We start from the raw sequence: 57,671 nt of genomic DNA, 5'->3' as shown, positions 1-57,671 counted from the left end.
AATACGAATAACACTGCCACCAGCTTCAGCACGTTGTCTTCCCTTGCGCATCATTTGTCTTAAGGTTAATCCACCTTCGTCAACCATTGTCAGACCTAACTCATTCATGTCTTTAAAATGGCGATAAAAAGAGGTTGGTGCAATCCCTGCTTCCCTTGCAACTTCGCGTAAACTTAAACTTGAAAAGCTACGCTCAGCACTGAGTTGATTAAAAGCGGCATCTACCAATGCACGACGGGTTTTTTCTTTCTGTAATGCTCTTACACCCATGTATAGAATCCATTTAGTAAATGTTAATGCACAGATAATACCGTTTTTATCAGAGAAACACAGCCCTTCAAAGCTTGACCACAGAATAAGGGTAAGTTAAATTGGCGTACAACTGTACGCCCAATAAGTTTTTTGGAACATCTTAATGAAAAAACCACCGATTATTTGGTTAAATACATCTCTTTTCGCACTCACCTTACTGGGTGCAATCACGCTAGTTCCTTGGCGTGGTATGACTCATGGCTTTGAAGCGATTGAATGGGTTGCCTTTGTTGTCCTCGCTTTTGCTAGCGGTCTATCCATTACTGCGGGTTATCATAGATTATGGTCGCATAAAGCTTATAAAGCACATCCAGTGATGCGTTTTCTATTTGCTTTAGGCGGTGCTCTAGCACTGCAAAATAGTGCATTACATTGGTCTTCTGATCACCGTATTCACCATAAGCATGTGGACAATAACGATAAAGATCCTTATTCCGCTAAAAAAGGCTTTTGGTATAGCCACATCGGTTGGATGCTAAGAGAATACCAAGCCAGTCGTTACCACGATTACAATAACGTGCGTGACTTGCAAAAAGATGCCATCGTTATGTGGCAGCATAAACATTACTTGTCATTAGTTGTATTGATGAATATTGGCTTACCTGCTTTTTTAGGTTGGCTAAACGGCGACATTATTTCGATGGTACTCATGGCAGGCTTACTTCGCCTTGTTGTCGTACATCACTGCACATTCTTTATTAACTCACTTGCCCACATCTGGGGAAGCCAGCCATATACAAATAAGAATACCGCGCGTGATAATGGCGTTATCGCATTATTAACTTATGGTGAGGGTTATCATAATTTCCACCATATTTTCGAAAATGATTACCGTAATGGGATTAAATGGTGGCATTACGACCCAACCAAATGGTTAATCAAATCGATGCATTGGGCTGGGTTAGCCACGGATTTACGTGTGGTACCACAAGAACGTATTGAAAGTGCAAAATTGCAGATGCAGTTACTCAGGGCACAAGACAAAGTGGCTCATTTACCAAACTGTGATGAGATCATTGCGAATTTTCAAGCTGAATACGATCTAATGAAGCAACACTTAATGGAATATTACCAAGCTAAAAAGAGTTTGATTGAGGCCAAAAGTAAACAGCTGAGCTATCAACAGCTCAACTTGCAAGTTGAAGAGTTAAAAGCACGCTTGTTAGCTCAAAAGAAAAATTGGAATAACATTACTGCTGCTTATTAACACTAAGCGATTGTCATTAATGTGAAACGGCTACCTTGCAAGGTAGCCGTTTGTGTTTATGATGGATAATCGATGTTCATAACAGGTTATTCATTTCATGGCAGAAACCGATATTAAACTCACCGAATACAGTCATGGCGCAGGTTGTGGTTGTAAGATTTCCCCTCAAGTACTTAGCACCATTCTAGCCAGTGATATTCCAGCTTTTACCGATCCCAATTTACTTGTAGGCAATCTGAGCCGTGATGATGCCGCCGTATATCAGCTAAACCAAGAAACTGGGATTATCAGTACCACTGATTTTTTCATGCCGATTGTTGATGACCCTTTTACCTTTGGTCGTATTGCAGCCACTAATGCCATCAGTGATATTTATGCCATGGGCGGCACACCTATTATGGCTATTGCTATACTGGGCTGGCCAGTGAATACCTTACCAGCTGAAGTTGCACAGAAAGTCATTGAAGGTGGAAGAAAAGCCTGCGCTGATGCTGGCATTATGCTTGCCGGCGGCCACAGTATTGATGCTCCTGAACCTATTTTTGGATTAGCTGTCACTGGGCAAATTCCACTGTCTAAACTTAAACGTAATGACCAAGCACAGGCTGGAGATAAACTGTATCTGACTAAGCCTATTGGCATCGGTATTCTCACCACTGCACAGAAGCAGAAAAAACTGACTGAAGCCGATAGTCAGATTGCCATCAATGCCATGTGTCAGCTCAATAAAGTTGGCCAGAGTATCGCTAATATTGACGGCGTTAATGCATTAACCGACGTCACAGGTTTTGGCTTAGCAGGTCATTTAATTGAAGTATGCCAAGGAGCAAACCTCTCAGCGACATTGTCTTTTGAACAGATTCCACTTTTAGACAAAGCTGAACACTACCTTGATCTAGGTTGCGTGCCTGGTGGCACTCAGCGCAATTTTGATAGTTACAAACAACACTTAGGCTCATTATCAGATAAACAAAAAGCCATTTTATGCGATCCACAAACCAGCGGCGGCTTACTTATATCGGTATCAACCTCTGCAGAGCAAGCGCTCATTAGCTGTCTTTTAGAGCAAGACATAGCGCCTATTTGCATTGGTGAGCTATCGCTTACTGCTCCAACTTCACCTTTGGTGAACATACTCTAATGGCAGTAAATATGATTGCCGACAGCGAATATCAACGCATCTTCATAAAAGATGTGCCATTACTTGATGTGCGTGCGCCTGTTGAGTTTATTAAAGGTGCATTTGGCCGTTCGACTAATATCGGGCTAATGACTGATGATGAACGTAAACAAGTAGGCACTTGGTATAAACTACATGGCCAAGATGCTGCGATAGCACTTGGACATAGTCTCGTTAATGGCAACACTAAACAGCAGCGCATAGAAGCATGGCAGCAATATATAGCTACTCACCCTAACGCTTACCTGTATTGTTTTCGGGGTGGACTTCGCTCGAAACTAAGTCAACAATGGATAAAAGAAGCCGGTATTGATATTCCGTATATTGAAGGCGGATATAAGGCCATGCGCCAATATTTGATTAAGACAATCGAACAGGCATCGACTGAACAACCTTTACTGATATTAAGTGGTATTACCGGCAGTGGTAAAACAGATTTATTGTTGCAACGTCATGAAGCAATAGACTTAGAAGGTCTAGCTAACCACCGTGGTTCAAGCTTTGGTAAAAATATTGACCCGCAGCCCACTCAAATTAACTTTGAGAACAATTTGGCGATAAAACTACTCAAGCAACAACACATAGCGAGTACTTTTACCTTGTTAGAAGATGAGAGCTACCTCATTGGGCGCTCAGCTATACCACAGGTATTTTATCAAGCTATGCAGCGTAGCCCTATCATAGTGTTGGAAGAGTCTTTTCAAAATCGCCTTAACCGATTACATAAAGCCTATGTCGCGGACAAATCAGCAGCATACATTAACCGTTTTGGCGCTGAAGCAGGTCAACATGCCTTTAGCGAATACTTACTGAATAGCATAAATAGTATTAAAAAGCGCTTAGGCGGACAACAGCATGCTGAGTTAACGACCTTGATTGAACAAGCCATCAACAGTCAATTTAATCGTAATGACTTATCAGCTCACTTTGATTGGATAACCAGCCTTCTGCGTCATTACTATGACCCAATGTATCAATATCAATTATCGAAGAAACAGCAAAGAGTAATTTTTAGTGGTGACCATCAAGCCATTCATGATTGGTTATCTTCTAAAGGTCATTCGAATATTTCCTTATCACGCTAATATTCTAGCTAACATACAAAGAAAAACGCCCTTATTCATAAGGGCGCTTTATTTTATCCAAGGTCATTACTTTATAAGATCATTACTTTCTAACGGCATTGGATTAACCGCAGCTCTAAGGGTCTAGGCCTTAGTTATATCATCCGACTTCAAGCTTGCATTAAACAGTTCACTCACGTTTTGGTGTAAACCATGTCGGCCTAACATAACGCCGTCAACAGCTTCGCCTATATTCACTTCCACTTTCGACCAGAAACGCTTCGGACGTGTTGTTAATGCGTGACCCCCTTTATGACTGAAGTAAGAGCCCCATAAGCCACTTAACGACATTGGGATTACTGTCACAGGGTCTTTTTCCAGTATTCGCTCAACCCCTGGTCTAAACTCAGCGATGTCTCCATCTACTGATAAACGTCCCTCAGGGAAGATGCACACTAACTCTTCGTTGTTCAAGGCATGATGAATTTGCTCAAATGCATTTTCATAGGTTGCTTTACATTGTTTAGGCGAACAAATTGGGATCACGCCAGCATGACGAAATAAGTACTTAAGTAATGGTATTTCGCTAATGGATTTATCCATTACAAAACGAATCGGTCGTGTAGAGGATCCCATAATAATTAACGCATCAACATAACTGACATGATTACACACAATAACCCCAGCCCCTTGCGCAGGAATATGTATCCGGCCATTCACCTTAACGCGATACATGAAGTGGCTCAGTAAATAGCTAATAAAGCGCTGAGCAAATTCAGGGACCTGTGAATACACGTATAGTGCAACGACAGTATTCATCGCGGCCAGCAGCAAGAATAAATCTGGAATGCTCCATTCTAGTACGCCAAGTAAGATAATCGACAAGATGGCTGCAACAACCATAAACAACGCATTAATTATGTTGTTTGCAGCAATAGCTTGTGCACATTCATCTTTTGCAGCGCGTGATTGAATAAAAGCGTATAGAGGGACAATGAACAAGCCACCGCTAAGGCCAACCATAAACAAATCAGCCATTACCCTATAGTGCTGCGAGTCACTAATGAAACTACTAAAACTATAAACAAAACTTAAATCTGCTGGAGCAGGCGGAATAGCAAAAATTAAATCCACACCAAATACGGTTAAACCCAATACACCGAAAGGTAAAACACCTAACTCAACATGACCGTAAGACACACGTTCACAAATCCACGAACCTACCGCGATACCAATAGAGAACAAGGCCAGTAGTAAAGACACGACTGTCGCATCTGCATGTAAGTGCAATTTGGCAAAATTAGGAAACTGGGTCAGGTAAGTCGCACCCAGAAACCAAAACCAACTGATGGCCAGAATAGCCATCCAAATACCTGGCGTTTTCCTGACTTTTGCAATGCTTTGCCATGTACCAGATAAAGGGGTAAATCTAATTTTATCGATTTTACCTTGTGGCGGTAGTGCTGGAATTGCGCGACTGCAAAGGTAGCCAATAACTGATAATGTCACAACAATCGTCGCTGCCCCGATTAAGCTATGGTCACTGGCAACAATTAAACCTGCTGATAATGTCCCGACTAAAATCGATATAAACGTGCCCATTTCTACCCAGGCATTTCCAGTTACTAACTCACTTTCTTTTAACGTCTGTGGCAACAAAGAATACTTAACAGGGCCAAAATAGGCTGACTGACTACCCATCATAAAGAGCAGTAATAACATCACTAAATAACTTTGAGTCAAAATGGCCGCAGCAGCGCAAGACATGATGATCAACTCAAGCAACTTGAGTCTGCGGATTAACATCGCTTTATCCATATTATCTGCCACCATCCCCGCATGAGCGGAAAACAAGAAAAATGGCAAAATGAAAACACCTGCAGCCAAATTAACAAACATATTGACGCTGATAGGTAGTTCACTCACTTGGCTATATGTCACCAGTAATAACAATACATTCTTATAGATATTGTCATTCAGTGCCCCTAAGCACTGCGTGACAAAATATGGAAGAAAGCGTTTAGTTAACAACATGAAAGATCCTTTTCTTGAGTCATACCTAATAAATATCCATGAACATGACTACTGAGCATCGCGGGTAATGCGGTTTGATCAGTAAATAATTTTCCATCTATTCCAAGGCATGTTAATCCATGGATCCCGCCCCATAACACACGACTCATCATTATAATCTCTACGTGATCTGCTTTTGGAAACAAGGCGGTTAGCTGCTCTGAAACTAAACTGAATAGCGTATCAATGGCTTGCTGATGATTTGATGACAGTGATACGCCTTCTGGCGCAGACAGTTCAAAGACCAGTTTAAAACAAACTCGGTGCTCGTTAGCAAACTGGTAATAGCGATGCGCCATGAGCTCAATTGAAGCTTGAGCTTGCTCGGTGGCGTGTATTGGCGAGTGATTATGATTTATTTCATCTGATGTCGATGAGGTTAAGTGCTCGAACAAATCAATCAATACCTGTTCAGATACCGATAATAATAACTGCTGATAGCTGCCAAAAATATTAATCAACGTACTTGGCGCATAACCAATATCGGTGGCGACTTTACGTAGGCTCAAACTTTCAAGCGAGGCAATGTGTAGATACTGCATCACTGATTTAATGGCCATATCATGGATTTCACCATGAGTATGTTCTTTCCTTCTTGCCATCAGGTAACTCCATTTACGCGGTTAGTGTTGCTAACCTAACAACAAACAAAATAAAAACAATGTTCATAATAAGTTTATTTTTAATCTTCTAATAAGTGTTATCGAAAAAATGACACAAAAAAGCCCTCAACAGAGGGCTTAGATGATGAAACGAGGCAACTGACTTTACACGATAATTAGGTGGTTAAAATATCATCCCACGCTAAACTCGGGCTACCTACAACAATAAAGTTAGGGTTTTCTAATGTTTCACGTTCATTGTAGGTCATTGGCTGAAGGTTAATATCCATTAATGCGCCGCCAGCTTCTTCCAAAATAATCTGTGCTGCACCAGTGTCCCATTCACCTGTAGGCCCAAGGCGGACATAACAATCAGCTCGCCCTTCAGCTACTAAGCAACTTTTTAATGCCGCTCCACCTAACACTACGAGTTCGCAACTGTTTGGATGACTTAATAACTTAAGCACTGACTGCGGATCTTGACGACGGCTAACTGCCAGTTTTAATCCTGATTCTTCAATACTATTAATTTGTCGACTGGTAATACGCACTTCATTTTTGCTATCACGCTTATAGGCACCTAAGCCTGCAATCGCGTAGTAACAGACTTTCGTCATTGGCACATAAACGACTCCCATTACAGGACGGTTATGTTCCACCAGTGCGATAATAACGGAAAAGTCACCACTACCAGCGATAAACTCACCGGTACCATCTAAAGGATCAACCAGCCAGTAACGCTGCCATTCAGCACGTTCAGAAAAAGCAATATCAGCAGCTTCTTCACTAAGAATAGGAATATCAGGTGTCAACGCTGCTAAACCAGCACAAATGATCTCATTTGCTGCTAAGTCTGCAGAAGTCACTGGGGTATTATCTGATTTTATTTCTCGATCAAAATCACCTTTGACATAAATGTCGCGAATTTTTTGACCTGCCTCGGTGGCAATAGTGATGACTTGTTCAATTACTTCTTCTGGCTTCATAACGACTCCAATCGCCAAATAATACGCTGAATACTGTCAAGTTAGACCAAATTAAGGCATTTTTGTAGTTAACTTAGGCTAATATTTTGTTTTTATTTTACTTTATAACGACTACTTTGCTAAAAACTGCTGTGCAAGAAATAGCGCACTGACACTTCTCGACTCAGAAAAATCTGCATCATCGAGTAAGTTTTTCCACTTCTCTAACGGAAAAGGAATCACTTCTATTGGTTCTGGTTCATCACCTTCAAGAGTACTTTCATATAAATCTTCAGCGATGAAAATCTGCATCTTACTCGCAAAGTAACCTGGGGCTAAACTCAGTTCTTTTAATAAAGTCAGCTTGTTACTGGCAAAACCGATTTCTTCTTGCAGTTCACGGTTCGCAGCTTCAATACCGGTTTCGCCTGGGTCGATTAAGCCTTTAGGAAAGCCGAGTTCATAATTATCAGTGCCTGCTGCATATTCTTTAGCTAACAACAACTTGCCTTCATGCACGGGAACAATCATCACCGCACCACGACTGCCGCCACTCATTCTTTCATATTGACGCTCAACACCATTGGAAAACTTAAGGTGGAGTTGTTCAATTTGAAACAAGCGACTTTTCGCTACAATCTCACGATGTAAGATTTCAGGCTTTTTATGTCGAGTTGTCATTAAGGCCTCATATATGACGAATTTACTTAGACAAGTTACAATCTTACTATCCTAGCTATATTCTACAACTGGAATTTTCATGTTTCCTTGGCATAAGATAGACACGGTTTTACTTGATATGGATGGCACTTTGCTCGATTTGCACTTCGATAACCATTTTTGGTTAACTTTAGTGCCACAGCAACTTAGCCAGCAAAGACAGATTTCTGTGGCGGAAGCACAGAAATTGGTTGAACAGTCATACCATAAAGTGGAAGGCACACTTGACTGGTATTGCATTGATTATTGGCAGCAACAACTTGGGCTTGATATTTTAACCCTGCACTATTCGCTGGTAGAACGTATTCAAATGCGCCAAGACAGCATGCCATTCTTACAAGCACTGCACAAAGCTGGCAAGCAGCGAATTTTAATGACCAATGCTCATCCTAAAAGCCTGGAATTGAAATTAGCACATACTGACTTAGCCCATGGATTAGATGCGACTTTTTCAAGCCACGAAACGGGTTACCCAAAAGAACACCCATTATTTTGGCAGCATGCAATTAAGCAGTTTAAGTTGAATCCAAGCCGCTGCTTATTTGTTGACGATAACGAACATATTCTTGAGGCTTCAAAAAAGGCGGGGATTGGTTTTCAATTAGGTATTTCAAACCCCGACAGCAAAAAACCTCACAAAGACTTTTTTGACTTCCCAGCAATTCATGATTATCAAATGTTGCATCAGGATTTATTAGGTTAACGCCGAGAATGACGATTGATGAGTGTGTCGCTCTATAAGCGATAAGATCAAAAAAGGCATGTTATTCAACATGCCTTTTTAATTGCTATTTTACAGCAGTGGATTACAACCCTGGAATCACACCATTATAATTAATTGGGTAATAACCTTGGCTATCCTGTTTACCCAAAAATGATAACGCTTGGGTTAGATCTTCAGGCTGTTCAGGTGTTGGTTTAATTTTAGCGCTGACCGAAAAACGGTTACTTTCACCCAATGTTGCAATACCTTCGATACCCATCTTGTTCATGCTATCGTCAGTATTTAATTGCACCATACCGTCAACACAGCTTAAACCCAACGCAATATCACCTAGCGGATATTTACCAAACTGGTTATTCACATCAATTCGATTTAAAAATAACTTACCTGATAACTGTTCACACCATGGTTCACCTTGCTCAAGACGTTCCACAATCAAGCTGACATCACCGGCGACTTTAGTTCTAAACGGTAGGCGAGCATTACCCAATAAAAATTGGTTAGGCGCTTCAAAGCGTAAATTATCAGCCGAAATCCCTGACAGAGACCAACTGATATCGCCTTGACCACTGACTGGTGTCGCACGACTACCAATTTGTAGATCAACATTGACGCTACCAATAAACAAAGCCCATGGGTTTAAATCCCAGTTCACTTGTTCGATTAGGCGTCGGTCAATAGACACAAGTTCAGCACTGCCCTGCCACAAGGTGCCAGATACTCCGCTCACTTTGATATTATTTGGCAGTGGCGCAATGCCTACAACCCAATTAGCTGGAATATACACCACCATGAAAATGAGGTAGATGAATACGCCAATTATAATTTTCTTAATCAAACTCACTACAATACCTGCTTACTTAGACAGCTGAATACGACGTACTTTGACAAAACCTGCAAGATCAGACTCAGATAAATCAACACTTTCAAGGGTTAAGCCTTTCTTCTCGACTAACTCATGTAAGTAATTCAACAAGCTGTCAAACGGAACATCATCCATCCACAATTGAATTTTATCGCCTTGTGGCTGCATCCGAGTAATCTCTAACTTATATTGACCCGCTAGCTGATTCACCACAGAACTTAAACTACCACTTGCAGTCGGTCTGGACCCCGATTGCTTCAGACCTGCGATTTTATTTGCAGTTTGTTTTACATAATTTAATGTTTGTAATTCTGATTGGTGGCGCATTTCAGCATTTTCAGCCGCTGAGGATATTGGGCTCCAAATCCCCCAATATAAAATACCAATAACAACAAACACACCACAGCAGGCAACTAACTGTTGCTCACGAAGCACTAAGCCTTTCCACCAGTTTTGCAAATTTTCCATCTTATTTGCCTCTCAATGTCAGGGTTGTATTCACTTCATCTTCACCGCTATTAATTGCGCCCATGTCTAAGTCGTAGCGCACTTCAACTAGCTCTTTAAACTTATCCACTTGATCATAGGTCTTAGCAGTGACCTGCATCCGCAGTTCATTGCGGTTGGCATCAAAACGCAATGAGTTTGGCTTTAAATCTGGTACTTGTTCAAATGAACCGCGTAAACCATCTAGCATTTCGAAGAAAGCAGCTCCACCGCCTTGCCCTTGCATGCTGCGAAGTTGTGAGTCCATTTGCGAGCGAATATTAACAATACGATTAACGTTCGGAATAACCCGTTTGAATATAGCTTCACTTTCTTGTCTGACTTCAGCGCTTCTGTTTTCCAATTGATGGATAGTCAGGCCTTTATTCACTAGAGAAAGCACAATTGCAATGAATGCAATAATCGCGACATTTTTCCAAAGCATTAAATGTTTGCTGTATTCGCGTTTAGGTACATACACCCCACTCAGTAAGTTAACTGGTGATTTTAAAATACCTTTCGCTAACACCATCATAGGTAAATCTAGTGGTTTAGACTCAACTTCAGCATCCATGAAAACTAAATCTTCACTGTAGGCTGCAATACTGATTGGCGCTTCATCTTGTTGCATTTCTGGCATCAGTTTTGGCAATGCAAAATCCAGCCATGTTTTCGGTAAGCTGACACCACTACCTTCGCCTGTGCGCAGTAATAATTCATCACCCATATCAAGTGCCGCCCAACGGCATTGCTCCAATGGCAATGCGAGACAGTCCGGCACAATACGTTTAACCTTAATGCCAGCATCCATTAACCATGACATCCAATCTTGCATTTGCTCATGGGCAACAGCAATCACATTAAGCTGTTCGCCGTCTCTTGGGCCGACAACAAAATGCATATCTTCAACATCAGAAGCAATTGTTTCTTCCAGCATAAAAGGTAATGCCTTTAATGCTTGGCGCTGATTTTTTTCTGGTAATTCAATTTGCGTCAATGTCATGCTAGAAGCTGGTACTAAAACATCAACCGGACGATTACCTGCACGCTCAGTTAAACTGGTTAAGCTGGCAGCATCACTTAACTCACCTGAGGCAATGATCTCTTGCTCTTGTTCTGACCATACTAGCCAAGAACAAGGGCTTTCTAATGTTTTTCCTAATCGGATAAAAAGCCGTTCAGACACTGTTATTCTCCACAAGCTGCAATACCAACAAGGTTAATTGCAGCGGGTTGTTACGCTTATTCATTATTGCTGCCCGCCATATTGACGTGTCAGCACTTCAAATTTATTTCCGCTTCGCTGAAGTACGCTATCCATTCTAAAGGTGGCGTTATCCACTTTCGCCCCAGCCTTTAGTAAAAAGAAATTACTATCGACAACAATACTCGATTTCATATTGCTTTCCGTTGCTAAGCTCGCAAGGGTATTATTTTCCCAAAACTCAGCAGCAGTTTCGAAACCATCAGCTGGCCTTTGATTAATTAGGCTTTCAGCATCACTTTGGCTAATTTTATTTTCTAGCATACCCACCAACAATGCCGCCTGCTCAACTTCAATAGTATTGACGTTCAGTAACTGTTGGTTATTACCTGGAACCGCACAGATATAAGGTAATAACGTCATATACACTTGTTGGTTGTATCCCATTACAGCTCTAAGTTCGCTGCGATGATTCATTAATGTATTCGCGGCGCGGTATGGCACATTTCGTGATTCATACTCAGCATCTTCTGCGCCATATGGCATTGAAACGGTATCGTCGTCGATATAATCAACTAATGTATGAGTCAGCCTTTCTGCGCCAAAGTCATCCATACCTAAGGCCACTAATAAGGATTTATACTGAGTCGCCGCTAAACTTAATTTAGGCTGTCCGTTTTCAACTTCTGTAGATGTCACCGACAATGCATTGATATTAAAACATGAACGCATATCCATGATTTCACCACCGATTTCACCGTAATCGGCAGGAAAAATCACATCGGCAAGTGCCCAGTATTGTTGGCGATGCACAGTACCATCGCTGTCTTCCATGTCTTGCTTTAAAATCTTTTTAGCTAACTCTTCAGCCGAAATAGCATACCAATAGGCTTGATCATATTGGGCCAAATTCAGGGTTCGTCGCATTGACAGTTGATTGCGACTCGTAATGTTTGTCGCAATAATCACTACCAATGCCACTATCAATAACACCACTAATAAAGCAACGCCACGTTGGTTACGAATGCCAGGTAATTGCTGCTTCATCATGTGCCATTACCTGTGCTACCCGTGCCACCTGAGCCATTACTGCCTGAACCACTGTTACCTGAACCATTACCAGTATTGGTACCATTATTGTTGTTGCCGTTGTTATTACCGTTACCATCGCTGCCGTCGTTACCAGAACCACTACTGTTACCGCCTTTAGGTAACAAGAAGCGTCTTTCGATAATACCTAAGCCTTCAATTTCAAGCGTCATCGTAATGCCCTGAGGTAAAGATGATGCATCAACTTTTCTTTCCCACTCAGTACCGGTAAAAAATGAGTACTCAATCGAAATCACATCTTCAATGATCAAGCTTTTAAGCGGCTCTGCACCGACTTCAGGCTCAGGATATGGATAATACCAACGCTCTAAACGACCATCTTGAACAATATACGCAACAGACTGCAAGCTGCCACGAGGTAACATGCCATCAGGATTCAGCCAGCCTAAGCGGAAAAACACTAAGGCTTCAGTTTCTGAGTCCAGCATGTTGTCGCCGGTTTGAAATACTGATGTGGTGCGTTCACCATCTAGACCGCGCTGTGTTCTAGCGACTATTTGGCCTAAATCTCGTTCAATAATCCCAAAACCTTGCTGTAAGGCTTTAAGTCGAACTGAAAATTCTTTGGTTGCTTCATCATTTTTCATTACTGTTGATAGCACGGCGTTTGCAGCCAAACCTATCATGGCAAAAATAGCAATTGAGATGAGCATTTCAAGCAAGGTAAAACCTACTTGACTGTGTTGTGGCTTAGCCTTCGTTGTGAACATAACTACTCACTTGGGCAACGGTGCGGTTAAACCTATCTTCATCACTGACTAAAACGCGAATCATTCTAAAATTATCGTCGGTGGTTTTAATCACTTCTTGACGCCAATACCAATCTTTTCCTGCCAGTTCAACTTGACCATTTTTAGTCCCGAGTTCAGGAAATTGTTGCAGCAGTCGAGCTTCAACCATCTGATTACTCGCCACCCATTGCGCCAAGGTACGTTCTTCCAATATGGGGAGATTAGCCATTTGGTCGCCAATACTTTTGGTAACAGCTACAGCGGCAATAGAAAACACCGCTAATGCCACGATGACTTCAAGTAAGGTCATGCCTTTACTGATCTTCATCGAAACTTCCTATTGCCAAGCGGCCCATAGCATCACCAACAACCAAGACTTCCACTTCTTTACCGTTTTCATCATCGGTTAAAAAGCTCAGCTCAAATGTCGACATTTCCCCACTTGGGAAAAGTAATATTTGTGGTTCAGGGTTTTTCTTTTTGTCTTCTTTCGATTCATCTATCAGTGGCTCATCGAACCAAGATTCATCTTCTTCATCATCTTGCACAAGCGGCAAACCATCGAGCAATAGACTCATGCTGACGTCTTGTTCCATCTGCTGCGGTGCAAGCTGTCTATCACCTGTTAACGGCTCCCACTGACCTTCTTTGTAGTAGACGAACTGATATTCATCTTCTTCAACGACGATACCTAGAAATTGGCCACTAAGGATCGTTTCTTCAATAACTAATTCGGTCGTGGCAATAAACTTTCTGGCCGTTTTTGTTAACGCCTGTTCAGGTCCTGCAGTACTGGTCGTCATGGTCACTGCTGCTGCGGTTAACCCCATCAGCAGCGCCACAAGTAACACTTCTAACAGTGTGAACCCAGCTTGGCGTTTAACGTTCATTATGCGTTATCAGCTTAAACTTCCATTACTGGAAGTTTTGTAGGTTCCAGTTACCGATGTCATCTTCAGTACCAACTTGTCCGTCAGGACCTGCACTGAAAATATCGATACGACCATTTTCGCCTGGGCTCAATAAGAAGTAATCATTGCGCCATGGATCCTGAGGCAAACGTTTTAGGTAACCATCTGGACGGTAGTTGCGTGGTTCAGGTGAAGATGTTGGCTTTTGCGCTAAAGCATCTAAACCTTGATCCGTCGTTGGATAAACACTGTTATCAAGACGATACATATCTAGGGCATTCTCTAATGCAACAATGTCAGATACTGCTTTTTGTAAATCAGCTTTATCTTTGTTACCCATAAGATTAGGTACAACCATTGAGGCTAAAATACCTAAGATCACGATAACGACCATGACTTCTAAAAGGGTAAAACCACGTTGTTTACGATTGACTTGCATTGACGACTTCCTCCAGTGCACACCACATTGGCGTGACAAAAATAATATCTAAAAACTTGCTGCGCTAGCCGCTAATCAAGTTATTCAATTCTAAAATAGGTTGTAAAATGGCCATCACAATGAATAACACTACCGAGGCCATACTCACAACCAACATAGGTTCAAATACACCTAAAGCAATGTTCACATTCGCTTCAAACTCACTGTCTTGGTTATCAGCAGCGCGCTCCAGCATTTGCTCTAACTGGCCACTTTTTTCACCCGACGCAATCATATAGAGCATCATTGGTGGAAAAAGTTTAGTATTTGTCAGCGCAGCACCTAAACTTGTACCTTCGCGTACTCTTGCTGTCGCATCATCAACAGCCGCGCGCACTTTCACATTGACTAATACTTCACTCGCAATTCGCATACCTTCAAGTAACGGCACTGAACTTGCCGACAAAATACTTAGAGTTCGTGCAAAACGCGCAGTGTTAATCCCTTTACTGACTTTACCGAGCACTGGCGCTTTTAACAGCCAAGTATCGAACACCATTCTAAAATTAGGTTTTTTCAGCATTTGTTTGAACAACACAAATATGGCAAACATCAGTCCCAAGACGACTAAACCATATGACTGCACAAAGTCTGATGCAATAATCAAAAATTGCGTAGTGCCCGGTAACTCTTGGCCCATGTGCTCAAACTGGCCAACAACTTTTGGAACTACAGCCGCTAATAAAACAGCAATAACGCCGATAGCAACAACGGTCAGTACAATCGGGTAAATCATCGCCTGAGTAAGCTTAGACTTAAGCTGTTGACGACGTTCGGTGTAATCAGCAAGACGATTCAATACCACTTCTAAATGACCAGACTTTTCGCCTGACGCCACCATTGCACGGTATAGATCATCAAAAACATGGGGATATTCTGCGAGTGAATCAGCTAAGCTATAACCTTCAACAACCCGTGAACGTACAGCCATCACTAAGCTAGCAAGTCTGTCTTTTTCACACTGCTGCCCAACCGCTTTAAGCGATTCTTCAATCGGCAAACCCGCAGCAACTAGGGTCGCAATTTGACGGGTAATCAGGGCAAGTTCTGCCACCGAGATACCACGTTGGAATAATTTCAGACCACCCGTTTTCGCTTTCGCTTCTTTTTCGGCAACAGGTTGTAACTCAAGTGGCATTAAGCGTTGTTCACGCAGCTGACTACGCGCGTGACGCGCTGTATCTGCTTCAATCACACCTTTTTGCTGTTTGCCATTGCTATCAAGGGCTTTATATTCAAACGCTGCCATTGATTATTCCTCGCGAGTTACGCGCAATACTTCTTCTAAGGTTGTGACACCATCAAGTACTTTACTCATGCCATCGTGACGAATACTTGGGATGGTTTGACGAACATATTTCTCAATTGCCAGCTCACCACGACCGCCGTGAATTAACTCACGTACATTGTCATCAACCACGAGTAACTCATGAATACCAGTACGGCCACGATAGCCATTATTACCACACTCTTTACAGCCATTAGCGCGGTAAATAACGCGAGTATCATTGGCGGTCACGCCTAATAATTCACGCTCTCGCTCATCAGGTTCATGGGGGATTTTACATTCGTTACATAGAGTTCGAATCAATCGCTGAGCTAATACGCCCAACAAACTTGATGAAACAAGGAACGGTTCAACACCCATATCTTGCAAACGCGTAATCGCGCCAGATGCGGTGTTGGTATGCAGTGTTGATATCACTAAGTGACCGGTTAATGATGCTTGAACAGCAATTTGCGCGGTTTCTAAATCACGGATTTCACCAATCATCACCACATCAGGATCTTGACGTAAGATTGCACGTAAACCACGAGCAAAGCTCATATCGGCTTTCATGTTCACTTGCGTTTGACCGATACCTTCAAGCTCGTACTCGATAGGATCTTCAACGGTCAAAATGTTGGTATCTTTTGAATTGATCTCAGTTAAGCCTGCATACAAGGTGGTACTTTTACCAGAACCTGTCGGGCCAGTTACCAAGATTATGCCATGGGGTTTACGAATAATGGCATCGAACTGTTCACGAATCGATAATGTCATACCCAGTAATTTTAAATCGAGATTACCGGTATTTTTATCCAGTAGACGTAGCACAACACGCTCGCCATGACTTGATGGCATGGTTGATACACGCACATCGACCGCTCGACCTGCAATACGCAGTGAAATACGGCCATCTTGCGGCACACGTTTTTCAGCAATATCTAAACGCGCCATCACTTTAATACGCGAAACCAGCAGCGAAGACAGTTTACGATTTGGTTTTAACACCTCTTTTAATACGCCATCAATACGGAAGCGGACAATCAATTGCTTCTCATATGTCTCGATGTGAATATCTGAGGCTTCTTCTTTAATCGCTTCCGATAACAAGGCATTAATTAACTTAATAATTGGTGCATCATCATCGCCTTCTAATAAATCTTCAGTTTGCGGCAGTTCTTCGGCTAGAGTGAATAAGTCCATCTCGTTGCCAATGTCTTCCATCAACTGCTGTGCTTCAGATGAATTTGCTTGGAAAGTTTGAGTTAACTTAGCTTCAAACTCATCAATCGGTAATTTACTTAGCACGAGTTCTTCACCAGCATAACGACGCACTTCGAGCATCGCATCTAATGGTGTTTCACTGGTGTAATACAATTTTAGTGCATCAGTTTCTTTGGCTAATGCCAAATTAAACCTGTGTGAAAAAGCAAAAGGTAAGCGCTCACGACTGGTTGAAACAAACACCTCATCATTGAGTTCATCTGCTTCTAAACCTAAGTCTGTTGACACTTTCGCCAATTGTTCAGTCATTTCTGCTTCACTCATTGGCGTTATCTTCTGATGCTTCTACTTCTGCGTCTTCTTCAACCGATTCAGCTGCTTGGCTGGCTGCTTCTGTTGCAGCGCGATCTTTTTCCATGCTCTCGCTGATATGCTTCAATGCTGGATCCGAATCACGCATCTTAGTTTCTAAGTTCTTACCTTCTTTATAACGATTTAAGACTTCGTTAACTTCATCAGGTAAGTAAGCCTCTTGATCCCATTCATCAAGTATTGGCACATCAGTATTTGGCATTAAGTTAACACCACGTTCTTGTTGTTCGATTTGCAATGCGCGGAAGTAGTTATATTTACGTCCCGCAATACCTTCCATAGTAATACCATCACGAATAATCGTAGGCTTGATAAATACCATCAGGTTTTTCTTTTTCACGCCACTCGAAGATGACTTGAATAAATGACCAATAATCGGTAAATCACCTAAGAATGGTACTTTTTGAACTGACTCTTGGGTTTCTTCATTGATCAAACCACCTAAGACAACGATTTGTCCCGAATCGGCCATCACAGTAGTGGTTAAGCGACGAGTAGCAAACGTCACATCGACACCCGTTTTACCGTTAATCCCTGAGACTTCCTGCTCAATGGTTAACTTAACAGCATTACCTTCGTTGACTTGTGGTACCACTTTAAGTTTTACACCGACTTCTTTACGTTCAACCGTTTGGAAAGGGTTAGAGTTACCATTACTTGAGTTTTGGCTACCCGTTAGAATTGGCACTTCATCACCAACAATAAATGAAGCTTCTTGGTTATCTAGTGTTGTGATAGAAGGTGTAGCAAGTACGTTTGATTTAGTATCACTTGATACTGCTTGTACTAATGCGCCAAAATCACCAGCGGTAACGCCCCACGCCATGCCATTCACTTTACCTAACGCTTGCGCCAGTAAGGTAATGTCACCACGGGTATCAGGGTTTTCGGTACAGGTACCATTTTCAGTACAGACTGTGGTTCCTTCTTCGCCTTGAGCTTGCCAAATACCCGCACCAATTTCACCGATGGTAGGGCCTAAGTTATTAAACTGGGTGCCACCACCTGCGGCAGTTGCCCACTGCACACCAAAACCAACATCATCACCTTCTGAGACTTCAACAATAATCGCTTCGACTAGGACTTGTGCACGACGAATATCTAATTGGTTAACGACACTTTCAATGGTGCGCATTTGATCTGGTTCAGCGCTGATAACTAATGCATTAGTATCAACGTGAGCCATGATATTAATTTCTTTACGGCGCTTATTGCTGCCACTCTGGCCAGTATCCTGGTCGCTTTGTAGTTGCTCAGCAAAACCTGTTAATACTTCAACTAAATCTTCAGCCTTAGCGTAACGTAAGTAACGGACTTTGGTATTACCTGTTGTAGCTTGCTCAGCATCAAGACGGCGGACCAATTCGACTACACGTTGACGGCTTTTTTCATCACCACTGACAACCACGGCATTGGTTCGTTCATCAGCAACCACTTTAGGTGCTTGGCCTGGCATTTGTGCTTGGTTAGCTGTTGAGCGGTACAAAGTATCAATAATACGAACGATTTCGCCTGCTGATGCAAACTCAAGCGATACTACCTGTACTTCCGTATCACCCTGTTTATCTACACGGCGGACAATTTCGACTAGTTTATTTACGACTGCTGCACGACCTGAAATCATCAATACATTTGATGGGTCATAATTTACAACGTTACCGCCACCCGCATTATCATTTAGCTGACGTAATAACGGCGCAAGTTGTTTAGCTTCGGTATTATAAAGGGCCACAATACGTGTAACCATTTCATCACCTAAACCAGGCTTATCATCATCGGCCACACGGATAGCTGCGGTTTTCGCATCTTTATCCTTGATGACTTTAATAACACGGTTTTCCATTTCGACAACGGCATAACCATAAACTTGCAGTACGTTGAGGAAGAATTGGTAATACTGTTCATCGTCCAATAAGTCGTAACTACGGACGTTAATTTTGCCGCGGACAGTTGGATCGACAATAATCGTTTTATTGAGGTTCTTACCTACAATATTAATGAATTCTTGAATATCTGTGCCTTTAAAATTGGCAGCATATTGCTCCGACCAAGCCGCTTGAGAAGCAAGCATTGCTATACCAGCAACCATCCCTGCTAATAACTTGCGTCGAATTCCATAACTCTTCATTATTTTCAATCCTCTACTGCCTAACTATTCTGGCAAACTAAAAATTATTTCTACTAACTGTCCATCACGTTCAACCATGACGCCGACTTCTGTTAATTCTGGTAATTGCGCCATAACTTCTAATGATTGTCCCATGTCGGTCAAATCATAGCCGTTGATGGATTTGGCTAAATCATTTGCTTTAAATCCCGCAGCCGCAAATAAAGATTTATTTTTACCTGGGTTGAGGCGATAGCCGCTGACACCGTCGGCGCCGCGAACTGGAGAAATGGCTAGATAGTCAGTCAGCTTTCCTGGATCAGCTAATAGTTCATCACGTGAATCACTGATTTGCTGAGCAACCTCGGCATTTTGACGACGATCGTCACGCTGTACTTGACGGTCTTTTTTGGCTTGCTGTAATGACTGGTTAGCTTGGCTTTGGGTGGTATAATTTAAACCATCCAACATTAATGTCTCATAACGGCCAGCATTAGTAATGATGATACGGTCGGCATACACTTCTTTCAGCGAAGCAGAAGTGCCTTTAATTTTGTCACCTAAGCCGTAAGTTTCCTGATTACCTTTTGATTCAATGACAGCAAGACCGTTGGTATCAGAAGTAGAAGCCACCACCCCCGTCAATAAAATAGAAAGGTTAGTTTTAGGTGCATCAGTAATTTGTTCAACTGGAGCAGGTTTATTAGGGCGGCCATCTGCATTGGCGTCTTTTTCGCCAAATAATGCCAATCGCTGGACACTACTTAGCTCAACCCGTTTAGCGCTTGCTACCGAAGTTGGCGAAGGTTGCCATGCAACTGCCTGAGAATTTACTGGCATTAGCTTCCAGGTAATCTGCGCTGTCAGTAATAGCACAATCACTAATCCTAACCAGAATACAGCTGTGCTTAATGGCTTTTGGGGGATTCCCGCAGCCTTAGTTATAATTTTATCTAATACATCCATATTCGGCTTTGACCCTCTAGCAGGTCGCTGTTCTAATTCTGTTAATTTAGGAAATACTGCATCATGCTAACCCAGCCAGCTTATTGCAACAAGCCCATAGCATATGGATTGGCGAAATTGCACCGAATATGCTACATTTGCGCGCCTAAAAAGGCTGTGAGAAACGCCACGATATTGGGCTCTCGCCTGCATTTTACACGTTAAAAATGTCAACGGTGTGAACTCGTACCACTTTTGGGGGTGTTAGATGAGCCAAGCTCCATCTAAAACAGTGACTGTTCGACTCGACAAATGGTTATGGGCGGCGCGTTTTTATAAAACACGCTCATTAGCAAAAGAGATGATCAATGGCGGAAAAGTGCACTATAACGGTCAACGCGCTAAATCCAGCAAACAAGCTGAAGTGGGTGCCAAGATACGTTTACGTCAAGGCCATGATGATAGGGAAATAATTATTGCTCAGTTGTCGGAACACCGACAAGGGGCTGCTGTAGCGCAAACGCTATACGAAGAAACAGCTGAGAGCATTAGCAAAAGAGCGTTTAATGCCGAAGCCAGACGTTTGAATATATTGAACAATCCCGCTCCAGAAAATAAGCCGGATAAAAAACAACGTCGCCAACTTATTCGCTTTAAAGATCTATAACGATAGTTAAAGTACAACAAACGAGATAAAACATGAGCAAAGATATATTACATCGCTACTTATTTGATAATGCCGATGTCCGTGGTGAAATGGTTCAACTTGAAAAAAGTTATCAAGAAATCCTATCAGCACATGAATACCCAAAGGCACTTCAACTGATAATGGGACAGCTTATGGCTGCGACCTCATTATTGACTGCCACCATCAAGTTCACTGGCGACATCAGTGTGCAACTGCAAGGTGACGGGCCTGTTTCTGTTGCTGTGATTAATGGCACTAACTTGCAAGCTCTTCGTGGTGTTGCTCGCTGGAATGGTGAGTTTTCTGATGATGCCTCTTTAAGTGATTTGTTCGGTAAAGGTGTGATGGTCATTACTCTGACGCCTGATGAAGGCGAGCGTTACCAAGGTATTGTGTCATTAGATCACGATAATCTTGCCGCTTGTTTAGAAGAGTACTTTAACCAATCAGAGCAATTGCCAACACGCATTTCATTATTCGCTGATGGTAAGCAAGCTGCGGGTATGTTGCTACAAGTGTTACCCACTCAAACTGAAGAAAACGAAGACTTCAACCACTTATTGGCGCTCACTGAGACCATTAAGCAAGAAGAGCTATTTACGTTAGAAGCTGAAGACATTTTACATCGCCTTTATCATCAAGAAGATGTGCGTCTGTTTGATCCTGTAGACGTTAGCTTTAAATGTACTTGCTCAAGAGAGCGAAGCGCTAAAGCACTCGCTACGATTGAGCAAACTGAAGTGGAAGAAATTCTAGCTGAAGAAGGTAAAATCGAAATGGGCTGTGAATATTGCCCGCAAATGTATACCTTCGACAGCATCGATATTGCTGCAATTTATGCGGGTAACTTAGATGCTGGAAACAGTAGCAACTGATCCAACCTACCTAATAACTTTCAAAAAAAAGCGCCTTAGGCGCTTTTTTAATGTAAAAATCTATATCAAAACTAAAAAACCAGCTCAAATTACAAAAAAGTTACCAAACTGTTGGTTACCTGTTTTGTTTATTACGTTACAATGGCTTTGCTAAATTAGTTTTAGCATAAGCAAGCGAGAACGTAAGTCATCCCAACTATAAATCGGCAATATAGACCGATAAACGACCTATTTACAACGGAGAAGCACCCGATGACAGATGGAACAAACAGCGTACACTTCAACCTTACTAGCGCTGAGTTAATTGAACTTGCTTTACAACGTAATGAAGGGCAGTTAACCGCCAATGGCGCATTAGTAGCAAAAACAGGCGAACGTACTGGTCGTTCCCCTAATGATCGTTTTATTGTTCAAGAAGCCAATACTCAAGATGATATTGATTGGGGCTCAGTCAACAAAGGTATTGCAGCAGATACTTTTGATGCACTTTGGGGCCGCGTTGAAGCTTATCTATCTGAGAAAGACATATTCGTATCTGAGCTAGAAGTAGGTGCTGACGATGCGCACTACCTTCCCGTTCGAGTCACCACAGAATATGCATGGCATCAAGTTTTTGCGCACAACTTATTTATCACTCCAGAGCAGTTTAACCGAGGCGATAAAGACGTTTGGCAAATAATGAATGCGCCTGAATTTGTTTGTGACCCTGCCCGCGATGGCACTCATTCTGATGCGGTTGTGATGATCAATTTTGCCGACAAAAAAGTCCTTCTAGCTGGACTTAAGTATGCCGGTGAAATGAAAAAGTCGATGTTCTCGGTACAAAACTTCTTATTGCCAGCTAAGGGCGTGCTTCCTATGCATTGCTCTGCCAATGTCGGTCATGATGGTGATACCACATTATTCTTTGGTTTATCAGGTACAGGTAAAACTACCTTATCTGCTGATCCAAAACGTTTTCTTATTGGCGATGATGAGCATGGTTGGGCTCCCGGCGGTGTATTCAATATCGAAGGCGGCTGTTATGCAAAATGTATCGACTTAAGCCAGAAGAACGAACCGGTGATTTGGGATGCGATTCGCTTTGGTACGGTACTTGAAAATGTCATGTTAGATGAACAACGAGTGCCTGATTATACGAATACAACATTAACAGAAAATAGCCGCGCAGCTTACCCGTTAGAGCATATTGCTCAGCGTAAAGAAGAAAACCGTGGTGCTGAACCCAACTCAGTGGTGTTTTTAACTTGTGATGTCTCTGGTGTATTACCACCAGTGTCAGTGTTAACTAAAGAGCAAGCGGCTTATCACTTCTTGTCGGGTTACACAGCAAAAGTGGGCTCTACTGAAATGGGCTCAACTTCAGCAATTCAATCAACGTTCTCAACCTGCTTTGGTGCGCCTTTCTTCCCACGCCCTGCTGGTGTGTACGCAGAACTATTAATGAAGCGTATTGAGTCATTTGGTAGTCGTGTTTACCTAGTAAATACTGGTTGGACTGGCGGCCCTCACGGCGTTGGTAAACGTTTTGATATTCCAACCACTCGTGCAATTGTTGATGCGATTGTCAGTGGCGAGCTAAAAGATGTTGAAACTCAGCATATTGATAAACTGAACCTCGCTGTACCTGTAGCGGTTTCAGGCGTTGATACTCAATTGCTCAACCCAGTAAATACTTGGGCTGACAAAAATGAGTACGCAAAATACGCCCAGCAATTAGCCGAAGAGTTCACAGCGAACTTTGCTAAATATCAGGTATCGGATGCAATCAAAGCCGCTGGGCCTAATAGCTAGCACACTGATGCTGTAATACGCGTCAATATATGATTGCGCCAACACAAAGCCTCAAGTGACATTGAGGCTTTTTTATTTTATCCCTTTGTTCAAAATTGTTACATTTTAAACAGTAATATTATCAGTTACCTCTCGCTAAGCTCTTGTCTCTCTTCCTATTTGATTTAATATAAAACGACATTCTATTTGCTCACACATAGGGATATCTATGCGCCGCGCCATACTTGCCAGTTTAATGATCAATTCGCTATTTTCTTTTTCTAGTATGGCCGAAACCTCAGAACAAGCCTTAACAGAATTACCCAGTTTAGCTTCCCACCCATTTATCAATGATGAGATTTTACCGCCTATTCAACCGTGGCAAGGCCAAAGTGAAGCGCTCATTTTAGATGCCTCATCACCTTGGTCAACGCCATTTGAGCAAAATGGTTTAGCACATAGTCCTGATTACGAAGCCACCCATCAATGGCTAAATAAACTTGTTGATAGTAGTGATTTGTTATCACAAGTCTCGATTGGTAAAAGCCCTCAAGGTCGTGATATTTGGATGGTCGTGGCATCAGAATCAGGAGCGGCAACACCGGAAGCACTCTCAGAAAGCAATAAGCCCACCATTTTAGTCCAAGCTGGTATTCACTCTGGTGAAATTGACGGAAAAGATGCGGGGATGATGCTGTTACGGGATATGACTCAAGGCGATAAGCAAGCTTTGCTTGATAGAGTGAACCTGTTATTTGTTCCAATTTTAAGCGTCGACGCCCATGAGCGAAGTGATGAGTACAACCGTGTAAACCAGCGTGGCCCTGTCGATATGGGTTGGCGCACCAATGCTAGAAACCTAAATTTAAACCGTGATTACGCCAAACTAGATACGCTAGAATTACAGCATATGATCCGTGCCATCAATGTGTGGCAACCTGACTTATATATTGATGTTCATGTCACTGACGGTATTGATTATCAGTACGATGTCACCTTTGGCTATAACGTAAAACAAGGCTACAGCCCTGCAAGCTATGAATGGTTAGAAAAATATTACCGCCCAGAAGTTGAATCTGCACTGACAGATAATGGCCATGTCCCTGGGCCTTTAGTGTTCGCGTTAGACAATACTGACTTGTCAAAAGGCTTATCTTATTGGAATCCAAGTCCTAGATTTTCAAATGGTTATGGCGATGCACGCCACTTACCCACCATTTTAATTGAAAACCACAGCTTAAAACCTTTTAAACAAAGAGTATTAGGCACATACGTCATGTTAGAGCAAACCCTTAAAACGGTGGCGAAGCATGGCACAAAATTAAAAGCGGCAATTTATGAAGATAAGTACCAACGCCGACAACAGGTCCCATTAACCTGGAATACAGTTGAGCAGCCAGGTTGGGATTTCAAAGGTATAGGTTATTCGCTTGAAACCAGTGAAATTAGTGGCACTGAGGTAGTGCGCTGGAATGGGCAACCTAAGCTTTACCCTAACTTACCAGTCATGGGTAATACCGAAGCGAATGTTATGACTCAACGCCCTAAATACTATTATGTACCTGCCCAGTGGCACCAAGTGATTGAGCGCCTATCGATTCATGGCGTCAGAATGACGCCACTGACTGAAGCTAAAACGCTCAAACTAAGCCAGTATCAATTTGCAGAGCCGACATTTAATCAAAAAGATTATGAAGGCAGACAACGCGTCAAAGCCACCAGCAACAAAGTGAATATTGAAACAACATTACCTATTGGCACGATTCAAATTGCAACCAATCAACCATTAGGTGATTTAGCGATTTTATTACTTGAACCACAATCTGCCGATTCGTTTTTCCAATGGGGCTTTTTCAATAGCATCTTCACTCGGACTGAGTACATCGAAGATTATGCTGTAGAGCCACTCGCAGCAAAAATGTTAGCAGAAGATGAAGCCTTAGCGGCAGAGTTTAAAACAGCATTAGAAGATGAAAGCTTTGCTAATGATTCAAAAGCAAGACTGCGCTGGTTTTATGAAAGAAGCCCTTATTACGATAATCAATATATGAAATACCCTGTGCTACGTTCACGATAATTAACTAAACAAGACCAAATGACTAAAAAGCCACCTGAAGATAATCTTTCAGGTGGCTTCTTATTGGCTTTAGCTTCACAGGATAATTAATCCGTTTGATAATCTGCGATCAAGGCGAGTTTTTTAGCCCGAGTGAGCTTTTTAACCGCTAACTCACGTTTTGTCGCTAAGCTTCTGTCTGCGACACTTTCTTGATAGACCAGAGTTAATGGCCCTTTGCCTTTAAGGTATTTGGCTCCTTTTGTGCCACCAGCCTGATGCTCAGCAAAACGTCTTTTAACATCTGTGGTAATGCCTGTATATAAATGGCCGTTATGGCATTTCACCATATAAAGAAACCAGTCGTTCTTTTTCGATACAGGCTTGATGACAGGAACCTCTGCGGAAACCTTTTCGGAAACCTTTTCGGAAATAATGGCATTATTAATTATTGCGCCACTTTTACTGGTCATAGATATAAAAACCTTCGGTCTGATCATAGTTATCTGCCGCTATCATGGCATAATGCGGAATCAAAAATGAATCTTATTATCTAAGCCAGCCTTAGATAAACCACAACATGGCAAATGTCATGCGAGGAGCTACGATGTCAACAAAATCTGATGCCTGTGCACAGCCTGGTTTAATGCACCCAACTGATGCCATTAATGCTTTACTTGATCAAGTAAGTGTCATTGAACAAAGCGAAATGGTTAGCTTAAATGAGGCTGTTGGCCGTATTTTATCTGAAGATTTGGCATCTTGTATCGACCTTCCTCCTTTCGATAACTCATCAATGGACGGTTATGCCTTTAAGTTCGATGAACTGACAGGTGAAACAGCTACCACGCTAACCTTGGTCGGAACCTCATTTGCAGGACACCCTTACAAAGGCAAGATCCCAGCCAACAGCTGTATTCGGATTATGACTGGTGCGCCAGTTCCTGCAGGTTATGACACGGTACAAATGCAGGAGAAAACCTCTGCTGACGGTGACAAGATCACCATTGAACACCCAAATGCCAAAGGCAATAGCATTCGCTACTGTGGTGAAGAACTTACCGCTGGCACCAATGTACTCAAAAGTGGCACTCAAATTCGCGCGGCAGAAATGGGCGTATTAGCTACAATCGGCATCAGCCAAATAAGAGTAAAAGCCCGTCTTAAAGTCGCTTTCTTTTCAACAGGAGATGAACTGCGACCAGTAGGAAGCGAGCTGGCTCCTGGGCAGATTTACGATTCTAATCGCTACTCGATTAAAGGCCTACTCACCCAAGCGAATGTTGAATGGATCGATTTAGGCGTTATCGAAGATGACAAAGAAGCGATTCGCGGTGCGTTTAGAGAAGCAGCGAAAAAAGCGGATATGGTGCTGACCTCTGGCGGCGTTTCTGTTGGTGATGCTGATTACACTAAGCAAATTCTCTCTGAGGAAGGTGAAATTACCTTCTGGCGCTTAGCGATTAAACCCGGTAAGCCATTTGCGTTCGGTAAATTAGGCAAGGCCGTTTTTTGCGGCTTACCAGGTAACCCTGTTTCATCAATGGTCACCTTCTACAAACTTGTTTGGCCAATCGTCAATAAGATGCAAGGCTTAACGGTGAAAGAGCCATTAATCGTTAAAGCGACCCTAACGAGTGCCATTCGCAAACAACCTGGCCGAGCAGAATATCAACGTGGTATTTTGAGCCGTGATGACAACGGTGAACTCGTCGTATCAACCACTGGTGGTCAAGGCTCAGGCATGCTTACCTCGATGAGTTTAGCTAACTGCTTTATTAACTTAGAGCAAGAACAAGGCGATATTGCCTCTGGCGCTCAAGTTAATGTTGAACCATTCAACAGCGTATTGTGTTAATTGCTAAGGAAGTTTAATGAGTGATTTATCCCTAAACGCAGCTGATGATTTGGACATTTTGTCAGACAATGAAATGCTGCGTTATAGCCGCCAAATATCCATTAAAGCTATGGATATTGAAGGCCAAGAAAAACTCAAGCAAGCAAAAGTATTAGTGATTGGCGCAGGTGGCCTAGGTTGTACTGTAACCCAATATTTAGCTGTGGCCGGTGTGGGTGAAATGACCCTTGTTGATTTTGATACGGTTGAATTATCTAATTTACAGCGCCAAGTATTGCACTACGATGAAAATATTGGTCAAGCCAAAGTGGACTCTGCCAAGCAGACATTGGCGCAATTAAACCCATTAATTACCATCAATACTATCAACGAATTCCTTGATGAAGCGCGTATTGAACACTTGGTATCTGAGCATATGTTAGTACTAGACTGCACTGATAATGTTCAAGTCAGAGAACAACTTAACCAAAGCTGTTTTAAGCATAAAATCAGCTTTATCTCAGCTGCTGCAATACGTATGGAAGGCACGGTAACGGTATTCGATTATCAGTCATCTTCGCCTTGCTACCATTGCTACAGCAGCTTGTTTGGCGAACAACAATTAACCTGTGTCGAGTCCGGTATCTTGGCGCCAGTTGTTGGTTTAGTAGGTTGTATTCAGGCGACTGAAGCCATTAAGGCCATCAGCCAAATGGGCCAAGGCTTAAATGGTCGTATTTTAATGATAGATGCGATGACGATGGAGTTTCGTGAAATGAAACTACCGAAGCAAGCTAACTGCTCTGTGTGCTCGGCACCTGTATAAGGTTCTTAATCAGCAAGCATTAACAATCAAAGTTTTACTAAAAGTCACAATCTTGGCTATAGTTGATAAAAGAAAACGGCTTAATTATCAGCTCTTTTATAACGCTCATTCATAGAAATCTGTCATAGGGATCTACTATGTTCGAACAATTAACTATAGCCAATATTGCATACTGCACTAACAAGTTAGCCCGCATTTATCTGTGGTACCCGTTTACTGCGCTATTTGCTCGAACACCCACTCGTAAGCTCAGTAATTGTAAGCTGTTATCATACGTCGTAATACTCTGTGGTTTAAGCGCCTGTTCAGACGATGAAATCAAGCCGCTACACATGAGTAACCCTGCAGCTGATTATTGCATAGATAAAGATGGCACCTTAGAAACCATTAAGCACATTAATGGCGATGTGTCGCTTTGCACTCTGCCTGATGGTGAAGTGATTGAGCAGTGGGAGTTATTTAGGCGTGATCATCAACAAAGCTAATAGCTTGATACCACCTTGGCGATGTTAAGTGATATCAATTAACCGACTTACTCTGCTGTAACTTCTTGATTGTCGTCGCTCGATACAGCCAATTGACTCGCCTCTTGTTGCTCAGCCTGTTGTACTAATTCTCGCTCAGCTTTAGAAACATACTTAGGTTTATTACTACCTGCTTTTTTCGCATTGGCTTTTTTCGCTTTCCCTTTGAGCGTTTGGTTAATCTTTTTACGTCTATTCATACTAATTTCACCTTAAACTCTCTGAAACAACAGCTTTGCTATAAAGCACATATTCGATACAAGCGATATAAATCGGAGTGCGATTCTACAACCCTAAATACAAAAATACCAATTCCAAATATTATCAGAATTGGTATTCTCATCGTTCAATAAACCCAGCAGGTTAATCTTGTATCACCACCCAAATGGCATGGATCAAGCCTGGAACAAAGAACAGTAAACAGAGAATAATATTAATCAGTAAATCTTTTCCCATGCCTTTTTTCAAAAACACAGCCACCGGCGGTAGTAAGATTGCAATGACAATTAGCAGCAGTTTATTTGTATCCATAATTATTTCTTTCCCTTTAAAATTGTAAAAATTAATCAACCAAAATGTTCATAATTGCAACAATTTGTGAAACAGATCAAATATTATTATGATATTCAACACAATCAACTTATCCTCAATTTTTAATCATTTAGTGCAGGTTCAATGATAGAAACTAGTAGCAGCCTCATTCTAATTCAAGTGATTTGTATCTTGTGTTTCGCAGGAACAATCGCATGGACTGTCATGGTTATTCCTATGCGAGTCGCACCCAGTGCTAGCTGGCGTTTTGCGTTAGCCAACTTCTGCGTGTTACTAGGCATGTTGCTTTATACTCAACGTACCCATGAACCAAGTTACCTGCATTGGCTAGTAGCTGACAATATTATATTAGTAGGTTTTTGCTTTTTACGCTGGGGCGCGCAGCGACTTTATCATTTAAAATCTAGCCACCAATTTGATATTACATTAGTTCTTGTTTCCATCGGCAGCATGTTACTCGCCAAACCACAAAACAGTAGCTCGGCATATTTAATGATTATTTTATCTTTAGCTGCCGCTGTTTGTTTCTTTATGCTAGCAAAAGATCATTATGTCGCCTTTAAGAAGAATTTTACTGCTTTCGCCACTTACTGGTTAGTTATTCCGATTTTAATCATTGGCATTATGTTCTTAGCCAGGGCATGTATTTTGATACTTTATCCCGAAAAGGTCGCTACCTACGCGGCGTTTAACACTGAGGAATCAGTGCCTATTTTATGGGTCTATATCGTATTAATTTTATTAGTTAATATCCTCATCATAGGAAACACCATTAATCGTCTTGTGGTGAAAATAATGACCCTAGCGAATAAAGATACATTAACTGGGCTTTGGAATCGAAATGCACTACAAAACAAGTTAGCCCTAGAACATGCTCGATGGCTACGCGACAAGGTCAGCTACAGTGTGATTTTGATTGATTTAGACCATTTTAAACAAATCAACGATGTCCATGGCCACACTGCAGGCGATGAGGTTCTTAAAGTTGCTGCTAAGCAACTTAATAGTATCACTCGAGAAATAGACTATTTATGCCGTTATGGCGGTGAAGAGTTTGTTCTCATCTTACCGCTGACGTCGGAGCAAAAAGCTCTTTGTGTGGCGAAAAAACTACAACTGGCCTTAGCGAAAGTGAACTTTGAGTGGCAAGGAACACCCATTGCCATTGAAGCCAGTATTGGTTTCTCGACGATTAATGAGAGCTTACCTGCTGAAGCGTTACTTCATTTAGCTGATAAAGCCATGTATGAAGCTAAAGCCAGTGGCCGTAACTGCATTAAAAGTGCTAATCCAACCCTAAACGACAAGTTCTAAATAAAAGAGAATGGCCTACGCTTAAGTATGCTTAGGCCAAGCAAGCATTTCTGGCGCTTGCCAATCTTGTTGTAAAATGTCGGTGACTGATGGTGCTTGAAACACATCCCCTATCTCAGGAAGTTGTATAAACTGATATCGTTTATCTTGATACTCAAAGTCCAATGCCATGGCATGCAAGTAACAACGGTCTGCCACTTCGCCTCCATATAGTTCATCCCCCAAGATCGGCACACCGATACTGCTTAACGCGACACGTAATTGGTGAGTTTTCCCACTTAATGGTTTGAGCAAATATAATCTTAAGCCATCACCAATAGATTGAGAGAAAAACTGGGTTATTGCAGGATTGGTCTTAGTGCGCAGCAGTTTATACATGCTGCGTCGAGATTTGGCCATGTCGCCAATAATCCCACCTTGCTTCTTTTTAGGCTTTCCTTTGGCAATAGCCAGATAAAACTTTTGAATTTTATGTTCACTGAACAATTCAGTAAACTCTGCCGCTGCCTGTGGGGTTTTAGCTAATATAAGTAACCCAGAAGTCGGAGTATCTAAACGGTGTACCGTAAACAGTTTAATACCTAAATCTGCTTCAACTTGCGCAACAACACCTGCAGTGCCATCTTGGCTATGAAAATGAACCTTAGGAGACTTATTGATAACAATAAAGTCTGGGTGTTGTTCTAAAATTTGATACATAGTCTCGATTCTAATGAGAGTACTGAAATACAAGCTCTGAACTAAATTTCTGAACTAAGAGTTCTGAAATAAGCGTTTTGGAATAAGAGCACTGAAATAAGCGTGCTAAAAATCACTGGTACAAGCCTGATATATCGGCTTTATACCAATGATTAACATGAGCTAGGAATATACCTAAACAGGACTAGAATCGAATGTCGACAATAAGCCCTGGATGATTATCCTTAAGCTCAATTTTAGCATGATGACGGGATAAAATCGCTTTCACCATTGATAAGCCCAACCCCGTGCCTTTGTGATGTCGGCTAGGGTCTAATCGCACTAAACGATCAAATACCCTTTCTTTATCTTCATCACTAATACCTGGGCCATTATCAATAATTTGGATCTTTCTGCCTTTTTGCACTATCTCAATAGTGGCATCTTCAGGGGCATATTTAATCGCATTATCAACTAAGTTAAATAAGGCTTGGAACAATAGGTATTTATCGCCAGAGATTGTCACGTCTTTGTCTGCAGACAAAGTCAAAGTTTGTTGTTTCGACTCAGCAACCACTTCAGCCATTTCAAACAAGTCTTCACATAAAAGTTGTAGACTCACAGGCTGCATATCTAAGGTTTGCTGACCTTCTTCTATTCGAGTGAGAGATAACATGGCATCAAAAGTCGCTAAACAATGGTCCAGTTCTTCTAGCAACATGGCGGTCAACTCTGGCACATGCTCTGTCGGTTTACTGGGTAATTGCTCAATACCAATGCGTAAGTGAGACAAAGGCGTTCTTAAGTCATGGGCAATATTATCTGTCACCCCACGAACAGACATTAAGTTATGTTCTAAGGTATCGAGTACCCGATTAAACTGACCAGCAAGCATATCAAATTCGTCTTGATTATGACTCACAGGCAAACGGGTGTTGTACTCACCTTGCTCAATCTTTTTACACAGTAAATTGTATTGTACCAAGCGTCTTAAAATCGCTTTAGAGAACACAAAACCAACCGCTAAGGTAATCCCTAACGTGAATGCCACCGCCCAAAATGCAGCATTAATAAATTTATCAATTAATGCGGCTAAATTATCAGTACGAGTCGCTATAAGCACCGGCCCATAATGGGTCATCACAATGCCGCCGGTGAGAATATGAAGCTTATCTGGGCCACCGGTTAAAATAGGAAATTCGCGGGTTTTTGGCAATAAAGGCATGTTGTCAGGCACAAAACTCAGCGCCCCAACCATATCAACGCTGTTTCGCCAAGCAATCAAGGCTGTTTTAGGATCTGCTGCGCGAATTTGCGCAGCAAAACTGCGGCGATCAACCGTTAATGCCAATTGCTGATAACGCTGCATTTCAGTGGCAAGATGTTGCTCAACCTGATTTTCTTGCTCAATAACGAGTTGGCGGTATAAACCAAATACCAACATCACAATCAACAAGGTAACCAAGGTCGAGAAAATTAGCGTTATCCGCCAAGCACTGCTTTGGTAGGGTTTAATTCCCTTTGCAAAGGCGATATCCAGCCCCTCGAACAGTTTCAATGATCTCTGGATGGCCTAGTTCTTCAAATTTACGACGAAGTTTAGCAATATGTACATCAATGACATTGGTGCGCGGGTCAAAGTGATAATCCCATACTGCTTCAAACAATAATGTACGGCTAATGACTTGATTTGGATGCTCCATTAGATATTTCAGCAATTGAAACTCTTTAGGCTGTAGCATTAATTCATGCTCATCTAATGTTACTTTGCGGGTCAGCAATTCCATTCTTAAATTGCCGACTTCAAGATCGGTATTTGCCGCAGCAGGCGCATTACGTTGAATCAGCTTCTCTGCGCGCACTTGCAACTCAGCAAAAGCAAACGGTTTGGTCATGTAATCATCGCCACCAGCACGTAATCCTTTTACTCGCTCGTCGACATGACTGAGCGCAGAAAGGATTAACACAGGTGTTTGGTTACCATTATTGCGCAGTGCAGTCAGCAAGGTTAGGCCGTCTAACTGAGGTAACATACGATCTAAAATGATAATGTCATATTGATTATGCTTTGCTTGGTGTAAGCCATCATGGCCATTGGTCGCAGTATCAACTTGATATTGCTGTGCGGTAAAACCTTCAGCAACGTATTGTAGTGTGGTTGCATCGTCTTCAACGATTAATACTCGCATAGTGCTATTCCTTAGTTCTACAGCGTTTGACTGTAAAGGTGCTAATTGCCAAGTCATATTAGTCCCACTGCAGTAATGGCAGCGGACGTAATTCTTCAATATCAAAAGCAATCGTATGCTTGCTTGAAACATTGAGTAATTTTAATTCTAGATAGCTGATGGTTAAGTCATGGTCTAACTCAGCTTCGATTAAATATCCCGTTTGACCTTTTTGCGCCATTGTGACGAGCTCAGTAAAAGTCATTTTTTGCTTGATGAGTACTCGTGCGGCTTTAACTTGGTCTAAATCATCGGCTTCAAAAGCGGATAATTTTTTGGTGATTAAGCTGCCGTCACTTGCATCAAATGAGAATTCGGTAATTTCACTGTCATCTAGATTGAGTAAGTCTATTTCATAAATGAGTTGACCATTTTCAACATCCATATCGAACGATGAAACGACACCGCTATATTCAGTTTCAATTTGTTCAACCACGACAAGTGGTTGGACGTATTCACCCTCTGAGAGCAAGGTATGCATAGTCGGGGTAGCCATTACCATTGATGGAAATACGACTAACAACGACAGAACGATACGGAACATGAAAGCCTCATAATGAGAATTGGAGTAGTGTTACTTTACCTAAGCCCAGCAAAAGACCCAAGCATTGTAAGATTAATAATTGATCATGATTCTAGAATATGGACTTGCTCAGATTTCAGTGCAATCGTTGTTGCCAATCCGGTTTTTAATGAGAGTTTTTCAGCCAAATGCGAAGGAATATCCATATTGAACACCTCGTCCACATCCGCCATTCGCGCTTTCACACGCACAGACTCACCCATGACTAGCATTGACTCGATAACAATATCGAGTTTATTGATACTACGACACAAACGGCCACTGGAAATCGCATTAAATCGAATGCCTTGGTTTGGGATCACCCAACGCACTTGCTGACCAATTGCCAATTCAGGTGCACTGTCACTGGCAATGATTTGCTCGCCCATTTTAAGCCATGTGATGTTTGCCTCTGCATCTCGGCCACTGACCTCGGCATTGAAAATGTTTCTAAGGCCCATCTGCCTAGCCACGGTTTCATTACGAGGATGAGACAATACCTCAAAAGGTTCGCCCTGCTGCAGCATGTTACCTTGGCTGATTAGAATCATTTTATCGGCCAATAACAAAGCTTCGTTCATATCATGGGTCACCATGATCACAGGAATTGATAACTGTGATTTTAATCTGGCTAACTCAATGTATAAACGTTCACGGGTTTCTCTATCCACCGCAGAAAACGGTTCATCGAGCAATAATACCGAAGGCTCACGTGCTAATGCCCTTGCTAAAGCCACACGTTGACGCTGACCGCCAGATAACTGTGCAGGCAACCTAGCAGGTAGCCCATGTAAGTTAACTCGCTCAAGCCAGTCTAAAGCCCTTGCTTTGCGTTCACTTTTAGGAATGTGGTCCAAGCCAGAAATCACATTTTCTAGCGCGGTAAGATGCGGAAATAAACCAAAGTGTTGTGGGACATAACCAATGTGACGTTGTTGAGGGGATAACTTAATCCGCAGCTCGTCATCAAACCATTGCTGTTCGCCACACTGAATCCGGCCTTTCTCAGGTACACTTAAGCCTGCAATCATGCGTAACAAAGTGGTTTTACCGCCACCAGAAGGCCCAACAACCGCCAGGACTTCGCCCGCTTTACAGCTAAAGTTAGCAATTAATGGGATGGGTGATACTTGCTCAATTTGGCAGTATAAATGAGTCTCTAAATCAACGTTGCGGGTTGGCATGCTGCCCCCCTAAGCGTCTTGATAAACTTGTCGTTATTGCCAATACACTCACAGCAAATACCAAGAGTACTAACGACATCGTACCCGCCGCTTCAAAGTCAAAGGCTTGCACACTGTCATAAATAGCAATCGAGATAGTTTTAGTTTCGCCAGCAATGTTGCCACCAAGCATTAACACCACGCCAAACTCACCTAAAACATGTGAAAAACACAACACCACAGCGGTCAATATTCCAGGCCATATCATAGGTAGTTCAATTTTGATAAAAATACGCCACCAGCTCATGCCACAACACGCTGCTGCATCAGGAATATCATGGGGTATGGTTTCAAAGGCGCGCTGAATCGGCTGCACAGCAAAAGGGATATTAACCAGAATAGAGGCAATCACTAAGCCTGAAAAATTAAACACTAACTGGGCGCCAGTAAATTGCTCGACCCATTGTCCAATAAGACTTTGACTACCTAAACCGACAAGCAAGTAATAACCAATCACCGTCGGTGGCAACACCAATGGCACCATAATCAGTGCTTCTACCCACGATTTACCACGAAATTGTTTGTACGCCAGAAAGCGACCGACAAAAATGGCCATTGGGATCAGAATTAGTACGGTTACAGAACTTAATTTTGCAGATAACCACAACGACTGCCAATCCATAAATTACTGCTCCGCCACTTGCTGTCTTGGTCTTGGTGCACGAAGTTTAGGCTGGTGTAAATGATGTTTATCGCTGACGTTGGCTGGAAAGCCAAAACCATAATTCTCTAGAACTTGCTGAGCAGCTGTTGACTGCATGTACTGATAAAACTGTTTAGTGGTATCCCCCGCTCGCGGAGTCAGCACCATACGTTGATTAATGGGTTGATATAATGACTGGGGGATCTCTATGTAGCGGCCCATTTTGGTAAACTGCGGTGCTGATGCTAGCGACAATGCCACAATGCCACCTTGTGCTGAACCACTTAAAGCAAACTGAGCGGCTTGGGAAACATTCTCGCCCATAATGATCTTAGGTTGCAGCGCAGACCATAAATCTTTGCTCTCAAGTAACGCTTGAGCGCGCTCACCATATGGAGCATGAGCTGGGTTGGCGATAACAAATCGCTTGATTTCACCTTCAGAGACGGCTTCAGCTAGGCCTGTTAATTGGGGATCTAATGCTAATTTGGAATTATTTGGCGCCACTAGGGCTAACTTACCAATGGCGTAGATATCACCATCTGAATCGGTTTTACCTGCCTTATGAAGCTGTTGTACATAAAACTCATCGGCGCTTAATAGCATTTCAAACGGTGCACCATGCTGGATCTGAGCGACAAAATTGCCAGAAGACCCATATGAAACGCGTATCGCTAAGCCCGTTTCCGCAGTAAAGTTTGCCACAATTTCATCTAAGGCAAACTTAACATTAGCCGCAGCTGCAATGGCTGGCGGTTTAGCCGCAAATGCAGTAAGCGAAAACAAAGAAGAAAGTCCTAACAAACTCGCAAGTAAAAGACTTTGAACCTTTAATGCAACTCGACGGCTAAATGTCATTGGTAAGCATCCTTTGCTATTTGGTTTCGTTCCACATTGACGCTGCCTGTTCATCTGAATCACGTGCTTCGACCCAGTTATTGCCTTCTTCGCCAGCTTCAAGTTTCCAAAAAGGTGCTTTGGTTTTTAAGAAATCGATAAGGAATTCACACGCTGCAAATGCCGCTTTGCGATGCATGCTAGTAACGCCGATAAATACGATTTGTTCGCCCAGTTCCATGCGGCCAACACGATGAATAATCGTGACATAATTTAATGGCCAGCGTTCATAAGCTTGTTCAGCTAATTGCACTAATACAGCTTCTGTCATTCCTGGGTAATGTTCTAAAGTAAGATCAGTAACAGCGCTGCCATCATTGAAATCACGTACTTTCCCTGCAAATGTTACGACTGCGCCATCACTGTTATCATTTGCAATCGCATTGTATTCATCAGCAACATTGAAGTCAGCGGTTTGCACGCGCACAACTTGCCTAGGATTTTTTTCAGAACTAACGGTCATATTAACCACCTGTTACTGGTGGGAAAAAGGCAACTTCATCACCATCAACAACAGCCGCATCCCATGCACTCATCGTTTGATTAACCGCTACCAGTAATTTGTCTGATGACAATACTTTTGCCCACTTATCATCTTTAGCGGCTAATGCTTCACGTAGCTGCTCAGTATTAGTAATACCTTCAGCGGCAACTTCAACTTTAGCCGTACCGAGCAACTCTCTAACTTGTGCAAAAAATAGAACTTGGATCATGTCGATGTCTCGTATTGATTGGGTCTAACAAATAACGTTTTACTGATTGTCAGCAATTCTTGCTGCCAACAATCGCACCAAACTGATTAATCTTCAGCTTGAAAATGACCTGACTTGCCGCCACGTTTTTCGAGTAAACGTACTTGGGAGATAATCATGTCTTTTTGAACCGCTTTACACATGTCGTAAATGGTAAGTGCTGCTGTTGAAGCGGCAGTTAATGCTTCCATTTCCACGCCAGTTTTGCCAGAAAGTTTACACAAGCTGGTAATTCGAACACGGTTAAACTCAGGCTGAGCTTGTAGATCCACTTCAACTTTAGTCAACATTAATGGGTGACATAAAGGAATTAAATCAGAGGTTTTTTTCGCAGCTTGAATGCCTGCAATACGCGCTGTAGCGAACACATCTCCTTTGTGATGACTGCCGCTCATGATCATCTCAAGCGTACTAGGCGCCATTTCGATGAATGCTTCAGCGCGTGCTTCACGCTCGGTAATATTTTTTTCAGTCACATCGACCATGTGAGCGTTGCCATCGGCATTAATATGGGTAAAACAATTGCTCATGCTAACTTGCCTTATTAGATCTTAATTTCAGTATGGAAAAGGAATACTGTTTAACAGCGACGCTGCAACACCTTAGCCACCTAACATCGCTCTATATTAACCACCAATAGAGGCTAAATGTTTGGTCACACCTGTGATCCCTTGATGTAAGTAATGAGTTTCTTCTTTCTGTGCTAATTGACTGTGCAGACGTTCAATTAATTCCGCTCGCTGAGATTCATGTTGTAATAAGTCACGTAAATCGAGACCGTTTTCAGTAAACAGACATAAATGCAGTTTGCCTTTAGCTGATACACGCAAACGGTTACAGCTGGCACAAAAGTTTTTAGCGTAAGGCATAATCAAGCCAATACGGCCTTGGTAATCTGGGTGACTAAAGTTTTGCGCAGGGCCGTCATCAACACTCGGCAGATCATATAACCAACCTTCTGATTCAAGCTTTAGCTTGATATCAAGACCCGCTAAATGATGGGCGTTAAAGTAATCATGGCCTAAACCCGTTTCCATCAACTCGATAAAGCGCAAATCTATCGGTGTGCTTTTAATCCAGTGTAAGAAACGTGGCAAATCTTTGTCATTTAAGCCTTTAAGCAGTACCGCATTTATTTTAATCCGCTCAAAGCCCGCCTCAAGTGCTGCATCAATACCACGCATCACTTGATCAAACTTATTTTCGCCTGTGATTTGGTAGAACATTTTCGGATCTAAGCTATCAACCGAAACATTTATTCGGCGCAAACCCGCGTCATACCATTCTTTAGCGTGCTTTTCGAGGCGATAACCATTGGTTGTTGTGGCAACAGTTTTAATGTTGTCATTATCAGCAACGACGCGAATGATATCGGTGAAATCTTTTCTAAGGGTCGGCTCACCACCGGTAATGCGGATTTTTTGAGTACCTACCTCACCAAAAGCCGCCACTAAATTTTCAATTTCATTTAGCGCGAGGAACTTTGGCTTGCCATCAGGTCTGTAACCGTCAGGTAGGCAATAGGTACATTTGAAATTACAAACGTCAGTGACTGACATCCGCAGATAGTGAAATCTTCGACCAAAACTGTCTTGTAGTTGGGACATGTTAACCTTTCCAAGTGTGGGAGGTAAGCGCATTTCTTTACTCACCCCGGTGGCATTATTACCACGGCTAAATACCCGTATCTGTGGACGTAGGATATAAAGCTCGGAGAACCGTCAACTTTGATTATAGGCCTAAATTCGCTCTAATCAGTACCTTTTTATGACATTTTGTCCCGGTTTGTACAAAATCTGTAAAGAATTGCGAGCTAGCTCACGAGCTCAAAATCGCACTTGCTACTGTGACCTAGCTCATTTTTGAGGTAAGGTGAGTAAAACAAAAAAATAACAACAAACCCGCCATAAACCGGGGAATGAAGATCAAAGGTGAGATGATGGAACGCGAATCTATGGAATTCGATGTAGTAATTGTCGGTGCAGGACCTGCCGGACTCGCTACTGCATGTCGATTAATGCAAATATCACAAGACGCAGACAAAGAAATGACTGTCTGTGTTGTTGAAAAAGGCTCTGAGGTTGGAGCGCACATATTATCTGGTGCGGTTTTTGAGCCTAAAGTATTGGATGAATTGTTCTCCGATTGGCGTGATTCCGATATCCCACTGAATACTAAAGTGACTCACGATGAGATTTACCTGCTAAGTTCAGACTCAAAATCTCAATTAATGTCGAACAGTTTAGTGCCTAAAACCATGCATAATGATGGTAACTACATTATTAGTGTAGGTAACCTAACACGCTGGTTAGCAGAAAAAGCTGAAGGTTTAGGTGTTGAAATCTTCCCAGGTTTTGCTGCAAGTGAAGTGCTGTTTAATCAAGATAACAGTGTGAAAGGTATTTTAATTGGTGACATGGGTGTTGGCGCTAATGGCGAAGAAAAAGACAGCTATATGCCAGGTATGGAGTTACATGCTAAATACACTGTATTTTCTGAGGGTTGTCGCGGCCATCTAGGCAAGGAACTTATCGCGAAATATCATCTCGATAATGGTAAAACACCACAGCATTACGGCCTTGGCTTTAAAGAAATTTGGAAAATTCCAGCAGAACAACATCAAGAAGGTAAAGTGGTTCACACCGGCGGTTGGCCGCTTAATCAAGGGACTTCTGGTGGTGGCTTCCTTTATCACATGGAAGATAACCAAGTCGCTGTCGGCTTGATTATTGATTTGAATTATAAAAACCCACATGTCAGCCCGTTCGATGAATTTCAGCGTTATAAGCAACATCCGGTTATTGCGCAAACATTAACTGGTGGTGAGCGCTTAACCTACGGCGCTCGCGCTATCGCTAAAGGTGGATTGAATTCATTACCTAAAATGAGCTTCCCTGGTGGATTGCTTATTGGTTGTGATGCCGGGACATTGAACTTCGCCAAAATCAAAGGCACACATACAGCTATGAAGAGCGGTATTGTCGCCGCTCAAACCTTAGGCGAAGCACTCATAGCAGGTGTTGAAGCTGGTAAAGATTTAGATTGTTTCCAAACTCGTATTGAGCAAAGCTGGTTACATGAAGAGCTATTTCAATCGCGCAACTTTGGCCCTGCATTGCATAAGTTTGGCACCTACTTAGGTGGTGCGTTTAACTTTATTGATCAAAATTGGTTTGGCGGAAAGTTCCCGATAACGCTTCGCGATGAAACCCCTGATCATGCTGATATGGGACTGGCTAAAGACTTCACCCCGATTGAGTACCCCAAGCCTGATGGTAAGCTCAGTTTTGATAAATTATCATCGGTTTATCTATCGAATACCTTCCATGAAGAAGATCAGAAGTGTCACCTGCAACTCAAGGACGCGTCTATTCCTATTGCTGTTAACTTAATTAAATACAATGAACCCGCGCAGCGTTATTGCCCTGCGGGAGTTTATGAAGTGGTCGCTGAAGGCGCTGAGAATAAGTTTGTGATTAATGCGCAAAACTGTATTCACTGCAAAACTTGTGACATTAAAGACCCAAGCCAAAATATCACTTGGGTAACACCTGAAGGTGGTGGCGGACCTAACTACCCGAATATGTAGTTAACCAATTAACTCATCATAAAACGCACTGACTAAAGTGCGTTTTTTATTGTCTTAATACATCACACAGACAAATCAGTTTCAAAATCCCATATAAACTATTCATTTATTCTAGCCGATGCCGATATTAGACATATTGAACTATACAGGTTGTCCCGAATGAATCAGTTAAAACACCTCTCCATTAAACAAAAAATCTTATTTTCGATGATATTTGGTGTCGTCTTTTCAACCATGCTTGTCGGAGTATTCAGTCAACGTAGTGCTAAAAATGTAATTGAACAGCGAATGCTAGACTCCGAGCTACCTAGCTTATTAATGCAAATTCGCCATAAATTAGAACTTGATATCAACAACTTACTAAATGCTGCTGAGCAACTTGCAAACAGTCGCATGTTACTCGAATGGGTTGAACAGGGACGCCCAAGCGATACTGAAGCCAATGTTGTTGCACAATTAGGCGATTTACAAGATCAGTATCAACTTGCACAAGCATCCTTTGCTGACAAAGAAACAGCAGCCTATTACACACAAGATGGCTTTTTACGCGTTTTAAACCCACAGCAAGATAGTTGGTTTTTTGATTATGTTAATAGCGGGCAAGAGCGAATGCTCAATGTATTTACTGAAACGAATGGTGAAGTAAAACTCTTTATTAATTATCAACAACCAAATGGCCGAGGCTTGGTTGGGTTAGCAAAGTCACTGGATGATATGGTACGACAGCTCGGTTCCTTCAAAATCGAAGACAGTGGTTTCGTTTACTTGGTTGATGCTAATGGCAGTGTAAAACTCCATCCTGATCCTAACCAGATAGGTAAAGCGAGTTTGAGTGGCTTCTATTCAGGAAATAATACTCAATCTTTACTGGCGCAGAATGACTTTAACCTTATGCGCATTGACGTAAATGGCCAGAGCACTATTATTGCCAGTAGCTATATTCCGGCCATGAACTGGTATTTGATTGCCGAAGTACCAGAGTCAGAAATTTTTGCCCTGTTAGATAAAGCGGTATATCAAATAATACTGGGGACGATCATTGTCGCAGTATTTTTTATTGTGGTTGCCAGCGCTGTCGCATCCTCGGTAAGTCGTCCCATTGCGAAAGTAGCTGAACTATTCAAAGATATTGGCGAGGGGGAAGGCGATTTACGCCAACGCCTTCCTGTTGAGGGAAATGATGAATTAGCTCAGCTTGCCAAAGGCTTTAATAGTTTTATTGCCAAAATACAAGAATCGGTCATAGAGGTAGCAAGAACCAGTGAACAATTAAGCTTGTCAGCAAAAGATGTCTCAGCTCAAGCGAACCAAACTCTTGATGATAGCCAACAGCAAAAAGACAGAACCATTATGGTTGTGACCGCCATTAATGAAATGGGCGCAACGGTAAATGAAATCGCCAGTAATGCTGCACAAGCCGCAGTGACAGCAAAAGAAGCTGATACTGAATCTTCTGATGGCCAGCAGGTCGTTATGAGTGCAAGAACAACCATTAATCAATTATCAAATGATGTAGAGCAAGTCGGTGAAGTGATTGAGTCTCTTGCAACCCACACTAAATCCATTGGTGGTATTTTAGATGTGATCCGTGCAATCTCAGAACAAACTAACTTACTGGCATTGAATGCTGCGATTGAAGCGGCAAGAGCGGGTGAAGCAGGCAGAGGGTTTGCGGTTGTAGCTGATGAGGTAAGAAATCTTGCTTCTCGTACTGCTGATTCCACCAACGAAGTACAAACCATGATTGATAAACTGCAATCTGAAGCAAGTCGCGCCGTTGTTGCCATGGAAACGTCACGTAACCGCTCCCAAGAAGGGGTGAATGCAGTAGATGAAGCAAGCCAATCACTTAGCGGCATTAGCCAGCAAATTGCTTCAATCAGTGATATGAACATTCAAGTTGCTGCGGCGACAGAAGAGCAATCAACGGTCGTAGAAGATATTAATCGTAATGTCACAGAAATTAATGATATTACTCAACGTACAGCTGATACGGCTCAAGCGGCGGCACAAGCAAGTGAGTCTCTCAACGCCCTAGCGGGTCGACTGGATGTGTTAGTAGCTCGATTTAAAATTGAATAAATATAGGAAATTTTCCAATAAAAAACGCACAATTTATTGTGCGTTTTTTTAATTATATCATTTTTGACAAAGGCGATTTAATAATAACTAATTGAAATGAAATAATTAATCGCCATAAGTTAACGATAAGCAAACCCCTCGCCACTTGTTAGCTTGATTATATTATTTAGCTTATTAAACCTTTAAGCCGGTTCACCAGCAGGGCCATATAATCGATATTGCCAGTTTTCGATTTGTTGAGTATCAATACGTCTTTGCATACTCGCCACCCAGTTTTGTGCCAAACCTTCACATTGCATCAATTGCTGATATTGTTCAGGGTCGACTTCAGGTAAGAAGTAAATCTTCATCGCCTGAGCAATACTGATGTCGGTTTTTCGCTCAATCAACACTATGCTGTCATTTGCGTTAATTTCTCCCGCTTGCAGCACTTTATAAAACCAACCACACATGCGACTTTCTTGCATTGCTAATGCAAATTTAGGATGACTAAACTGTAGATTAAGCTTAAAGCATGGCGAGCGCGGTTGTGTCACTTGTAGAAGTGCTTCACCTATTTGAATAATGTCACCAATATTCACTTGTGACTCATCTAAACCTACAGTACTGATGTTTTCACCCATGGCAGGGACATCTTTAAAATTAGTGATTAAGTCCCAGCGACGATACTGACCATAATGCTCACGCGGAAAATGGTGTAATACACGTTCTTCACCGCCATGATGAATCGGATCGGCTTGCTTATCACCTTCCACACCATGTTGCGTCACACTAAGACTTTGCACCGGGAGTTTATTATTCATACCACTATCAATACTTTCTAAGGTATCAATTTTATCTCCACGGAATAATCCTGAGATCTTTTTTGCTAACACATAGCCTGCCATTAATACGCTCTCGTCATGATATGAACAAATATAGAATTTATTAACTGTGAATTAATAAGACAACACCACCTGATTTCGACCTTGCTCCTTTGCTTGATACAAGGCGATATCTGCGCGGTTAATGAGTTCTTCAGGTGTCTCAGTTTTACGATACTCAGCAACGCCGCTGCTAATGGTGATATTAATATCATTGCCATTCACTTTGATACTTCTAGCAGCGACAATTTCACGCATGCGATCAGCTAATTCATGCGCCTGACTGATATTCATATTAGGTAATAATACCAAAAACTCCTCCCCACCCCAGCGACAAAGTAAATCCGCTTCTTTAAGGTTTGACTTGAGTACATTTGCTGCAGACTGAATCACCAGATCTCCGATATTATGCCCATATTTATCATTCACTTGTTTGAAATGATCGATATCGATAATGAGCACAGCCATCGGTGTTGACTCGACCAAAGATCGAGATAAAGCTGGGGTAAAGTATTCTTCAAACGCTTGCCTGTTGGCTGCACCGGTTAATTTATCTGTCGACGCCATCATTTCCAATTTTCTTTGGTATTTACCCAAAGTCATATTGGCAATCAATAAAATCCCAAAGGTCACCACTAAACTCAAACCAATGTTGAGCCAAAATGTTGTGAGCAATTTCTTTTCTGCCAACACTTCATCTTGCTCAACCATCAAATACCATTGAAACTCTTCAACCAAACGGCTATTCAAATAAATCGTTCTGTTATCTCGCCTATAGGAAAAAGATGCACTTGGGCTGGTTAAAATACGGGTTGCTAACTTCTCTAACCCTGCTGTCGATTGTAAAGTAGTCGCACCATCAAACCCTTTGCTGCGCAAAGTAATATTGCCTTGTCTATCAGAGAAATAAACTTTGCGGTTATAACGTGTCTGGTATAGCTCAATCATCTTTTTCACGCTTTCAACGGCCAAACCTACACCGGTGACACCAATGAAATTACCTTCAAAGTCATACACCTTATAATTAACATAAATGACCGTACGATTTTTATCGGCGGTATCGGTATCAATGTTAATTTCATAGTCTTCTGACTTAGGTAATGAACGTACTCGAAAATACCAAGCATCTTCACTTGAAACATCTTCAATTTTTTTTAGCACACCACTGGAATGATAGTAATTCCGACTCGATTCAGAGATGAAAAAACTGGTTACCGTATTATATTTTTGCTGGATTTCGTTAAGGTATCGGATCAGTTTTTCAGGGTCTTGCTCATCATTAATGGTCCAGTCTCGAACAAAGGTATCTTGCGCCATTAACGAGGATATAAAGATAGGTCGTAGAAGGTCTTGTTGAATTTCAGAATAGATATTGTCACTGGTCAGCGGCAATGTATTATCTTCTATTTGCTCGCTTAATGATTCATGTGCAACTTGGTAGCTAATTCCACTTGTGACAATAAATGCAGCTAAAAGCAGTATGGATAACATCCAAATAAAACGCTTTTTATCGTTCCAAACTTTATTTCCCATAACGCCCCTACTAAAACTGAGCTCTTCAAAGTAGTAATGGATGCAAGTGGTTACTGATGTATGTGACTACATAGGCAAGTGGCAATCTATTATTAGCTTGATAAGAACTGGTATATGCGAACATGTTAAACCAATGTAAATACTAACTGAAAAGCAATGAAGGCGCATCGGATTTTTGAGCCAAAAACTCTGTATTTATCAGGTATTGCAAATCCTTTATTTTTACCGAGACAAAAAAAGACCCTGTAAATGGGGGGATACAGGGTCGTAAATTCAAACAAAAAATTAAATAGGGTTGTAATTAACTCCTAGGAAGTGGAAGGCCTATATCAAACTAAATCTTTAGCGGAAAAGAATTGGCTTTCAACAAATTACGGCGAAATTATAGATTCACTACATGACATAATCGCGACAGTTATGTGACAGAAAAATGAAGCTATCCACCAAAAGACAACTTCACTTACTTAACTATTTATTTTCCTATTCAGTTAGCTAAATAGTGTTTTAAGTCGTCACCAGGAACAGAGCTTGGCGTCGCAACAGCAAAAGCTGCCCATCTCGCCCCTTCTTCCATCGCTTCAGTAATGCTTTTTTGCTCACACAGGAAGTGAATTAAGCCTGCTGCGTATGCATCGCCTGCGCCTGTGGTATCCACCACCTCAGATAGAACAGCAGGTACATGTACTTGATCATCCTCACTGTAAGCGATAGCTCCATTTTCACCATCGGTTACCACAAAGTAACGTAATGACTCACCGGCTATTTGAGTCGCAAAGCGCCATTTTTCTTCATTGCAGCGCCCCTCCATATCGGTAATAGAGGCAATGAGAATATGACATGGGCGCACTCGTTCATCTTTGGCTAGTTGCGACACGACAAGGCAGGAGTCTAAAGCTGACTCGGTCCAACCACTGATACCTTTTGCAGAAGAATTAGTATAGAGAGCATCAAATTGCTGCCAATTAGGTGGAGAGGATAATGCAAATATTGGACGTTCTGGGCGAATAATGGTTCGCTCACCGTCTGGCGTCATCACCAATAGCATTTCACAGGTGTTGCCCTGAAAACGTTCTACTAAGCGACAATCTAAACCTTGGGTACTGGCTTGAGCTAAAATCCAGTTACCAATTTTATCATTGCCTACTTGGCTAACTAGCGAAACTGAATGACCTGCCCAAACAAGACCGATCCCTGTATTGGCGCCACCACCACCCAGCCGTAAACCACCATCTTGATAATGAAAACGTCCACCGGTTTGTAATGGTTTGTCTAACTGAAGTAGTCGGTCACAGTTAATATTGGCAAGCAGTAAAATATTGGCCATAGCAATCTCTTTTAACTATTCAATGTTCAATGCACCAACATCATTATGATAGAAATGACAAAATGGTGGGAATAGAGATGATGCATTCAAATTCAGTATACTGCAAATAACAAAAAAGGCAGTGACTATGGTCACTGCCTTTCATTAACTTATTTCTTAAACGTTAGATACTTACATATCAGCGGCTTGTAATGGTTTACGTAATTGCGCACGAACATTATCCATTCCTGAATAAAATTCTTTCATCATTAACAAGCCCATCATTTTGCCGTTATCAGTCCAAATCAAGTTGTCTGGGTCATTCGGGTCATTCTTAATCGCACCAATGGCTCTCATTGAAGCCATTTCTTTAAATAATGCGGTATCTAAGTTAACGCCAAATGTGTCGCGGAAGTATTTACGAGACAAACGGCCTGAGAACATACCTAGCAAGAAGCGGTATTGCATCACTTCTTTCTTGCCGTATTGCTTTTGTTGCTCAACACCCATTTTGCCATTGGCAATACGTTCTTGGTATTTCTTTAACGAGAACGTGTTCACGTATAAGGTGTCATCTAAGAAACTAAATGAACCAGAACCGACTCCTAAGTATTCATCAAAATCGATAACGTATTCATCAAAGCCTTCATTATTGGCTTTACCAAAAGCCCAACCAGAAAGTTGAGTATACTGGCCATTTAAGCTATTTAGAATTTGACGGTATTGACGCGCCATGTCGCCATGAGGTGCGGCTAGCTTGCCTTTCACACTCTTACGGGTTTGATGGGTAATCATCAATGGATAAGTGGTGATTTGGCGAGGGTCTAATTTTGAAGCCATATCCAAATCATGTTGGATAACTTCATCGGTTTGACCACGGAAACCGAAAATCAAATCAACATTAATAATTGGGAATAATTCTTTAGCCGCCATAATGCGGTCAAAAGTCTGCTGACCAGTGCCGAACTTTTCAATACGGTCAGTCATGGTCAAAATGTCATCGTTAAAGCTCTGTACACCAATAGACATACGATCGACTAAGCCTTCTAATTGCTTAAAGCCTTCACTGTCTAAATGTTGAGGATCTGATTCACATGACACTTCTTTAATACTTGGGAACAGCTTTTTAGCATGTTCAATAGTGCGAGCAAGTTCATCTTCAAGCACTGTTGTGGTGCCACCACCGATGTACATAGATTCGAAATCGTAACCGAGATTTTTAACCATATCCATTTCTTTACGTAAAGAAACGAAATAGCGGCGAGCCTTGTCTTCATTAAATAAGAAGCGATGAAAAGTACAGTAAGAACACAAGGTATGACAAAAAGGCACGTGCGCATAGAGCATATACTTTTTGCCTTCCACTGGGTTCGGCATCATTTCTGCAGATACAGTATCTAAGCGCAAATTACGGTCAACGTAAAATTGCATCACTTTTTCCATCGCACTGATCATCCAATCTGGCGTAGTAATATTGGCCTGGTAAGGTGATTGGATAATTTTATCTGATGGCTTAATTATTGATGACATAGCACTTCCTATCTTAAAATATGTACATACTCGCAATGCTAAACGATTGCTGATTGAGCAGAGTACTCTCAATCGAGTAACCATTATGTGAACTATCTATAACTTAGGAGGTAATCACAACTGATTCAATTGATTTTTACCATAGAGATCACAGATTAGCACTCATTAAATAACCAACACCTAATGTACACTATCCGTATGTTAAATATAACAAAGCTTTATGTTGTAATTTTGAACGTTAAAATTCAGATACAAAAACACCCTCAAAGCAAAGCTATTGAGGGTGTTTACGATTCAATATAGAGACTAATTAGTCTTTATATTTAAGCTCGCCTTTTTCTTTGATTTCATCATACCAAAGGTTGTGATGCTGTTTAGCCCACTGCTCATCACAGTAGCCAGACACCATACAATCCATACCACCTTCAGACATAGCGGTTGCCATGAAGATATGCACGATAGAGAAAGCACAGATAACAATTGCACTCACTGAGTGGACCACTAATGCAAGTAAACTTAGGTTACGGCTTGGTTCAAATAAGTTCGGGAACAGTAATAACATTCCTGATACTGAGATGAATAGACCGAATAGAGCGAATGCCCAGAACCATAGTTTTTCACCTGCGTTAGCAAAGCCAGCGTCAGGGTGCTTACCTTTAAATGGACCGAAGTTAATGTAACCACCAACCACCATCATCCACTTAAGGTCATACATTTTAGGCATTTGGTTTTTAGCCCAAAGTACCGTCATTAACGCCCAACCCAACATGAATGGAATGGCCATGTAATCATGGATAACTTTAGAAGCATTTACCAATCCAGCCCACATGCCTTCACCAATGTAAGGTTGAAGGAAGTAGCGACCGCTCAATAGCACTAAACCTGTCAAAATCAATAGCATACAAGGAATCGCACCTAGCCAGTGAATTGAAACGTCAAATTTAGACCAGCGGTAAACCATCTTGCCGGTAAAACCACCATGTAACTTCGCAATACCGTTAATTTTCATAAACAGTACGAAAATGATGATCATGCCAAATAGCGATAAAGCTAAAGCAGGAGCAAGCCAGTCACTACGCAAATCAAATACACGTAAATCATAGGTATTGATTGGTTGTTTATGGAACTCACTTGTTGAAGTCGTACGTCCTTCAGCACCGTCTTTAAGCTGTGCCCATAATTGTGCATTGCCATCTTGAACGGTTAGAGACTCTTCAACATTTCCACTTGCGTGGGCGAAGGTCATGACACTGAACATCAGTGCGATAACAACGCCAATTTGTTTGAACCACTTGTTCATATTACATCCTCTATGCTATTCGATGCCTAGGTTGCCCTAGGCATCATAGCTAAGCTGACTAACACGCTTGGAGATTAACCCCAAACACCTTTGTTAGCTCCGCGGTATGCAACACGCTCGCGGAAGATAGCAGAAACGATTTCTGCATCACCTGCAAGCAGTGCTTTGGTTGAACAAAGCTCAGCACACATTGGAAGTTTACCTTCAGCGACACGGTTAGCACCGTACTTCTCACGCTCAGCGTGTGAATGATCTTCTTCAGGGCCACCAGCACAGAAAGTACACTTGTCCATCTTGCCACGGCTGCCGAAAGCGCCTGACTGAGGGAACTGTGGAGCACCGAAAGGACATGCATATAAACAGTAACCACAACCGATACAAGTATCTTTGTCGTGAAGTACGATGCCGTCTTCTGTTTTGTAGAAACAATCTGCAGGACATACTGCCATACAAGGTGCATCACTACAGTGCATACATGCAACTGAGATTGACGCTTCACCGCGCACACCATCATTGATAGTGACAACACGACGACGTTGAATGCCCCACTCTAAAGCAGAGTCGTTTTCGTTTTTACAAGCTGTGACACAACCATTACATTCAATGCAGCGCTTGGTATCACATAAAAATTTCATTGTAGCCATTTGGCAATTCTCCTAGCTATAGCTGCAGTTACGCTTTTTCAATTTGACAAAGCGATGCTTTGGTTTCCTGCATTTGCGTCACAGGGTCATAACCGTAGGTCAATGCAGTGTTACATGATTCACCTAGTACGTAAGGTACTGTGCCTTCTGGGTAATTAGCCTCAAGACTCTCACCATGCATCTCACCAGCGAAGTGGTAAGGCATCCAAGTAACACCAGGCTTAACGCGTGGAGTAACCATTGCCTTAATCTTAATACGTCCGCCTTCAGCACCTTCTAACCACACTGTGTCGCCGTCACGAAGACCACGGTCAGCAGCATCAGCAGGGTTAATTTCAACAAACATTTCTTGTTGAAGCTCTGCAAGCCAAGGGTTAGAACGAGATTCTTCACCACCACCTTCATACTCAACCAGACGACCAGAAGTCAGTGCTAATGGGTACTTAGCGCTGTTGTCATTGTCTTGAATTGACTTGTAAAGTGTTGGTAGACGATGTACTTGCATATCTGCGTACGTTGGGTACTTAGATACTAAGTCACGACGAGGCGTGTATAACGGCTCACGGTGAACAGGTACTTGGTCAGGGAATGTCCAAACAATACAACGCGCTTTAGCATTACCGTAAGGGATACAGCCGTGCTTCATTGCAACGCGTTGGATACCACCTGAGATATCAGTTTTCCAGTTTTTACCTTCTGCATGAACTTTTTCTTCAGCAGTTAGCTCGTCAAACCAGCCAAGCTGTTTAAGCATGTCTGCAGTGAACTCTGGGTAACCGTCAGTGATTTCAGCACCTTTAGAGAAGCTGCCTTCTGCTAACAAGTTCTTACCTTGGTATTCGGTACCGTAACGTGCACGGAAATTACCACCACCATCAAGAACATGCTTGCTTGTGTTATAAAGAATTTGAGTACCTGGATGCTTCTGCTCAGGAGTTCCCCAACAAGGCCAAGGTAAACCGTAAGTTTCGCCTTTAGCAGGTCCGCCAGCAGCTTCAAGTGTCTTGTTGCTGAACGTGCCCCAGTTTTGGGTGTGCTCTTTGATACGCTCAGGGCTTTGACCTGACATACCAATGGTCCACATACCGCGGTTAATTTCGCGAGTAATGTCTTCGATAACAAGCACGTCATTGGCATCTTTAGCGATACGCTTAGTGTACTCGTCTGCAAAACCAAGCTTTTGAGATAAACGGTACATAATCTCAAGGTCAGTTTTTGATTCGAATAATGGCTCAACAACTTTTTCACGCCATTGTTGTGAACGACCAGAGTTAGATACTGAACCTTCAGTTTCGAACTGAGTACAAGCTGGTAGCAAGTAAACACCGTTTTGACGACGATGCATTACACCTGCCATTGTTGGGAATGGATCCACAACAACTACAGTGTCCATCTTGTCTAGTGCGTCACGAACATCATCTTGACGCGTTTCAGTGTTAACTGATTGACCCCAGAAGAAGCCCATGCGTACACGGTCTTTTTGTGCTAATTTTTCAGGTGTTTCTAAAACACCGTCATGCCAGCGTGAACAAGGAATACCAGGAGTATTCATTGGTACGCGACCAAGGTATTCATTTTGGTCGAAACGGTTTTTCACCCAGTCTAGCTCGATGTCCCACACGTTTGTCCAGTGATCCCATGCGCCAGAAGTTAAGCCGTAGTAACCAGGTAAGTTATCGAATAACAAACCTAAATCAGTCGCGCCTTGAACGTTATCGTGACCACGGAAAATGTTAGTACCGCCACCAGAAACACCCATGTTACCCAGTGCTAATTGAAGGATACAGTAAGCACGTGTATTCGCGTTACCTACGTGATGCTGAGTACCACCCATACACCAAACAACAGTACCTGGACGGTTATCTGCCATCATTTTCGCAGCTTGGTAAACTTCTTCTTCGCTACAACCAGTGATGTCTGCAACTTCTTTCGGTGGGAACTTCTTCACTTCTTCGAGAATTGATTCCATTTCGAAAACACGTTCTTTGATGAACGTTTTGTCTTCCCAACCGTTTTCAAAGATGTGCCAAAGCATACCGTAGATGAAAGGGATATCCGTACCTGGACGTAGTGCACAATGAAGATCAGAGTGTGCAGCAGTACGTGAGAAACGTGGGTCAACAACAATAATTTTTGCGTTGTTTTTCTCTTTAGCAATAAGGATATGCTGCATTGCAACTGGATGCGCTTCAGCCGGGTTTGCACCGATGAAGAAGATTGCATTTGCATTCTGGATATCATTGAAAGAGTTAGTTTGCGCACCGTAGCCCCAAGTGTTAGCAACACCGGCTACCGTGGTAGAGTGACAAATACGAGCAGAGTGATCGACGTTGTTCGTGCCCCACATTGCCGCAAATTTACGGTACATGTAGCAGCCTTCGTTCGAGAACTTAGCACTACCCATAAAGTAAACTGAATCAGGACCTGATTCTTCACGGATATCCATCATTTTGTCGCCGACTTCGTTGTAAGCCTGCTCCCAAGATAGTTTCTTCCACTTGCCGTCAACCAATTTCATTGGGTATTTAAGACGCTTTTCGCCATGACCATGTTCACGGATAGCAGCACCTTTTGCACAGTGACCACCAGCGTTAAATGGATGATCGAATGCAGGTTCTTGACCTGTCCATACACCATTTTGTACTTCAGCGTATAAACCACAACCAACAGCACATGCAGAACATACAGTACGTTTGATTTCAGTTGGTGCATCATGCGGTACATCATGCGCTTCAGCTCTACGCATCATACCAGTGCCCATTAATGAAGCAGCGGCGATACCACCTGTTGCAATACCTGCATTCTTCATAAATTGACGACGGTTAATACCGAGCGACTTTGATGCAGCTTTAGGTGCTGCGGTAGACTTGCGAGTTAACTTCATCGCTTATTTCTCCTGAATTAGCCGCGTAAGCTATCGTAGTAGCTACGAATATGCGCAGTTTCTTTGTAACCTTTAGCATTTTTGCTGCTAACGTTACTCTCGGTTGCTTGGGCCACACTCACACCTGAAACAGCAATTGCTGCAGTAGCAGCGCTACCTACGGTGATGGCTTTCAGCAAAGATCTGCGGTTCAGATCAGGCTGTTGCTTCTTCATCTTTACTCCCGGTTAAATCACACCAACTCATCGGTTGATGCCCTAATAGGCCTTCTCGATTCCTCAAAACCTGTTGTTAACAACAAGTTAATGAAAGTGAGTCCAAAAGGTAAAAACACTTCTAAATGAATAATGTTAAAAATTTTACGCCGCTAATATATAGGGAGAGTGGTCGAAAAAAATTGATCTAGCACCAGTTCACATTCCAAAAAAAGCGATGGAATCAACAAAGCGTTAACTGGGTCATATTTTAGAAAGGTTTGCTTTTGAAATGAACAAATCTGCAGCTTAATCCGCAAAGCTACATTTGTTAAAAACCTTAACATCTCATGCAGTTAGATAGTTGATAAGCTATCCTTGTTATTGAGAATCCTTATTATTCACTTATAGCATTTATGACTTAAAACTAACGGAGATAGTACTCTTAGCTATTAACGATACCCAAGTAACGACCTAAATAAATGTTTATCGACTCATTAACAATCAAGTGACTTCTTACGCAAAATGATTCTACGAACAATGCTTAAATTGAGTGACAGTTAAAGGGACAATTAAAGGGACAATTAAAGGGATAATGACAGAACCAAAAGGCACACCAAAAGACAAACAATCAGCACCAAAATCGAGGCACTTTTAATGACCTTCAAACTCGGGTTAGTTTGAAGTAATTTTTAAATGTAAGCTGGGAAATTAGACTGGTAGTTTGATAAACAGAGGCAACATTTTTCCATAGCGTCTTTACAAAAATAAAACCTCTACCAATAAAAACACCCCAACGAGATAAGCTCAGTTGAGGTGTTTTTCACTGCTTTAGCCTTATTGGCTTAGTTCAATTACTCTTGGTATTTCAAGGTACCGTTAGCTTTGATTTCATCGTACCAAAGATTGTGATGCTGGATTGCCCAGTTCTCATCACAATAACCTGAAACCATTGATTCCATACCACCTTCACTTAATGCTGTTGCCATCCAAATGTGTACTATCGTGAATGCAATTAAAATTGCAGCACTAACACCATGAACAAGTAACGCAAGCATTGAAGCTTCTCGCGGTAAATCTAAGCCAGGAAGCACTAACATCATGCCTGATACGCTGATAAATAGACCAAAGAATACTAAGGTCCAAAACCACATCTTTTCACCAGCATTGGCAAAGCCACTGTCTGGATGCTTTCCTTTGAATGGACCAAAGTTGATGTAACCACCGACCACAAGGAACCATTTTAAATCGTACATTTTAATGGTTTGTAGTGGCATCCATTTAACAATACATACCAACCAAGATACGATGAAAACAGGACCAGTCCAATCATGCACAAACTTACTGAAAGCAATGACCCCGGCCCAAATGCTGGCACTCACATAAGGTTGAATAGCAAATTTACCTAATATGATCATCAAACCCGTCAGCATTAAGATTAAACAAGCAATTGCCATAATCCAATGCAGTAAAATATCTGCTTTAGACCATCGTTCAACCATCTTGCCTGAAAAACCTTTGGTTAATTTTGCTGGGCCATTGACAAAATAGAACACTAAAAATGCACCAAATACACCTACAAGCGCTAACGCTACTGCAGGGGTAATATAGTCATCCCTAATAATTCTACCTTCATTGCCACCAACATTGATTAATACTCCAGGTTCAATGCCTTGTGCTGTAGTGCGACCAGTTTCACCGCCTTTTACAGCCCGCCATAATTCAGCTGGGTTATCTTTTGCTGCCTGCTGCTTACTTGATTGTTCATCTGCTGCTAAGGTTGTGGTTGAAAAACCCAACCCCATCACCAGAACCAACAGAGCAAACAAGCTACGCAGTGATTTGTTTAACTGTTTGTTTAACATTGTCACTCCTTGCTTGGTTACGGACAAAAGCCCGTAACCTTTTGCTCTGCCTAAACCATATCACCCGTTTTAGGGTCGTAACCCCAAATTGCATCCGGGTTACCACGTTTCGCCATACGTTCGCGGTAAATAGTCGATACGATATCTGCATCACCAGCTAACAATGCTTTGGTTGAACAAAGCTCTGCACACATAGGTAATTTACCTTCAGCAATACGGTTTGCACCATACTTCTGACGCTCGGCTTCTGAATGGTTCTCTTCTGGGCCACCGGCACAGAAAGTACACTTATCCATTTTGCCGCGACTGCCAAATGCTGTCTTTTTCGGGAACTGAGGTGCACCGAAAGGACAAGCATAGAAACAGTAACCACAACCGATACAAGTATCTTTATCATGCAGTACAATGCCGTCGTCGGTTTGATAAAAACAATCCGCCGGACAAACGGCCATACAAGGTGCATCTGTACAGTGCATACATGCAACTGAAATTGATGCTTCGCCTGGTTCACCATCATTGATAGTAACCACGCGACGACGTTGAATACCCCACTCTAGAGCGGAATCGTTTTCGTTCTTACAAGCTGTGACGCAACCGTTACACTCGATGCAGCGTTTTGTGTCACACAAAAATTTCATGACTGCCATAGTGGCTTATCTCCTCATCAAGTTAATTAAGCTTTGCTGATCTGACACAAGCTAGACTTCGTCTCTTGCATCTGAGTCACAACGTCATAACCATAGGTCATTACTGTATTGGCAGCTTCACCAATAACATAAGGAACCGTGCCTTCTGGGTAGTTTTTCTCTAGGCTCTTGCCTTCGAAAACACCTGCGAAGTGGTATGGCATGAAACATTCACCAGCAATGACTCGTGGAGTCACCATTGCTTTAACTGTGATTTTAGCGCCTTCTGGACTGTGAACGAATACGTCATCACCATCACGTAAGCCGCGATCTGCTGCATCAGCAGGGTTAATCTCAATAAACATTTCTTGCTGTAATTCTGCAAGCCATGGATTTGAGCGCGTTTCTTCACCACCACCTTCATACTCAACTAAACGACCCGTCGTTACTGCTAATGGGAAGTCTTTTGCAAAGTCTTTATCTTGAATTGACTTATACAGAGTAGGAAGACGTGCAACCATACGATCTTCGTAGGTTGGGTACTTAGACACTAAGTCACGACGAGGGGTATATAATGGCTCGCGATGGATTGGGATATCATCTGGGAAGTTCCAAACAATAACACGCGCTTTCGCGTTACCGTAAGGGATACAACCGTGATTAATCGCAACACGTTGGATACCACCAGAAATATCTGTTTTCCAGTTTTTCCCTTCAGCATGAACTTTTTCTTCAGCGGTTAAATCATCCCACCAGCCAAGCTGTTTAAGCATGTCTGCGGTAAATTCAGGATAACCGTCTTGAATTTCACTGCCTTTAGAGTAAGAACCTTCAGCAAGAATGTTGTTACCTTCATGCTCTACACCGTAACGAGCACGGAAGTTACCACCACCATACTTAACTTCACGTCCAGTACGGTACAGAATTTGTGTACCTGGATGTTTGTTTTCTGGTGTGCCCCAACAAGGCCAAGGTAAACCATAAGTCTCACCTTTAGCTGGACCACCTGGTGCTTCTAAGCTTTCAATATCGAAAGTGCCCCAGTTTTCTTGGTGCATTTTCAAACGCTCAGGGCTTTGGCCTGTGTAACCAATAGTCCACATACCTTTGTTGAACTCGCGCGTCATATCTTCGATTAATGGCTCATCGCCATTCACTTTAATATGCTTACAGAATTCAGCTTCGATGCCCCATTTTTTCGCCAGCTTGTACATAATAATGTGGTCAGCTTTTGACTCAAATAAAGGATCGATAACCTGTGTACGCCACTGTAGTGAACGGTT

56 protein-coding genes and 1 riboswitch (2 of these 57 cut by a window edge) are annotated in these 57,671 nt (G+C 42.1%); of the genes, 14 read left to right on the top strand and 42 right to left on the bottom strand.

What is annotated here, in order from left to right; translation table 11 throughout:
* Positions 1–270, bottom strand: the beginning of a protein-coding gene (fabR, locus tag LMH66_RS11865) for an HTH-type transcriptional repressor FabR (protein ID WP_102527639.1). It extends 345 nt beyond the left edge of the window; the window shows 270 of its 615 coding nt (coding positions 1–270); its start codon is at positions 268–270; its stop codon lies beyond the left edge, outside the window.
* A gap of 145 nt (positions 271–415) precedes the next feature.
* On the opposite strand from fabR, the gene LMH66_RS11860 reads away from it, so the two are divergent.
* The 3 genes from LMH66_RS11860 to mnmH all read left to right on the top strand — a co-directional run bounded on the left by LMH66_RS11860 (position 416) and on the right by mnmH (position 3,784).
* Complete coding sequence (locus tag LMH66_RS11860) at positions 416–1,519, top strand: acyl-CoA desaturase (RefSeq protein ID WP_229370259.1); 1,104 nt, start codon at positions 416–418, stop codon at positions 1,517–1,519.
* A gap of 97 nt (positions 1,520–1,616) precedes the next feature.
* Positions 1,617–2,660: a selenide, water dikinase SelD gene (gene selD / locus LMH66_RS11855; protein ID WP_229370257.1), complete on the top strand. Its 1,044-nt coding sequence runs from the start codon at positions 1,617–1,619 to the stop codon at positions 2,658–2,660.
* Positions 2,660–3,784, top strand: coding sequence for a tRNA 2-selenouridine(34) synthase MnmH (gene mnmH / locus LMH66_RS11850; protein WP_229370255.1), 1,125 nt, complete (start codon positions 2,660–2,662; stop codon positions 3,782–3,784). The genes selD and mnmH overlap by 1 nt, the downstream gene beginning before the upstream one ends.
* Before the next feature lie 123 nt (positions 3,785–3,907).
* On the opposite strand, the gene LMH66_RS11845 is transcribed toward mnmH, so the two are convergent.
* The 4 genes from LMH66_RS11845 to nudE all read right to left on the bottom strand — a co-directional run bounded on the left by LMH66_RS11845 (position 3,908) and on the right by nudE (position 8,084).
* Positions 3,908–5,797: an MFS transporter gene (locus LMH66_RS11845; RefSeq protein WP_229370252.1), complete on the bottom strand. Its 1,890-nt coding sequence runs from the start codon at positions 5,795–5,797 to the stop codon at positions 3,908–3,910.
* A complete protein-coding gene (locus LMH66_RS11840; protein ID WP_229370250.1) occupies positions 5,788–6,438 on the bottom strand; it encodes a TetR/AcrR family transcriptional regulator in 651 nt (216 codons plus the stop codon). The genes LMH66_RS11845 and LMH66_RS11840 overlap by 10 nt, the downstream gene beginning before the upstream one ends.
* Positions 6,439–6,614: 176 nt before the next feature.
* On the bottom strand, positions 6,615–7,424 hold the full coding sequence (gene cysQ, locus LMH66_RS11835; RefSeq protein ID WP_102527633.1) for a 3'(2'),5'-bisphosphate nucleotidase CysQ: 810 nt from the start codon (positions 7,422–7,424) through the stop codon (positions 6,615–6,617).
* A gap of 111 nt (positions 7,425–7,535) precedes the next feature.
* Positions 7,536–8,084 carry an ADP compounds hydrolase NudE gene (nudE, locus tag LMH66_RS11830; RefSeq protein WP_102527632.1) on the bottom strand — a complete coding sequence of 183 codons (549 nt, stop codon included), beginning with the start codon at positions 8,082–8,084 and terminating at the stop codon, positions 7,536–7,538.
* A 79-nt stretch (positions 8,085–8,163) separates the two neighbouring features.
* Between nudE and yrfG the strand changes: the two genes are divergently transcribed.
* Entirely contained in the window at positions 8,164–8,826 is a 663-nt protein-coding gene (gene yrfG, locus LMH66_RS11825) for a GMP/IMP nucleotidase (protein WP_102527631.1), read from the top strand.
* A 103-nt stretch (positions 8,827–8,929) separates the two neighbouring features.
* Here yrfG and LMH66_RS11820 read toward each other — a convergent pair whose 3' ends face one another.
* The 12 genes from LMH66_RS11820 to gspC form a co-directional block, all read right to left on the bottom strand.
* Positions 8,930–9,691: a type II secretion system protein N gene (locus tag LMH66_RS11820; protein WP_102527630.1), complete on the bottom strand. Its 762-nt coding sequence runs from the start codon at positions 9,689–9,691 to the stop codon at positions 8,930–8,932.
* Between the two features lie 12 nt (positions 9,692–9,703).
* Complete coding sequence (locus LMH66_RS11815; protein WP_229370248.1) at positions 9,704–10,180, bottom strand: type II secretion system protein M; 477 nt, start codon at positions 10,178–10,180, stop codon at positions 9,704–9,706.
* Between the two features lies 1 nt (position 10,181).
* On the bottom strand, positions 10,182–11,384 hold the full coding sequence (gene gspL, locus LMH66_RS11810) for a type II secretion system protein GspL (protein WP_229370246.1): 1,203 nt from the start codon (positions 11,382–11,384) through the stop codon (positions 10,182–10,184).
* A gap of 63 nt (positions 11,385–11,447) precedes the next feature.
* Positions 11,448–12,449 (bottom strand): type II secretion system minor pseudopilin GspK, encoded by a 1,002-nt coding sequence (gspK, locus tag LMH66_RS11805; RefSeq protein ID WP_229370282.1) that lies wholly within the window; start codon positions 12,447–12,449, stop codon positions 11,448–11,450.
* Positions 12,449–13,222, bottom strand: a complete 774-nt coding sequence (gene gspJ, locus LMH66_RS11800; protein ID WP_229370244.1) for a type II secretion system minor pseudopilin GspJ — start codon at positions 13,220–13,222, stop codon at positions 12,449–12,451. Before gspJ ends, gspK begins: the two co-directional genes overlap by 1 nt.
* Entirely contained in the window at positions 13,203–13,571 is a 369-nt protein-coding gene (gene gspI / locus LMH66_RS11795) for a type II secretion system minor pseudopilin GspI (RefSeq protein WP_102527626.1), read from the bottom strand. Before gspI ends, gspJ begins: the two co-directional genes overlap by 20 nt.
* The gene (gspH, locus tag LMH66_RS11790; RefSeq protein WP_102527625.1) at positions 13,558–14,133 is read right to left on the bottom strand and encodes a type II secretion system minor pseudopilin GspH; all 576 of its coding nucleotides are present in this window, start codon (positions 14,131–14,133) and stop codon (positions 13,558–13,560) included. Before gspH ends, gspI begins: the two co-directional genes overlap by 14 nt.
* Before the next feature lie 25 nt (positions 14,134–14,158).
* On the bottom strand, positions 14,159–14,593 hold the full coding sequence (gene gspG / locus LMH66_RS11785; protein ID WP_229370242.1) for a type II secretion system major pseudopilin GspG: 435 nt from the start codon (positions 14,591–14,593) through the stop codon (positions 14,159–14,161).
* A 64-nt stretch (positions 14,594–14,657) separates the two neighbouring features.
* Positions 14,658–15,881: a type II secretion system inner membrane protein GspF gene (gene gspF / locus LMH66_RS11780; RefSeq protein ID WP_229370240.1), complete on the bottom strand. Its 1,224-nt coding sequence runs from the start codon at positions 15,879–15,881 to the stop codon at positions 14,658–14,660.
* A gap of 3 nt (positions 15,882–15,884) precedes the next feature.
* Positions 15,885–17,432: a type II secretion system ATPase GspE gene (gspE, locus tag LMH66_RS11775; protein ID WP_371997041.1), complete on the bottom strand. Its 1,548-nt coding sequence runs from the start codon at positions 17,430–17,432 to the stop codon at positions 15,885–15,887.
* A gap of 7 nt (positions 17,433–17,439) precedes the next feature.
* Complete coding sequence (gspD, locus tag LMH66_RS11770) at positions 17,440–19,623, bottom strand: type II secretion system secretin GspD (protein WP_229370237.1); 2,184 nt, start codon at positions 19,621–19,623, stop codon at positions 17,440–17,442.
* Positions 19,624–19,647: 24 nt separating this feature from the next.
* Positions 19,648–20,568: a type II secretion system protein GspC gene (gene gspC / locus LMH66_RS11765; RefSeq protein WP_102527620.1), complete on the bottom strand. Its 921-nt coding sequence runs from the start codon at positions 20,566–20,568 to the stop codon at positions 19,648–19,650.
* A 247-nt stretch (positions 20,569–20,815) separates the two neighbouring features.
* Between gspC and hslR the strand changes: the two genes are divergently transcribed.
* The 4 genes from hslR to LMH66_RS11745 all read left to right on the top strand — a co-directional run bounded on the left by hslR (position 20,816) and on the right by LMH66_RS11745 (position 25,960).
* Positions 20,816–21,214 (top strand): ribosome-associated heat shock protein Hsp15, encoded by a 399-nt coding sequence (gene hslR, locus LMH66_RS11760; RefSeq protein WP_102527619.1) that lies wholly within the window; start codon positions 20,816–20,818, stop codon positions 21,212–21,214.
* 32 nt (positions 21,215–21,246) lie between these two features.
* Positions 21,247–22,110: an Hsp33 family molecular chaperone HslO gene (gene hslO / locus LMH66_RS11755; protein WP_229370234.1), complete on the top strand. Its 864-nt coding sequence runs from the start codon at positions 21,247–21,249 to the stop codon at positions 22,108–22,110.
* Between the two features lie 252 nt (positions 22,111–22,362).
* Complete coding sequence (locus LMH66_RS11750) at positions 22,363–23,904, top strand: phosphoenolpyruvate carboxykinase (RefSeq protein ID WP_229370232.1); 1,542 nt, start codon at positions 22,363–22,365, stop codon at positions 23,902–23,904.
* A 208-nt stretch (positions 23,905–24,112) separates the two neighbouring features.
* The gene (locus LMH66_RS11745) at positions 24,113–25,960 is read left to right on the top strand and encodes a M14 family metallopeptidase (protein WP_229370229.1); all 1,848 of its coding nucleotides are present in this window, start codon (positions 24,113–24,115) and stop codon (positions 25,958–25,960) included.
* Between the two features lie 86 nt (positions 25,961–26,046).
* On the opposite strand, the gene LMH66_RS11740 is transcribed toward LMH66_RS11745, so the two are convergent.
* Complete coding sequence (locus tag LMH66_RS11740) at positions 26,047–26,412, bottom strand: GIY-YIG nuclease family protein (RefSeq protein WP_229370226.1); 366 nt, start codon at positions 26,410–26,412, stop codon at positions 26,047–26,049.
* Between the two features lie 134 nt (positions 26,413–26,546).
* Here LMH66_RS11740 and moeA point away from each other — a divergent pair, with 134 nt between their 5' ends.
* The 3 genes from moeA (at position 26,547) to LMH66_RS11725 (ending at position 29,087) form a co-directional block, all read left to right on the top strand.
* Positions 26,547–27,797: a molybdopterin molybdotransferase MoeA gene (moeA, locus tag LMH66_RS11735; protein ID WP_229370223.1), complete on the top strand. Its 1,251-nt coding sequence runs from the start codon at positions 26,547–26,549 to the stop codon at positions 27,795–27,797.
* A gap of 16 nt (positions 27,798–27,813) precedes the next feature.
* Positions 27,814–28,602, top strand: a complete 789-nt coding sequence (gene moeB / locus LMH66_RS11730; RefSeq protein ID WP_229370222.1) for a molybdopterin-synthase adenylyltransferase MoeB — start codon at positions 27,814–27,816, stop codon at positions 28,600–28,602.
* A 137-nt stretch (positions 28,603–28,739) separates the two neighbouring features.
* A complete protein-coding gene (locus LMH66_RS11725) occupies positions 28,740–29,087 on the top strand; it encodes a DUF333 domain-containing protein (RefSeq protein WP_229370221.1) in 348 nt (115 codons plus the stop codon).
* Between the two features lie 47 nt (positions 29,088–29,134).
* Here LMH66_RS11725 and LMH66_RS11720 read toward each other — a convergent pair whose 3' ends face one another.
* Both LMH66_RS11720 and LMH66_RS11715 read right to left on the bottom strand, forming a co-directional pair.
* Positions 29,135–29,326, bottom strand: coding sequence for a DUF2986 domain-containing protein (locus tag LMH66_RS11720; protein WP_229370220.1), 192 nt, complete (start codon positions 29,324–29,326; stop codon positions 29,135–29,137).
* Positions 29,327–29,489: 163 nt separating this feature from the next.
* A complete protein-coding gene (locus tag LMH66_RS11715) occupies positions 29,490–29,657 on the bottom strand; it encodes a YqaE/Pmp3 family membrane protein (protein WP_102527610.1) in 168 nt (55 codons plus the stop codon).
* A 144-nt stretch (positions 29,658–29,801) separates the two neighbouring features.
* Here LMH66_RS11715 and LMH66_RS11710 point away from each other — a divergent pair, with 144 nt between their 5' ends.
* Positions 29,802–30,992 (top strand): GGDEF domain-containing protein, encoded by a 1,191-nt coding sequence (locus tag LMH66_RS11710; protein WP_229370219.1) that lies wholly within the window; start codon positions 29,802–29,804, stop codon positions 30,990–30,992.
* Between the two features lie 21 nt (positions 30,993–31,013).
* On the opposite strand, the gene LMH66_RS11705 is transcribed toward LMH66_RS11710, so the two are convergent.
* The 11 genes from LMH66_RS11705 to moaA form a co-directional block, all read right to left on the bottom strand.
* The gene (locus LMH66_RS11705) at positions 31,014–31,691 is read right to left on the bottom strand and encodes a TIGR01621 family pseudouridine synthase (RefSeq protein ID WP_229370218.1); all 678 of its coding nucleotides are present in this window, start codon (positions 31,689–31,691) and stop codon (positions 31,014–31,016) included.
* Positions 31,692–31,875: 184 nt separating this feature from the next.
* A complete protein-coding gene (locus LMH66_RS11700) occupies positions 31,876–33,114 on the bottom strand; it encodes a sensor histidine kinase (protein WP_229370279.1) in 1,239 nt (412 codons plus the stop codon).
* Positions 33,115–33,181: 67 nt separating this feature from the next.
* Complete coding sequence (locus LMH66_RS11695) at positions 33,182–33,859, bottom strand: response regulator transcription factor (protein ID WP_229370276.1); 678 nt, start codon at positions 33,857–33,859, stop codon at positions 33,182–33,184.
* A 58-nt stretch (positions 33,860–33,917) separates the two neighbouring features.
* Positions 33,918–34,442 (bottom strand): PepSY domain-containing protein, encoded by a 525-nt coding sequence (locus tag LMH66_RS11690; protein WP_229370217.1) that lies wholly within the window; start codon positions 34,440–34,442, stop codon positions 33,918–33,920.
* Between the two features lie 83 nt (positions 34,443–34,525).
* Positions 34,526–35,644, bottom strand: coding sequence for an ABC transporter ATP-binding protein (locus LMH66_RS11685; protein ID WP_229370214.1), 1,119 nt, complete (start codon positions 35,642–35,644; stop codon positions 34,526–34,528).
* A complete protein-coding gene (gene modB / locus LMH66_RS11680; RefSeq protein ID WP_102527604.1) occupies positions 35,625–36,305 on the bottom strand; it encodes a molybdate ABC transporter permease subunit in 681 nt (226 codons plus the stop codon). The genes LMH66_RS11685 and modB overlap by 20 nt, the downstream gene beginning before the upstream one ends.
* A 3-nt stretch (positions 36,306–36,308) precedes the next feature.
* On the bottom strand, positions 36,309–37,184 hold the full coding sequence (modA, locus tag LMH66_RS11675; RefSeq protein WP_229370209.1) for a molybdate ABC transporter substrate-binding protein: 876 nt from the start codon (positions 37,182–37,184) through the stop codon (positions 36,309–36,311).
* Positions 37,185–37,200: 16 nt separating this feature from the next.
* On the bottom strand, positions 37,201–37,686 hold the full coding sequence (moaE, locus tag LMH66_RS11670) for a molybdopterin synthase catalytic subunit MoaE (protein ID WP_102527602.1): 486 nt from the start codon (positions 37,684–37,686) through the stop codon (positions 37,201–37,203).
* Position 37,687: 1 nt separating this feature from the next.
* Positions 37,688–37,936 (bottom strand): molybdopterin synthase sulfur carrier subunit, encoded by a 249-nt coding sequence (gene moaD, locus LMH66_RS11665; RefSeq protein WP_102527601.1) that lies wholly within the window; start codon positions 37,934–37,936, stop codon positions 37,688–37,690.
* Positions 37,937–38,022: 86 nt separating this feature from the next.
* On the bottom strand, positions 38,023–38,505 hold the full coding sequence (gene moaC, locus LMH66_RS11660) for a cyclic pyranopterin monophosphate synthase MoaC (RefSeq protein WP_229370206.1): 483 nt from the start codon (positions 38,503–38,505) through the stop codon (positions 38,023–38,025).
* 96 nt (positions 38,506–38,601) lie between these two features.
* Positions 38,602–39,582: a GTP 3',8-cyclase MoaA gene (gene moaA / locus LMH66_RS11655; protein ID WP_229370203.1), complete on the bottom strand. Its 981-nt coding sequence runs from the start codon at positions 39,580–39,582 to the stop codon at positions 38,602–38,604.
* Positions 39,570–39,703, bottom strand: a riboswitch (molybdenum cofactor riboswitch). Its footprint overlaps the gene before it by 13 nt.
* Positions 39,704–39,914: 211 nt before the next feature.
* Between moaA and LMH66_RS11650 the strand changes: the two genes are divergently transcribed.
* Both LMH66_RS11650 and LMH66_RS11645 read left to right on the top strand, forming a co-directional pair.
* Positions 39,915–41,564, top strand: a complete 1,650-nt coding sequence (locus tag LMH66_RS11650) for an electron transfer flavoprotein-ubiquinone oxidoreductase (RefSeq protein ID WP_102527598.1) — start codon at positions 39,915–39,917, stop codon at positions 41,562–41,564.
* Positions 41,565–41,723: 159 nt separating this feature from the next.
* Entirely contained in the window at positions 41,724–43,646 is a 1,923-nt protein-coding gene (locus LMH66_RS11645; RefSeq protein WP_229370200.1) for a methyl-accepting chemotaxis protein, read from the top strand.
* 182 nt (positions 43,647–43,828) lie between these two features.
* Here the strand turns inward: LMH66_RS11645 and LMH66_RS11640 are convergent, their stop codons facing one another.
* From LMH66_RS11640 to LMH66_RS11590, 11 genes are all read right to left on the bottom strand, one after another.
* Positions 43,829–44,533: an MOSC domain-containing protein gene (locus LMH66_RS11640; protein ID WP_229370197.1), complete on the bottom strand. Its 705-nt coding sequence runs from the start codon at positions 44,531–44,533 to the stop codon at positions 43,829–43,831.
* 51 nt (positions 44,534–44,584) lie between these two features.
* Positions 44,585–46,042, bottom strand: coding sequence for a sensor domain-containing diguanylate cyclase (locus LMH66_RS11635; protein ID WP_229370195.1), 1,458 nt, complete (start codon positions 46,040–46,042; stop codon positions 44,585–44,587).
* Between the two features lie 484 nt (positions 46,043–46,526).
* A complete protein-coding gene (locus LMH66_RS11630; protein WP_229370193.1) occupies positions 46,527–47,366 on the bottom strand; it encodes a PfkB family carbohydrate kinase in 840 nt (279 codons plus the stop codon).
* 171 nt (positions 47,367–47,537) lie between these two features.
* Positions 47,538–48,875 (bottom strand): coproporphyrinogen III oxidase family protein, encoded by a 1,338-nt coding sequence (locus LMH66_RS11625; protein ID WP_229370192.1) that lies wholly within the window; start codon positions 48,873–48,875, stop codon positions 47,538–47,540.
* 310 nt (positions 48,876–49,185) lie between these two features.
* Positions 49,186–50,175, bottom strand: a complete 990-nt coding sequence (locus LMH66_RS11620; protein WP_229370190.1) for a formate dehydrogenase subunit gamma — start codon at positions 50,173–50,175, stop codon at positions 49,186–49,188.
* Positions 50,176–50,249: 74 nt separating this feature from the next.
* Complete coding sequence (gene fdh3B / locus LMH66_RS11615; protein ID WP_102527591.1) at positions 50,250–50,819, bottom strand: formate dehydrogenase FDH3 subunit beta; 570 nt, start codon at positions 50,817–50,819, stop codon at positions 50,250–50,252.
* 28 nt (positions 50,820–50,847) lie between these two features.
* A complete protein-coding gene (locus tag LMH66_RS11610; protein ID WP_102527590.1) occupies positions 50,848–53,703 on the bottom strand; it encodes a molybdopterin-dependent oxidoreductase in 2,856 nt (951 codons plus the stop codon).
* Positions 53,704–53,720: 17 nt separating this feature from the next.
* Positions 53,721–53,918 carry a twin-arginine translocation signal domain-containing protein gene (locus LMH66_RS11605; protein ID WP_102527589.1) on the bottom strand — a complete coding sequence of 66 codons (198 nt, stop codon included), beginning with the start codon at positions 53,916–53,918 and terminating at the stop codon, positions 53,721–53,723.
* An 833-nt stretch (positions 53,919–54,751) separates the two neighbouring features.
* A complete protein-coding gene (locus tag LMH66_RS11600) occupies positions 54,752–55,762 on the bottom strand; it encodes a formate dehydrogenase subunit gamma (protein WP_102527588.1) in 1,011 nt (336 codons plus the stop codon).
* Between the two features lie 50 nt (positions 55,763–55,812).
* Positions 55,813–56,409 (bottom strand): formate dehydrogenase FDH3 subunit beta, encoded by a 597-nt coding sequence (fdh3B, locus tag LMH66_RS11595; protein ID WP_102527587.1) that lies wholly within the window; start codon positions 56,407–56,409, stop codon positions 55,813–55,815.
* A gap of 26 nt (positions 56,410–56,435) precedes the next feature.
* On the bottom strand, positions 56,436–57,671 hold the end of the coding sequence (locus tag LMH66_RS11590) for a formate dehydrogenase subunit alpha (RefSeq protein ID WP_102527586.1). Its footprint extends 1,614 nt past the window's final position; only the last 1,236 of its 2,850 coding nucleotides appear in the window; its start codon lies beyond the right edge, outside the window; it ends in the stop codon at positions 56,436–56,438.

The organism is Shewanella sp. 10N.7, assembly GCF_020806285.1.
GTDB classification, from domain to species: domain Bacteria; phylum Pseudomonadota; class Gammaproteobacteria; order Enterobacterales; family Shewanellaceae; genus Shewanella; species Shewanella electrodiphila.
Note: the sequence above shows the minus strand (reverse complement) of the source record. Positions and strands in the feature narration are given on the sequence as shown.

Bases quoted from the DNA above. Each gene is read 5' to 3' on its own strand.
- LMH66_RS11860 (WP_229370259.1), top strand. From the start codon at position 416: ATGAAAAAACCACCGATTATTTGGTTAAATACATCTCTTTTCGCACTC.
- selD (WP_229370257.1), top strand. From the start codon at position 1,617: ATGGCAGAAACCGATATTAAACTCACCGAATACAGTCATGGCGCAGGT.
- mnmH (WP_229370255.1), top strand. From the start codon at position 2,660: ATGGCAGTAAATATGATTGCCGACAGCGAATATCAACGCATCTTCATA.
- LMH66_RS11845 (WP_229370252.1), bottom strand. From the start codon at position 5,797: ATGTTGTTAACTAAACGCTTTCTTCCATATTTTGTCACGCAGTGCTTA.
- LMH66_RS11840 (WP_229370250.1), bottom strand. From the start codon at position 6,438: ATGGCAAGAAGGAAAGAACATACTCATGGTGAAATCCATGATATGGCC.
- cysQ (WP_102527633.1), bottom strand. From the start codon at position 7,424: ATGAAGCCAGAAGAAGTAATTGAACAAGTCATCACTATTGCCACCGAG.
- nudE (WP_102527632.1), bottom strand. From the start codon at position 8,084: ATGACAACTCGACATAAAAAGCCTGAAATCTTACATCGTGAGATTGTA.
- yrfG (WP_102527631.1), top strand. From the start codon at position 8,164: ATGTTTCCTTGGCATAAGATAGACACGGTTTTACTTGATATGGATGGC.
- LMH66_RS11815 (WP_229370248.1), bottom strand. From the start codon at position 10,180: ATGGAAAATTTGCAAAACTGGTGGAAAGGCTTAGTGCTTCGTGAGCAA.
- gspK (WP_229370282.1), bottom strand. From the start codon at position 12,449: ATGAAGCAGCAATTACCTGGCATTCGTAACCAACGTGGCGTTGCTTTA.
- gspJ (WP_229370244.1), bottom strand. From the start codon at position 13,222: ATGTTCACAACGAAGGCTAAGCCACAACACAGTCAAGTAGGTTTTACC.
- gspI (WP_102527626.1), bottom strand. From the start codon at position 13,571: ATGAAGATCAGTAAAGGCATGACCTTACTTGAAGTCATCGTGGCATTA.
- gspH (WP_102527625.1), bottom strand. From the start codon at position 14,133: ATGAACGTTAAACGCCAAGCTGGGTTCACACTGTTAGAAGTGTTACTT.
- gspG (WP_229370242.1), bottom strand. From the start codon at position 14,593: ATGCAAGTCAATCGTAAACAACGTGGTTTTACCCTTTTAGAAGTCATG.
- gspF (WP_229370240.1), bottom strand. From the start codon at position 15,881: ATGGCAGCGTTTGAATATAAAGCCCTTGATAGCAATGGCAAACAGCAA.
- gspE (WP_371997041.1), bottom strand. From the start codon at position 17,432: ATGACTGAACAATTGGCGAAAGTGTCAACAGACTTAGGTTTAGAAGCA.
- gspD (WP_229370237.1), bottom strand. From the start codon at position 19,623: ATGAAGAGTTATGGAATTCGACGCAAGTTATTAGCAGGGATGGTTGCT.
- gspC (WP_102527620.1), bottom strand. From the start codon at position 20,568: ATGGATGTATTAGATAAAATTATAACTAAGGCTGCGGGAATCCCCCAA.
- hslR (WP_102527619.1), top strand. From the start codon at position 20,816: ATGAGCCAAGCTCCATCTAAAACAGTGACTGTTCGACTCGACAAATGG.
- hslO (WP_229370234.1), top strand. From the start codon at position 21,247: ATGAGCAAAGATATATTACATCGCTACTTATTTGATAATGCCGATGTC.
- LMH66_RS11750 (WP_229370232.1), top strand. From the start codon at position 22,363: ATGACAGATGGAACAAACAGCGTACACTTCAACCTTACTAGCGCTGAG.
- LMH66_RS11745 (WP_229370229.1), top strand. From the start codon at position 24,113: ATGCGCCGCGCCATACTTGCCAGTTTAATGATCAATTCGCTATTTTCT.
- LMH66_RS11740 (WP_229370226.1), bottom strand. From the start codon at position 26,412: ATGACCAGTAAAAGTGGCGCAATAATTAATAATGCCATTATTTCCGAA.
- moeA (WP_229370223.1), top strand. From the start codon at position 26,547: ATGTCAACAAAATCTGATGCCTGTGCACAGCCTGGTTTAATGCACCCA.
- moeB (WP_229370222.1), top strand. From the start codon at position 27,814: ATGAGTGATTTATCCCTAAACGCAGCTGATGATTTGGACATTTTGTCA.
- LMH66_RS11725 (WP_229370221.1), top strand. From the start codon at position 28,740: ATGTTCGAACAATTAACTATAGCCAATATTGCATACTGCACTAACAAG.
- LMH66_RS11720 (WP_229370220.1), bottom strand. From the start codon at position 29,326: ATGAATAGACGTAAAAAGATTAACCAAACGCTCAAAGGGAAAGCGAAA.
- LMH66_RS11715 (WP_102527610.1), bottom strand. From the start codon at position 29,657: ATGGATACAAATAAACTGCTGCTAATTGTCATTGCAATCTTACTACCG.
- LMH66_RS11710 (WP_229370219.1), top strand. From the start codon at position 29,802: ATGATAGAAACTAGTAGCAGCCTCATTCTAATTCAAGTGATTTGTATC.
- LMH66_RS11705 (WP_229370218.1), bottom strand. From the start codon at position 31,691: ATGTATCAAATTTTAGAACAACACCCAGACTTTATTGTTATCAATAAG.
- LMH66_RS11700 (WP_229370279.1), bottom strand. From the start codon at position 33,114: ATGTTGGTATTTGGTTTATACCGCCAACTCGTTATTGAGCAAGAAAAT.
- LMH66_RS11695 (WP_229370276.1), bottom strand. From the start codon at position 33,859: ATGCGAGTATTAATCGTTGAAGACGATGCAACCACACTACAATACGTT.
- LMH66_RS11690 (WP_229370217.1), bottom strand. From the start codon at position 34,442: ATGTTCCGTATCGTTCTGTCGTTGTTAGTCGTATTTCCATCAATGGTA.
- LMH66_RS11685 (WP_229370214.1), bottom strand. From the start codon at position 35,644: ATGCCAACCCGCAACGTTGATTTAGAGACTCATTTATACTGCCAAATT.
- modB (WP_102527604.1), bottom strand. From the start codon at position 36,305: ATGGATTGGCAGTCGTTGTGGTTATCTGCAAAATTAAGTTCTGTAACC.
- modA (WP_229370209.1), bottom strand. From the start codon at position 37,184: ATGACATTTAGCCGTCGAGTTGCATTAAAGGTTCAAAGTCTTTTACTT.
- moaE (WP_102527602.1), bottom strand. From the start codon at position 37,686: ATGACCGTTAGTTCTGAAAAAAATCCTAGGCAAGTTGTGCGCGTGCAA.
- moaD (WP_102527601.1), bottom strand. From the start codon at position 37,936: ATGATCCAAGTTCTATTTTTTGCACAAGTTAGAGAGTTGCTCGGTACG.
- moaC (WP_229370206.1), bottom strand. From the start codon at position 38,505: ATGAGCAATTGTTTTACCCATATTAATGCCGATGGCAACGCTCACATG.
- moaA (WP_229370203.1), bottom strand. From the start codon at position 39,582: ATGTCCCAACTACAAGACAGTTTTGGTCGAAGATTTCACTATCTGCGG.
- LMH66_RS11650 (WP_102527598.1), top strand. From the start codon at position 39,915: ATGGAACGCGAATCTATGGAATTCGATGTAGTAATTGTCGGTGCAGGA.
- LMH66_RS11645 (WP_229370200.1), top strand. From the start codon at position 41,724: ATGAATCAGTTAAAACACCTCTCCATTAAACAAAAAATCTTATTTTCG.
- LMH66_RS11640 (WP_229370197.1), bottom strand. From the start codon at position 44,533: ATGGCAGGCTATGTGTTAGCAAAAAAGATCTCAGGATTATTCCGTGGA.
- LMH66_RS11635 (WP_229370195.1), bottom strand. From the start codon at position 46,042: ATGGGAAATAAAGTTTGGAACGATAAAAAGCGTTTTATTTGGATGTTA.
- LMH66_RS11630 (WP_229370193.1), bottom strand. From the start codon at position 47,366: ATGGCCAATATTTTACTGCTTGCCAATATTAACTGTGACCGACTACTT.
- LMH66_RS11625 (WP_229370192.1), bottom strand. From the start codon at position 48,875: ATGTCATCAATAATTAAGCCATCAGATAAAATTATCCAATCACCTTAC.
- LMH66_RS11620 (WP_229370190.1), bottom strand. From the start codon at position 50,175: ATGAACAAGTGGTTCAAACAAATTGGCGTTGTTATCGCACTGATGTTC.
- fdh3B (WP_102527591.1), bottom strand. From the start codon at position 50,819: ATGGCTACAATGAAATTTTTATGTGATACCAAGCGCTGCATTGAATGT.
- LMH66_RS11610 (WP_102527590.1), bottom strand. From the start codon at position 53,703: ATGAAGTTAACTCGCAAGTCTACCGCAGCACCTAAAGCTGCATCAAAG.
- LMH66_RS11605 (WP_102527589.1), bottom strand. From the start codon at position 53,918: ATGAAGAAGCAACAGCCTGATCTGAACCGCAGATCTTTGCTGAAAGCC.
- LMH66_RS11600 (WP_102527588.1), bottom strand. From the start codon at position 55,762: ATGTTAAACAAACAGTTAAACAAATCACTGCGTAGCTTGTTTGCTCTG.
- fdh3B (WP_102527587.1), bottom strand. From the start codon at position 56,409: ATGGCAGTCATGAAATTTTTGTGTGACACAAAACGCTGCATCGAGTGT.